The sequence below is a fragment of the Avibacterium endocarditidis genome, from assembly GCF_965138825.1.
Classification (GTDB): domain Bacteria; phylum Pseudomonadota; class Gammaproteobacteria; order Enterobacterales; family Pasteurellaceae; genus Avibacterium; species Avibacterium endocarditidis.
Map to the genome: position 1 here is coordinate 173015 of NZ_CBCSDH010000001.1, position 57671 is coordinate 230685.

The window sequence follows — 57671 nt, forward strand, 5'->3', positions numbered from 1 at the left end:
CGTGCGAAAGAATTATTTGGTGCAGATTATGCTAATGTGCAACCGCATTCTGGTTCACAAGCCAATGCGGCAGTGTATATGGCATTGTTAAATCCGGGTGATACCATTTTAGGTATGAGCTTGGCACACGGCGGACATTTAACTCACGGGGCATCAGTGAGCTTTTCAGGCAAAATTTATCACGCAGAACAATATGGCATCACCGATGAAGGCGTAATTGATTATGACGCATTGCGTGAACAAGCGTTACGCGTTAAGCCAAAAATGATTGTGGGTGGTTTTTCTGCCTATTCTCAAGTAGTTGATTGGGCGAAAATGCGTGAGATTGCTGATGAAGTGGGCGCTTATTTATTCGTGGATATGGCGCACGTTGCAGGCTTAATTGCAGCAGGTGTTTATCCAAACCCATTACCGCACGCGCACGTTGTGACAACCACAACGCACAAAACCTTGGGCGGCCCGCGTGGTGGCTTGATTTTAGCGAAAGGCGGTGATGAAGAGCTTTACAAAAAACTAAACAGCGCTGTTTTCCCAGCTGGTCAAGGTGGCCCATTGGTTCATGTTATCGCAGCCAAAGCGGTGTGTTTTAAAGAAGCTCTTGAGCCAGAGTTTAAAGCTTATCAGCAACAAGTGGTGAAAAACGCAAAAGCGATGGTGGAAGTGTTTAAACAGCGTGGTTATAACGTGGTGTCTAACGGCACAGAAAACCATTTATTCTTAGTGGATTTAGTGAGCCACGGTTTAACAGGAAAAGCCGCCGATGCCGCATTAGGCAAAGCGAACATTACGGTAAACAAAAATGCCGTACCAAATGATCCACAAAAACCGTTTATCACTTCAGGGATTCGTGTAGGCACACCTTCTGTGACTCGCCGTGGTTTTAAAGAAGCAGAAGTGAAAGAGCTAGCAGGCTGGATGTGCGATGTGCTTGATGCCGTGGGTAAAGAAAACGAAGCAGACGTTATCGCAGCAACAAAAGCGAAAGTGCTAGATATTTGTAAGCGCTTGCCAGTTTATCCTGCGTAATTTTTTAGTGTCGTACGAAACTGGCTGGATAGGTATCCAGCCAGTTTTTTATTGGGATATAAAATGAGGTAATACAATAGTTCTTTAATTACAAAAACTTTGCAAAAAACCACCGCACTTTATTTTATAAGGGTTATCTGATTTGCCAAGATTCATCTGTTAGTAGTCGGCCAAAATGGCTTTCAACTAAACGTTTGGTAATATCATTTTGTGGGTGAGTGAAGACATCACGGGTTGTGCCGTATTCGACCATTTTGCCTTCGTCCATCACCAACACATCATCAGAAATATGTTTAATAATACCCAAATGTTGCCCCACATAAATATAAGAAATACCCAGTTTTTCTTGGATTTCGAGCATTAAATTCATTAGCTGGGTTTTCACCGTGGCATCGAGTGAGCCGAGAGTATCATCAGTGATGATGATTTCAGGCTCAAGGATTAAAGCACGAGCAAGGGCAACACGCTGTTTTTGGCTCACTGACATTGTATTGATTTTTATGCTGGCGTGATCAGGATAAAGCCCTACCAGCTTGAGAGTCGCAAAGATTTTTTCATCACGCTCTTCTTCTGTTAAATCTGTGGCAAGACGTAGTGGCGTATCCAAAATTTGCCCGACATTAAGTTTTGGGTTAAAGGAACTATTCGGATCTTGGAAAACCATTCGAATATGCTGTGAACGGTAGTGATAATCGCCAAACTGTAAGAGATCATTTTTAAACAAAATTTCCCCCGCACTTGGTGCGATAATCCCCGCGATCATTTTTACTAAAGTGGATTTCCCCGAGCCATTTTTGCCAATAATCGCTAAGGTTTTCTTACGCTCTAACTGGAAGCTGACATTTTCCACGGCAACGAACTGGCTAGATGAAAAAATGCCGACATTATCATCAAAGGATTTGGATAAATTTTCAATTTTTAATAAGGCACTCATTCGCTTTTCCTATTCTTCGTTATTTTCATCCGTATTAATGATAAGTGGTGTTGCCACATCTTCTCTTTCTTTTCGCTGATTTTCACGCAAATTTAGTGGAAAATGACAGGCAAATTCGTGATGTTTAATGCGTCTTGTTGGTGGTTTATTAATACATTTTTTCTGCGCAAATGGACAACGTGGGCCAAGGCGACAGCCAATAGGCAGCTGATCCAACAGTGGCACACTTCCACGCAATGTACCTAAACGGCTTTTGAGCGACAACGGCTGTTTAAAATCAGGAATAGAATGTAGCAGCGCATTGGTGTAAGGGTGATGCGGTGTGTTTAGTACACTTTCTTTTGGCCCAGATTCCGCATTTTGCCCGCAATAAAGCACGCTGAAACTGTCGCACCATTCACGGATACTATTAATATCATTGCTGGCTAGCAAGATAGATGTACCTTGGTTCTGGTTCATACTCAACAGCAGACGGAAAATTTGTACTTTAGTGATGGATTCCAATGCGTTGGTTGGCTCATCAGCAATTAATAAGCGCGGTTGGTTGGCAACGGCGGCGGCGATCATCACTTTTTGTCCTTCCCCTTCGGTGATTTCATCGGGGTAGCTGTTCATTATGTCTTTATGATCTTTAATCCCCACACGGTGTAATAATTCAATAGCACGGCGTTTTTTCCAGCCAAACCACTGCCACCAACGGCCTTTGAATGTCCAAGAGGGAATATTTTGGATCAGTTGTTTGCCAATTTTGCTGCTGGGGTCTAAATTCGTCAGCGGCTCTTGGAAGATCATTGAAATTTCTTTGCCCACCAATTTCCGCCTTTTATGTGGGCTAAGTTTGAGCAGTTCCACATCATTAAACCGAAAGCGATCGGCGGTAACAACCCACGAATCCTTAATGGTGTTACAAATCACTTTTGCAATCAGACTTTTTCCTGAACCCGATTCCCCGACTAAGCCGCAAATTTCCCCTTCATTTAAGGTGAGATTGACGTTATCGATGATTTTTACTCGACCATTTGGCGTTTTTATTTCTATACAAAGATTACGAATATCAAGTAGTGCCATAGGAATCCCTATTCATAATATTTTTCAATGGCTTTATTAATGCCGTTGCCGAGTAATAGTGCGACTAAGATCACCGCCATAATGGCAAGTCCCGGTAGGATTACTGTCCAAGGAGCAAGGTAAATCAATTCGAGAGAATCCTTAATCATTACGCCCCATTCGGGCATTGGGCTTTGCGCACCGAGAGAAATAAAACTTAATGCACTAATATCTAAAATGGAGATGGTAAAAGCGCGGGTGATTTCTTGGATATATTTCACGCAAATATTGGGGAAAATAGCCTCTTTTAACAAAATCCAATTTGATGCCCCTTCAAGGCGAAGCATTAAAATGTATTCCTCTTTCAGCTCTTTTTGAATGGCTTGGTAAATCTCGTGAATAAAGTGTGGTAATAAGGCCAAGGTAATGGCAAGCATTGCGTTAATCAGGCTAGGCTGCATTAAGGTAGCAATAATAATGGCAATCAACAAAATGGGCGTGGAAAGGAAAGCATCAAGAAAATGCCCAAGTATACGCGATTTAATCCCTTGCGACATTCCAGCCCAAACGCCCATAATGCCACCTAAAATTGCGGTGAAAATCACCACAATTAAGGCTGAGCCTAAGGTGTAGGTTGTTCCTGTAATTAATCGGCTTAGCACATCACGTCCAATGTCGTCCGTGCCAAAGAAATAGGCAATTTTTCCGCCATTCACCCAAGATGGGGGCATTAACTCAAAACCGATAAACTGCGTTTCAGCTGGATAAGGGGCAATAAATCTACTAAAAAGTGCGGTCAAAATAAACAGCAAAAATAGATAAAAACTGGCAAGCGCCACTTTATCTTGGCGGAATAATTTCCAAATGGTGGTTAATGTTGCTGAGTGGCGAAATTCTGCCGGATCTTTATCTTGCATACCAACCTTTCTTATTTAACGGATCTAACACAAAGGTGAGCGTTTCTACCAATAAATTCACCACAATAATACATAATCCAATCACGATAATGCCTGCGGAAATACTGTTGTAATCTTGCTGGGCAACGGCATTAATCAGCCAATGCCCAATGCCAGACCAACCAAAGGTGCCTTCAACCAACATACATTGTGCAATCACAAGGGTGAATAATCGTGTCATTTGCGGCACTAACAATGGCAAGGTGTTGCGTAAAATATGTGTACGCAAAATCTTGCACATTGACCAGCCTCTTGTCATTGAAATTTTGATGTAAGGCTGCTCAAACAAATAGCCTGCACGCTCTTGCACGATACGAATAATTTCCATTGTTGGCCAAATGGTTAGCACTAAGGTTGGCAAAATCAGGTGTTGCAGCACATTTTGGATCACCTTAATGCGATAAGGTTCATCAATAAACCAAACATCAATAATAGGAAACCCCGTGATGGGCTGAATTTCATAAAGCAAATTATATTGCCCAATAGCAGCAATCTCCCAGCCATAAATAGCGGCCGCATAAAGCAACAGAGGCGCAAGCCAAAACACGGGCAGAGAAAGCCCTATGACAGACAAAGTGCGGATGATTTTTCCGAAGAATTTTTTACGATAAATCGCCCCAATTAGCCCTAAAGGAATGCCAAAGAGCAACGCCAGTAAAATGGCGCTAAAGCAAAGCTCAAGGGTAGGGGGGAGCACGGTGAGAACTAAATCACTTAGGGAATCACCGCCGTTATAGCTAATCCCCAAATCCCCATTGAGTAAATTTTTCACATAGAAAAAATAGCCTGAATAAAAATGCGGCGTAGCCAACACTTCATTGAGCGGATCGCGCATTAGCACCGCATAGCTAATAATAGAAAGAATCACTAAGGTGATCACCAACAAGATAAGATGCCTGAAAAACGACAAAATCATTTTTTCTCTCCTTGTTGATAGGATAGCGTAGTAAAGTTAATGCTACCAAAAGGCGCAAGCTCCAAGCCTTTCACCCGTGAATTTGCAATCAACATTCGTTTTACATTCGCCACAGGAATAATGGGTAATTCTGACAAAATAATTTCTTGCGCAATATTATAATAATTGGCGCGAGAACGTAAATGCGTGGTATTTAAAGCTCGGTTCATTGCATCTTCAAAAGGCGCATAGCACCAGTTGGAAAGATTGGTGATGTCATTGACTGTGCCGCAGCTTAAAATCGGGCGCATAAAGCTATCGGGATCTAAATTCCCCGCAAGCCAGCCAGTGAGAATCAAATCGTAATCTTCCGAGCCATTTCGCAGCTGTTCAATTAAATAAGTGCGAGTTACAGGGCGAATGGCTAATTCTACCCCCACTTGCGCTAAGTCCCATTTGATTAATTCTGCCATTTTAATTGGCGAAGGGTTATAAACCTGCTCTTCGTTTAGCACCCACATTGTGAGTTTGAGCTGCTTATCTTGTAAAAAGGCCTTGGCGGCTTTCGGGTTGTAGTCATAAGCAAAATCAGGCGTGTTCACCGTTGCCGCCCAAGAAATATTAGGAATAATATTATTCGCTACACTTGCCGTATTATGATAAATCCGATGAATAATGCGTTCCCGATCAATACCTTGCGAGATGGCACGGCGCAGATCCAGATCTTTCATCGTAGGTTTTAGGAAATTAAATGCCAAATAGGATAAATTCATTCCTTCAGTGGACTTCAAATAATAGCGCTCATCAAACTGTTTTAAAATTCCCAGTTGGCTTACATCAGGGCTAGAGGTGATCTGACATTCGCCATTTAAGAATTTAATCAAACGCCCTGTTCTGTCTGTAGAAAGATCAATAATAATATGCTCAATTTTCCCTTTCTTACGCCAATAATCTTCATTTCTTGCTAAGCGAACATATTGATTTCGCACGAAATTTTGCACTTTATAAGGGCCAGTTCCCACCGGCAAGGTGTCTAGCTGAGAAAGATTGTCGTCAGCATTGAGCTGTAAAGCATATTCTTGCGAGAAAATAATGGCGTATTGACTGGCGAGGTGGGAAAGAATGGACGCATCAGGCTGAAAAAGCTGGATTCGCACTTGATAGGGCGAAGTGGCAACCACAGACTCAATTTTTTCGCTCAATTTAATGCTTTCAAAATAAGGAAAACGCACTTTACGCGCTTGCTCGTGGAAAATACGGTATTGCGGATTTTTGTAGTCCACTAAGGTTTCTAAAGTAGGCAAATCCGTGTTATGTCCTAGCACGCGATTGAGCGAAAATACCACATCTTCCGCATTAAAATCGCGTGTTGGAGTAAACCAATCCGTTTGATGGAACTTAATCCCTTTACGTAAATTAATGGTGATGGTTTTGCCGTCTGCGGACAGGCTATAACTCTGCGCCAGCACTGGCTCAACGGTTGCGCTGTTATTTTTGATTTCAAATAATTTATTGTAAATCTGCTCGGTTACCACATTCATACTGGTTCCTGCATCGCTCGTTTGCGGATTGAAGGATAAACCGTTTGCCTGCGTGCAATAAATTAACCCATTTTGCGTGAGAATTTTTGGCACTTTAGGGGCGCTAAAACTTGGCAAACTGATTAGGCTTGCACTCAGCAAAATAGCAGAAACAACGATTTTTCTTATAAACATAACAGGCATATTTGTGATAAATTATGACGAAATTTTAAAGTATATTAGCGAAATTTAGAAATAAAATGTTTGATTATATTCAAAAAGAGCTGGATAACCTCATTGATCGCGGATTTGACCGCACGTTACGTTTAGCCGTAACAGGGCTAAGCCGTAGCGGTAAAACGGCCTTTATTACCAGCCTTGTGAACCAACTTTTGCATATTAATGTGGTGGATAATGCCCATTTACCCTTATTTGATGCGGCGCGTGATAAACGGATTTTAGCCGTAAAACGCATTGAACAGCGCACGATGCACATTCCCCGCTTTGAATATGAAAACAATTTGAAATGTTTAACAGACGACCCGCCGCACTGGCCTGATTCCACCCGTGGCGTGAGTGAAACTCGCTTGGCCATTCGTTACCAACAGCGTGGCTTATGGCGTCATTTAAAAGAAACTAGCACCCTTTATCTTGATATTTTTGATTACCCAGGGGAATGGCTATTAGATTTGCCCTTGCTCGAATTAGATTTTCAACAATGGAGCGAACAACAGCGTCAGCTTATGCAAGGGCAACGCCTTGAGTTAGCGCAAAAATGGCGCGAAAAACTCGAGAAAATTGACTTATTTGCGAAAGCCGATGAAGAAGTGCTGGCACAACTCGCTAAGGATTACACGGAATACTTGCTTGCTTGTAAAGCTCAGGGCTTGCATTTTATTCAGCCAGGGCGTTTTGTTTTAATGGGGGAGCTGGAAGGCTCGCCTGCGGTGCAATTTTTCCCTTTGATTCATCTTAATCCTGAACAATGGCAAGCCTTGAAAAAAGCCGATAGCAATAGCTATTTTGCTTTTTTAACAAAGCGTTACGATTATTATTGCCAACATATCGTCAAAGGTTTTTATCGAGATTATTTTTCCACTTTTGATCACCAAGTGATCTTGGCAGATTGCCTTACGCCGCTTAATCATAGCCAACGTGCTTTTTTGGATATGCAAGAAGGTTTGCAAGCACTGTTTAAGAGCTTTCATTATGGCAAACGCACCTTGCTTAACCGCTTATTTTCACCAAAAATTGATAAATTAATGTTTCTTGCCACCAAAGCAGATCACATCACCAAAGATCAACGCCATAATTTGGTCAGCCTGCTACGTCAGCTTGTGCAAGAAGGTGGGCGTTATGTGGAATATGAAGGCATTGAAACTGCATACAGTGCCATTGCTGCCATTCGCGCCACGCAACAGGTTACGGTAAATCAAAATGGCAAGTTTTATCCTGCGATCCAAGGTGTTCGACAAAAAGATCAGCAAAAAATCACCCTTTACCCCGGGGAAGTGCCAAACCGCTTACCGAATACGCAATTTTGGCAAACCCAGCATTTTGAATTTGATCAATTTGAACCCCAGCCCCTTGAACAAGGCAACCCCATTCCTCATTTACGAATGGACGCCGTACTGCAATTTTTGCTCGCGGATAAACTGGATTGATCGCACCGCATTGATCGTAACGGAGAAAGATAACCAATGAAAAAACAAATTTTTCACACCGCACTTGAAGATCAAGAACAACAAGCCTTTGCACCGAAACAAACTTTTTCGCAAGAGAATTTAATTATTGAAGCGGAAGTGGAAGAGGAACTGGGCGATCTCGCGCCACAGTTTGAGCAAGCGGTACAACCGAAACCCCGTTGGTGGAAAAAATGGCTGGTAGGTTCTGCACTTTTTTTTGGCGGCGCAGTGATTGCGCAGTCGGTGCAATGGTTGATTGACAGCTGGCAAAATCACCAATGGATTTATTTTTCTTTTGCTGTGGCAAGTTGTTCCTTGGTGGCATTGGGAATCAGCGCGATTGTCAGCGAATGGCGCAAGCTGGTGAAGTTAAAAAAACGAATGATCTTGCAAACGCAAAGTCAAACCTTGCTTAACCGCCAATCTGTACGCCAGCAAAGTGCGGTGGATTTTCAGCGAGATTTTTCCCCAGAAGAAAGTGAAAAAGTTCAACAGCTCTGCCAAGATATTGTGAAAGCAATGGATATTTCGCCACAATCGCCAGAATTTATCCAGTGGCAAAAGCAGGCTAATGAAGGGCATTCCGCCAGTGAAACCGCCTATTTATTCAGCCAAACCGTGCTAAAACCCATTGATAAACAAGCCCAAAAATTAATTAGCAAAAATGCCATCGAAGCCGCTGCTATTGTTGCGGTTAGCCCTTTGGCGGTGGTCGATGTGTTTTTTATCGCGTGGCGAAATATTCGCTTAATCAATCAGTTAGCCAAACTTTATCGTATTGAGTTGGGTTATTTCAGCCGCCTGCGTTTATTGCGAATGGTGCTATTAAATATGGCGTTTGCCGGAGCAACGGAAGTGATCCAAGATATTGGAATGGATTGGCTTTCACAAGATGTTACGGCGAAATTTTCCGCTCGCATTGCCCAAGGTGTTGGCGTGGGGCTGCTTACCGCAAGGCTTGGCATTAAAGCCATGGAATTCTGCCGCCCGCTTGCCTTTAAGCAAGAAGAACGCCCACGTTTAAAGCATATTCAAAAAGAAGTGCTGTCGAATTTAAAGGGCTTATTGTTACCAAGTAAAAAAGCAGATTAATCGATAAAAATTGCCCCTAGCGTTGATAACTAGGACAATTTTTTTATTCATAAAATGAACCTTTAAGCATTCTCTTTTGGTTTTTTATCTTGCGGCAGAACTAAGTTCAAAATCAACGCTAATAAGGATCCCACAGTAATGCCCGAACCTAACACTTCTTTGAAAAAGTGCGGCAGTTTTTCGAGCAATTCTGGACGAGTGGTTACGGCTAAGCCACAACCAATGGAAATGGCGATGATTAAGCCGTTGCGTTTGCTGCGTTCAATGCTATCTAACATTTGAATACCTGCGGCAATAATCATTGCGAACATCATCAGCCCCGCTCCGCCAAGTACTGGCAGTGGAATTGATACGATTAACGCACCGAATACTGGGAATAAGCCTGCTAGCACCAATAATGCGCCAGTTAAGGCAACAACATAGCGGCTTGCTACGCCAGTGAGAGAAATTACACCGATATTTTGTGAGAAAGAAGAAAATGGCGTGGTGGACATAATCGCTGCAAGGGCTGAACCTAAACCATCACACAACACGCCACCGCGTAAATGTTTCCCTGTGATTTCCGTTTTCGTGGCGTTCCCCAAGGCTAAGAAGTTACCGCTTGATTCCACAATGGTCACCAAATAGGCGATGGACATACCAATAATTCCCGCAATAGGGAAAGATAAACCGAAGTGTAGCGGTTGTGGCACGGCGAAAATTTGCGCTTGTTTTACCCCATCAAAATTTACCCAACCTAGGACGAGTGCCACCACATAGCCTGTCATCATTCCAATCACAATGGCTGCGGCGGAAAAAATGCCTTTACCCCATTGCACTAAAATCACCACGATGACTAACACGAAACTTGCCATCATCAGGTTTTCTGGTGTGGCATAATTCGGATCGTTACGTTGTCCGCCAGCGAACCAATCCACCGCCACAGGAATAAGGCTAAGACCGATCATCATCACCACGGTTCCTGTTACCACAGGCGGGAATAATTTACGGATATAAGGCATAAAGAAGCTACCGATGATCATCACCAACGATCCCACGAGTGAAGCGCCTAAAATCCCTGCAACGCCATCTTCACTAAAGCCAATGGCAAGGGCTGCAGCCACAAAGGTGAAACTTGTTCCCATTACGCTTGGTAAGCGAATACCGATTGGGCCTAAACCACGGCATTGAATAATGGTTACCACGCCTGAAATAAGTAGCGCAGCATTTACTAAGGTGATGGTATCTTCGGTGGGTAATTTTAATACATTTCCGATCACCAATGGCACAGCAATAATCCCCCCTAAGGCGGCAAGCAAATGCTGAGCGGCTAATAATAGACTTAACCTGAAAGGCGGTTTGTCTTCAACGGAATAGAGTAGGTTGTTCATAAGCTTTCCTGAGTAATAAAAAATAGCGCGCATTATACTTGAAAATGGATTTTAAGCAATCGTTTGCTTTTGTGAAGCTAAAACTTAGTAAAATCGCACCGCACTTTGTTTTTCTATCTTTTATATCAATTAAGCTTTAAGCCGTTGTATCAGTTTGTTCATTGGGCGAGTAAGGGAGCAAGATAATGCAAAGGACAGCTAACTGGAGTGAAATAAATGACCTAACACCAGAGAATCAAAAATCTATAAGTTGTATAAGGGGATTATTCAGGGAATGAAAAAAATCTCACTACATTTTAAAAAGTGCGGTGAGATTTTTGATTATTTTTTCGATTAAAAAGCGTTGTTTAGCAGAAAATTACACATTAAAACGGAAGTGCATTACATCGCCATCTTGCACGATATAATCTTTTCCTTCTAAACGCCATTTGCCTGCTTCTTTTGCGCCGTTTTCGCCTTTGTATTGAATGAAATCATCATAAGAAATCACTTCAGCGCGGATAAAGCCTTTTTCAAAATCCGTATGAATAACGGCAGCGGCTTTTGGTGCGGTTGCGCCTACGGAAACTGTCCACGCACGCACTTCTTTCACCCCTGCGGTAAAATAGGTTTGCAAATTGAGTAAGGCGTAACCCGCACGAATTACACGGTTTAAGCCCGGTTCTTCAATGCCAAGATCTTGCAAAAATTCCACTTTTTCTTCATCGTCAAGTTCTGCGATTTCCGATTCAATCGCCGCACACACAGGCACAACCACCGCTCCCTCTTTGGCTGCGATCTCACGCACGCGGTCAAGATAAGGGTTATTTTCAAAACCGTCTTCGTTTACGTTAGCGATATACATTGTCGGTTTTAAGGTCAAGAAGTTATAGCTTTTAATGGCGTGTAATTCGTCTTTGTCTAAATCTACTGAGCGAATCATTCCCGCATTTTCTAACACGGGCAGAATTTTTTCCATTACGCTTAATTCAAATTTCGCTTCTTTATCGCCACCTTTAGCGCGTTTTTGTAAGCGTTGAATGGCACGCTCACAGCTATCTAAATCAGCCAGTGCAAGCTCGGTGTTGATGGTATCGATGTCTTCAGCAGGATCGATTTTCCCTGCAACGTGAACGATGTCATCATTTTCAAAACAACGCACAACGTGGCCGATGGCGTCCGTTTCACGAATATTCGCAAGGAATTTGTTGCCCAACCCCTCCCCTTTGCTTGCACCAGCTACAAGGCCTGCAATATCCACAAATTCCATTGTGGTTGGCAATACACGCTCAGGTTTAACGATTTCCGCTAATGCATCTAAACGCGGATCTGGCATTGGCACAACGCCGGTGTTTGGTTCGATGGTACAGAACGGATAGTTTGCCGCTTCAATACCTGCTTTTGTTAATGCGTTAAAAAGGGTGGATTTACCCACGTTTGGTAAGCCCACGATACCACATTTGAATCCCATAATGTTTCCTTAATTGTGTTATGTTAAAGCGTTAAGTATTTTGCGCTTTAAAGCTATTGAGTCGATTTGTTGCTTTTGTAATGCCTTCTTTGATGAGAATTTCCACGCACGCAGCGGCTTCATCTAAGGCTTTGTCAATCAGTTGCCAATCGCTTGGCGAAGGTTTGCCTAGCACATAGGCAGAAACCAGATTTTTATCACCGGGGTGTCCAATGCCTACACGCAGACGGTAGAAATTTTTATTATTACCCAGTTGAGCAATGCTATCACGCAAACCGTTATGTCCACCGTGTCCGCCCCCTTGCTTAATTTTGGCAACGCCGGGAGGGAGATCAAGCTCATCGTGAATAATCAGAATTTCTTCAGGTTTAATGCGGTAAAAATTGGCTAATGCACTCACCGCTTTACCGCTTAAATTCATAAAGGTGGTAGGAACGAGAAAACGAATTTCTTCGCCAAAAATCACCGCTCTTGCCGTTTTACCGAAAAATTTACTTTCTTCTTTCAGCTGAAAATTAAATTGACGAGCAAGGCGATCAATCACCCATTCCCCTGCATTATGGCGCGTATCGGCATATTTATCGCCGGGGTTAGCCAGCCCAACAATGAGTTTAATTTCTGACATACTTTCTTTAACTGGACAAAAAATAGTGGGCTATTGTAGCGAAAAAACAGCTACAACGCCAACACCAATACACCGCTCAAAATTAAAATTGATCCGATGATGAGTTTTAAGCTGATTGGTTCGCCTAATAGCACTACGCCTAGCACAATGGCGATGACGACACTCAGTTTATCAATCGGGGCAACCCAAGAGGCAGGGGCAAGTTGCAGGGCGCGGTAGTAACAGAGCCAAGAAAGCCCAGTAGCAACGCCAGATAATAGCAGGAAAATAAAGGGTTTGGTGGCGATATGTTGGGGCAGTTGCCATTCGTTGCGCAGAGTAATAATGCCGCCTGCAACCACAAGTACCACAATGGTGCGGATAAATGTCGCAAGGTTGCTGTTAATGCCTTCCACACCGAGCTTGCCGAAAATGGCGGTTAGCCCTGCGAAAAATGCTGAACCAATGGCGAAAATGACCCAATTCATCGATTTTCCTTATTTTTTCGTGTGTTTATCACCGCACTTTTGTTTGATATTCGCTATAATAGCAAAGTTTTTTTAGAGAAAAATACTAAGTATAAATAAAATGCCAAGTGTTAATCAAAGTGCCTTAGTGCCTTACAGTGCCAAACAAATGTATGATTTGGTGAATAATTATGAACGCTATCCTGAGTTTGTGCCGGGCTGTGTGGAAAGCCGAACCCTAAGCCGTCAGCAAAATCAGCTTACGGCAGAATTGGTGATCAGCAAAGCAGGCATTCGCCAGCGTTTTACCACGCAAAATACCATGGTGGAAAATCAGCGTATTCAAATGCAATTGGTGGAAGGGCCTTTCAAGTTTTTGCAAGGGGAATGGCAATTTACGGAAATTGATGAGCAGTGCTGTAAAATTGCCTTAAAACTGGATTTTGAATTTTCTAATCCGATTATTGCAATGGCATTCGGGCAGATTTTTACCCATCTTACCAGCAAAATGATCGATTCGTTTAAGCAACGCGCTAAGGAGGTTTACGCCTAATGTCTAAATTAAAAATTGAAATTGCTTATGCCTTGCCTGATCGTTATTTTTTGAAAACCTTGCATATGGAGCAAGGCACAACAGTGCAAACAGCGATTTTGCAATCGGGCATTTTGCATCAATTTAGTGAAATTGATTTGCGCGAAAATAAAATTGGCATTTTCAGCCGCCCTGCGAAGCTCACCGATGTGCTAGAAAATGGCGATCGCATTGAGATTTATCGCCCGTTATTGGCTGATCCTAAAGAGATCCGCCGTAAGCGTGCGGCACAGCAGCTGCAAGAACAGCAAGCGCAAAAGCAAGCTGAAAAAGAAGCGAAAAAACGCGCAAAACAATTAGCCCAAGATCAACAATCTGTATCCCAATTGGCAACACCATCTTCAACTCAAGAGGAACAAGGCGATGATTAAATTTTGTTTACCTGATCACATTAGCCCAGAACAATTTTTGACAGAATATTGGCAAAAGAAACCCTTATTAATTCGCAATGGTCTGCCACAAATTGTGGGGCAGTTTGAGCCAGAAGATATTATTGAATTGGCACAAGGCGAAGAGGTTACCGCACGCTTAATTAAGCAAAACAGCGATGAAAATTGGGAACTCAACGTTAGCCCGCTGGCAGAGGAAGATTTTGCTGATGTGCCAACACAATGGACGGTGCTGGTGCAAAATATGGAACAATGGTTGCCAGAATTAGGTCAGCTTTGGAACGCCTTTGGCTTTATTCCGCAATGGCAACGGGACGATATTATGGTGTCTTACGCGCCGCAAGGTGGCTCAGTAGGGCGACATTATGATGAATATGACGTGTTCCTTGTGCAAGGCTACGGACACCGCCGTTGGCAACTTGGCAAATGGTGCGATCCAACCACCGAGTTCAAACCGAACCAGCCGATCCGTATTTTTGATGATATGGGCGAATTGGTGCTTGATGAAGTACTTGCACCCGGTGATGTGCTTTATGTACCTTCGCGTTTATCCCATTATGGCGTGGCGCAAGATGATTGTCTAACGTTCTCTTTCGGCTTGCGTTATCCTAATTTGGCGGATATTTTTGAAAATGTGGGCAAAGCCTTTAATCAACCGAATTTAGAATTGGATCTAAGCGAATTTTTAATTCCACTGCGCCTTAGCCCAGATCTTCAACCCACAGGTTTATTGGCACAGCAAAATATCGCTACCATTAAACAACAATTTCTTGCCAGCCTTGCCGAAAGCCCGCAATTTGACGCTTTATTTAAACAAGCCTTAGCAAGCACAGTAAGTAGCAGACGTTACGAATTATTGCCAACGGAAGGGGAGTACGATCCTGACGAAGTGCGGTCGCTTTTGGAGGAAGATTGTTTGCTCTCACAAGATAATAATTGCAAATTGCTTTACACCGAGCAGCCGCTGCGTATTTATGCCAATGGCGAATGGCTAGATGAACTCAATCCCCTTGAAGCACAAATTTTAAAACGTTTAGCAGATGGCGAAAGCCTTGGCTTAGGCGATTTGCAAGCCTTAATGCTTGACGTGCAAGATAAAGAAAGCGTAATGGAATTATTGTTAGACAGCCTATGCAACTGGCTTGATGATGGCTGGGTATTGTTGGATTAAAAATGGAAAATAGTGCGATTTATTCCGTTTCACAGCTCAATCAGCAGGCTCGCCAATTATTGGAGGGGCAGCTTGGGCTAGTGTGGCTCACGGGGGAAATTTCCAATTTCACCCAACCTGTTTCGGGGCATTGGTATCTCACCTTGAAAGATGAAAATGCCCAAGTGCGTTGCGCAATGTTCCGAATGAAAAATCTGCGTGTGCCGTTTCGTCCGCAAAATGGAATGCAAGTGTTGGTGCGTGCCAGTGTGAGTTTATACGAGCCGCGCGGTGATTATCAGCTGATTATCGACAGTATGCACCCTGCTGGTGAGGGCTTGTTGCAACAGCAATTTGAAGCCTTAAAAATGAAATTGGCTGCGGAAGGATTGTTTGCGCAAAATCTGAAAAAAAATCTACCGCACTTTAGCCGCAAAGTGGGCGTGATAACTTCACCAACAGGGGCGGCGTTGCAAGATATTTTGCATATTTTACAGAGGCGCGATCCTAGCCTGAACGTGGTGATTTATCCCACCGCCGTGCAAGGCAAAGAAGCCACTGATGAAATTGTACAAATGATCGAACTAGCCAACCGCCGTCAAGAAGTGGACGTGCTTATTGTGGGACGCGGTGGCGGTTCGCTAGAAGATTTATGGTGTTTCAATGAAGAGGCGGTGGCGCGCGCGATTTTTAATTCCGTGATCCCTGTGATCAGCGCGGTGGGACACGAAACCGATGTTACCATTGCCGATTTTGTGGCCGATGTGCGTGCGCCCACGCCCTCTGCGGCGGCAGAATTAGTAAGCCGTGATCAGCAAGAATTATTGCAACAGCTTAACTATAAACGTCAGCGTTTAGAAATGGCGTTAGATCGTCTATTTAATGAAAAAAGCCAAGCCTTAAATCAGCTTGTGTGGCGTTTGCAAAATCGTCATCCACAAATTCAACTTAATCAACAAAAAGCCCAGCTAGAACAGCTTGCTTACCGCTTGCAATTTGCAATGCAACGGACAGTGGAAAAATCGCAACAGCAAATTGCCGTACAGCACCAGCGTTTGCATTTGGCTATGGAACGCAACCTTTCCGCGAAACAACAAGGATTACAGCAACTTAGCCAACGCTTGCAAAATCGCCACCCACAAAAACAGCTTAATCAGCAAAAAGCCCAGATCCAACAGCTAGGCTATGGTTTAAGGCTCGCAATGCAGCATTATTTGGCAAAAAAACAGCAAAATTTCACCGCACTTAATGAGTGGCTGAATAATAATCCGCTGCCTTATCGCTTACAAAAACAAGCGCAACATTTGCAACAATTACAAGTGCGGTTAGATTTTAGCGCAGAAAAACTGCTGACAAATAAACAAGGGCGTTTTGCCACCTTGTGCCAACGCTTGGACGGATTAAGCCCGCTAAAAATTCTTTCCCGTGGTTATTCCATTTCTGAAAATGAACAAGGCATTGCAATTACTGATACTCATCAAGTGCAAGTGGGAGAGCGGGTGAAAACACAGCTAATGAATGGCGTGATTTATAGCCGTGTTGAGCAAATCGAAAAACAAATCATCACTGAAAAATAAGGATTCTGAGAATTTTTCTTGATGGGGAAGAAAAGCTATTTTGGTGGTTTTCGCAGAGGGGTAAACCTGTGCGCAGTATAAGTATAATTGGTGAAAAAACGTCGTGTTTGGCTTTTTGAGCGAAATAACAAGGTTTATACCGTTGCGATGCTGATTCCCGAGTGTCAATGATCCACAAAACACGATGAAGGTTGTTTACATAATCGTTCATAGTTCACTTCTAAACAAAATGACTTATTGTATATGGGGTGATTAGCAATAAATTTCAAGCTAATTTGACACTTGATTTATGGTTTTTGGTAAAACGCAATTTTCTCTGATAGTATTTTTTATCATCTTAAAGAACATTCCATAGTGTATTTATTGTATTGGAAACAAGACAATATTACGAAAAAACAAAAGGGAAGTCCCCCAAGGGATTTTTGGGGCTTTCCAAGAGGAAAGGGCTTATCCGAAAAGGTCAAAGGGTTAAATGGCCATTTTTTATTCGCTATATTTTTTGCTAGATACCTTAATATTTAGATCACTGACTTGCTAGCTTTCATTAAGCTTTCACCTGCTTCAATAAGTACTCCAAGCAGTGTTCGCTGCTACCATTGTATTTTGTATCGCCTGCATCACAGGGATATATTTAGCGCAATGGTGAAGCCTTTTTGCTCCATAGTATGTTTGTAATGAGTTTCGTATTTATCGTTTGCTGTAAGCACATCGACTTTTTAGATCCAATATTCACACTGCAATCCAGCGAAGAAACGGCACTTGCCTGTTGTTGGTAATAAATACGCCAAACACTATCTGCATGAGGAATAAAGGCAACCAGTTCATTAGCCAAGACTTGCGTCAGGTAATATGTCTCATCAAGCCACTTAGCCTCACCACTCCCTTTTATCTTACGAAGTTCTGTATTACCATAACGTAAGGCTCAATTTTATCCGTATAAACATGAGTTCAAGGCAGATAAAGTGCAGCGGGTGTTTTTCTTCCAATCCCTTCATGTGAAGGATAGTTGTTGTAGCCTTGACGAAATTTATTTAGCACGCTTTGCTATCAAGTCAAATGCAACTTGAGTAATATTCGCCTTTAAACTACTATACATCCACTCGTGCCGACCATTTTGTTCAGACGCACAGGCTTAAGCCGTTCAGGATAAATCCCTAAGTCAATCCCACCATTTAGATAAGCAACTTATGCCGCCTAGTGCAATGAAGCGGAAGGTGCACCGTTATCGGAGTGGATAACAAAATATTCTACAAACTGGCACCTTTCATCGCTTTCACAAACTGAGCCAGTTCGCTTAAGCATTTTGCGTGGTTGTCTAAATTGCGTTCGATGATTTTAACCGTGGCAGAGCCAGAAATAGCCCCCGCTGCACCTAGTTGTAAGGTTTCTTTAACCTGTGGAGGTTGGGCGATGCCGAAACCTTGTAGGATTGGTGGTGCTTGGTGGGCTTTAAGTTGTTCTACTAGCGTATCTAAATTCGCTGCGTGGCTTTGGTTTTCGGCACTGGTTACCCCTGCACGGGACACTAAATAAGTGTAGCCTTCGCTGTGTTGGGCAACGCCTTGAATGGTGGCATCATCGGCATTCGGTGGGCAGATGAAAACGGGTTGTACGCCGTGTTTTTGGGCTGCACGAATATAAGGCTCGGCGGTGAGTAGGGGAATATCTGCCACTAATACCGCATCCACGCCCACTTCCGCACAGCGTTGATAGAAATGATCTAGCCCTTGTGCATAAATCAAATTAGCACAGAGCAATAAGCTGATTGGAATTTCAGGATATTTTGACCGCACTTTAGCTAGCAAGGCAAAACTTTCCGCCGTGCTACAACCTGCGTTTAATGCACGGTTATTCGCTGCTTGGATCACGGGGCCGTCTAATAAGGGATCAGAAAAAGGGAAGCCTAATTCAAGTGCGTCTGCGCCGTTATCCACAAGGGTACAGATAATTTCAAATGAGCGATCGAAATCAGGATCGCAGAGGGTTACAAATGGCACGAATGCCCCTTGCTGTTTGGTGTTAAGTTGGGCGAATAAGGTTTCAAAACGGCTCATTAGATTTTCCCCTTTTCCGTTAAAATTTTGTCCACAGTGAAAATATCTTTATCACCGCGTCCCGATAAATTCACGACAATGAGTTGTTCTTTTTCTGGATTTTGTTGGATTAATTTCAACGCATAGGCTAAGGCGTGCGAGCTTTCCAACGCGGGGATAATGCCCTCGTGCTTCGCCAGTGCTTGGAATGCGTCAAGGGCTTCATCATCGGTAATGCTTTCATATTCCGCACGCCCGATAGCGTGCAAATGGGCGTGTTGTGGCCCTACGGAAGGAAAATCTAAGCCCGCTGAGATGCTGTAGGATTCTTCGATTTGCCCATCTTCTGTTTGCATAATTGGCGATTTCATTCCGAAATAAATCCCCACTTTGCCGTGGCGAAGTGGCGCACCGTGCTGCCCTGTGGCAATGCCTTTGCCCGCTGGCTCAATGCCGATTAAACGCACATTCGCCTCATCAATAAAATCTGCAAACATTCCGATAGCATTTGAGCCACCGCCCACCGCCGCGATAATCACATCAGGCAAACGTCCTTCTTTTTCCAAAATTTGACGTTTGGTTTCTTCCCCGATCATCTTTTGGAACTCACGCACGATAGTTGGGAAAGGGTGAGGCCCTGCCGCCGTGCCAAGTAAATAGTGAGTGGTATCATAATTAGCCGACCAATCCCGCATCGCCTCGCAACAAGCGTCTTTGAGCGAGCAAGATCCTTTCTCCACCGGCACGACTTCCGCCCCCATTAGACGCATACGGAACACGTTTGGCGATTGGCGTTCCACATCTTTTGCCCCCATATAAATCCGACAAGGCATATCCAACATTGCACAAGCAAGTGCGGTGGCAACCCCGTGCTGACCAGCCCCTGTTTCGGCGATAATGCGCGTTTTGCCCATTCGTTTAGCGAGCAAAATTTGCCCTAAAACTTGGTTGGTTTTGTGCGCACCGCCGTGTAATAAATCTTCCCGTTTTAGGTAAAGTTTGGTTTTTGTGCCTTTGGTAAGATTACGGCACAGCGTCAATGCCGTAGGGCGTCCTGCGTAGTTTTTCAGTAAATCTTGAAATTCTGCTTGAAATTCGGGATCGGCTTGTGCTTCCACAAAGGCTTGTTCCAGCTGTTTTAGCACTGGGACTAAAATTTCTGGCACATACATTCCGCCAAATTCGCCGAAATAAGGATTAAGTTGCGTTTCTGACATAATCGTTATTGTTCCTTTTACTTAATAATCTAAAATTTGTTTAAATAATTGCGCTAATTTAGTGGCATCTTTCACGCCTGCGCTGCTTTCTGCCCCTGAATTAATATCCAACCCTAAGCAATGTTGCGATAGGGCAAGGGCTAAATTTTCCTGATTAATGCCGCCAGCGAGCATTGCGTTATCTTTGATTTCAGCAGGAATGAGCGACCAATCAAAGGCTTGCCCCGTGCCGCCTTGTTGATGCGCGAGCTGGCTGTCTAACACATAGCGATCAACTTGAGAAATTGGCTCAATTTTCACCGCACTTTGTTTTTCTAAGGGAACAGAAACGGCTTGCCAAATTTGACATTGGGCAGGTAGCTGTGAGCGAAGTTGTGCGATAAATTCCGCATTCTCACTACCGTGTAACTGCACCGCAAAGAGATTTAACTGCGAGGCGATTTTTACAATAAAATCAATCTCTTGATTTTGAAATACGCCGACAAAACGCAACGGTGCTTGCGTCACAAGTTCTTGCGCTTGGCGCAACGAAAGTTTGCGTTTTGAGCTTTCCGCAAAAATCAATCCGCCATATAATGCGCCTTGGTTGTACACCGCTTGCACATCTTGCGGACGAGTTAAACCACACACTTTATTTTCGCCAAAAATCACCGCTCGCACCGCATTATTCAAATCAAGGCTTCCCATTAGGCTGCTGCCGATTAAAAAGCCGTTTACATAAGGTTTTAATTGCTGAACTTGTTGATGGGAATAAATGCCCGATTCACTAATCACAACGCGATCGGCAGGAATTTGGCGAGCGAGCGGTGGCGTGCGACCAAGATCCACAGAAAGATCGTGCAAATCACGGTTATTGATGCCAATCACTTTCGCATTCAAAGCAATGGCACGTTCTAATTCTTGCTGATTTGAGGTTTCCGTCAGCACACCCATTCCCAATTCGTGGGCTAAATCGGCGAGCTGGACATAGGTTTCATCGTCAAGCACGGAAAGCATTAGCAAAATAGCGTCTGCTTGGTGATAACGTGTCAGATACACCTGATAAGGGCTTATCATAAAGTCCTTGCACAGCACAGGCTGGCTGACTTGATTGCGTACTTGCGCAATGTAGGCAAAATCCCCTTGGAAATATTTTTCGTCCGTCAGCACAGAAATGGCTGCTGCATAATGTTTATACACTTGAGCGATTTCATCAAGGTTAAATTTCGCGCGGATTAAGCCTTTAGATGGCGAAGCTTTTTTACATTCTAAAATGTAAGCAGGGCGTTGATGCGTGCCTTGTGCCAACGCGTGATAAAAAGAGCGGTTGGATTTTTCAAGTTTTTTTTCAAAATCCTGCAAAGGGAACGCGCGTGATTTCGCGTCCACCCATTGCGCTTTATCTTGCACGATTTTCTGTAAAATCGTTGGTGTTTGGTTGTTGATGCTCATTGTTTTTTCTCTTTCTTATTTTACCGCACGCAATGCGACTAAGGTATCAAAGGCTTTGCCTGTGGCAAGTACATCAAGCACTTTTTCAACGTTTTGTTTGAGATCCTCATAGCCGAATAATTTCATTAGTAGTGCGGTGTTTATTGCGACCGCTTGGGCGTGTTCGGCCTTGCCTTTACCTTGTAAAAGTGCGGTTAACATTTTGGCATTTTCTTCAGGTTCACCGCCACGTAGGCTTTCTAATGGTTGTGGCTCAAAGCCGAAATCATAAGGGGTTAAATGATAATATTCAATCTGTCCATCACGAATTTCCGCTATTTCTGTTTTACCGTGAATGGCCACTTCATCTAAGCCAGCACCGTGTACCACAATGCTGTGTTTATGCCCCAATCGCACAGCGGTTTCTGCATAAGGCTGAATGAGATCAGGCGAATAAACCCCTAATAATTGATGTTTCGGGCGTGCGGGGTTACACAATGGGCCTAAAATATTGAAGATGGTACGCGTTTTCAAGGCTTGACGCACTGGCACGGCGTGTTTAAATCCAGGGTGATATTGTTGAGCGAAAAGGAAGCAAATGCCAATATCATCAAGGGCTTGGCGGGCTTTTTCCGTAGGAATATTCACATTCACACCTAACGCGGTTAGCACATCACTTGCCCCCGTTTTACTCGATACACTACGGTTGCCGTGCTTCGCCACTTTCAAGCCACAAGCTGCACCAACAATAGCGGAAGCGGTGGAAATATTAATGGTGTTTGCGCCATCGCCACCCGTGCCGACAATGTCAGCAAAAACATAATCAGGCGTTGGAAAAGGCTGAGCGTTGGCTAATACTGCATTCACAGCACCGCTGATTTCTTCGGCGGTTTCACCGCGTAATTTCAATGCGATTAAGGCGGCGGCGAGCTGTTCGTTACTCAATGCCCCTTGTAATACCGCATTAAAGAGCGTTTCTGTTTGGGCTTGATTTAACGGTTGTTTATCAAAAAGTTGGCTGAGAAGTTGTTCGGTTTGCATAGGGTATTCCTTTGAATTTTGTTAATTTTATTTTAAATTTTTATCGTATATATCTATTTTAGGTTTTCGCCCTAAGGGCGACCTACTTTTATTCGATAGTTCGTAATACGAACTATCTCACCTTATTAGGTCGTTGCTGAAGCAACGTTCAAAAAGTTTCACTTTTTGTCTTTGCTTGTGCAAAGCAAAGTAGGCAAAAGACAACGCAAAGCGTTGAATGTTACCGAAGGTAACAGCCCGTAGGGTGAGCGAAGCGAATAATGCACACCCTACAGTCTTGCTATTATTCGCAAGTTCACCTTGTTCACTTGCTCACCCTATTGGGTCGTTGCTAACGCAACGCTCAAAAAGCTATGCTTTTTTGTCCTCATTCCAGTTAAATTTTTCGGACGGCGAAAAAATAGATTTTGTTTCGCTTCGCTACACAAAATTACAATTTTTTTCGCCTAAAAATTTAACTTCCATTCGGGCAAGACTGAAGGGAACCCGAGAGTGCATTATTTAACACTTTATAATAATCAAAATGCAAAATTATTTAGCGATAAATGCTATAAGTTAGATCTTTCGCCTCATCGCCCGTCATTCCACGGAAGCCCCAGCAGTGGGCGGGTTGTTCGTGGATGGTAATTTCAACATCAATCGGTGAGATACCGAGTTTATTTTCTAATTCACAAAACAGCATTTTGATTAGTCGTTTTTTGGTAAATTCCGTGCGACCTTGCATTAAATTAATTTCAATGGCAGTGAAATTTTCGCTTCGCCCACTAGGCAGGTATAAATCTTCTGCCTCCGCACCTTGAAAGTAAATAAAATGCTTGCCTTTGGGAATGTCCATTTCTAAGTTTAGGCAATGGTAAATAATCTCTGCCAGTTGTGTTTTGCCTGCGGCAATATGCTCTTTTAATCCATAAACAATAATCATCGCCTTATCCTTAATCGCGGTGAAGCAACCAGTTTACCGAGTTTTCTAACAATTTCCCCCCTTGCACGGTGAGAATGCTTTCGGGGTGAAATTGAAAACCACAAATCGGCAGGGTTTTGTGGCGAATTGCCATAATAATGCCTTGATATTCGGCATTCACCACAAATTCATCGGGCAAATTTTCCCCCATTAAGGAATGGTAACGTGCCACAGGCATTGGGTTGTTTAAGCCTGCGAACATTGCTTGTTCATCGTGTTGAATGTTAGAAACTTTGCCGTGTAGCACTTCGCCAGAATGCACCACATCACCGCCAAAGGCTTCGATCAGTGCTTGATGCCCTAAACAGATGCCGATCATCGGCACTTTTCCTTTTAGGCGTTGAATGAGCGGGAGCAAAATGCCCGCTTCTTGCGGATTACCCGGCCCTGGCGAAAGGGCAAGAATGCTGTTGGGCTGTAATGCCATTTTTTCCACTAGCTCAATGTCGCAATCGTTACGGTAAATTTGCACTTGGTGTCCGAGCGTGCGGAATTGATCCACCAAGTTATAAGTGAAGGAATCGAAATTATCTAAAAATACAATATTTGCCATAATCTTTCCTTATTGAGCAAGCTGGTTGGTTTGCATAATGGTGTGGATCACTGCACGAGCTTTGTGGCGGGTTTCATCGGCTTCCATTTGCGGATCGGAATCTAGCACTTCACCACAGCCCGCTTGGATATAAGCCACGTCTTTTTGTACGAAAGCCGAGCGGATCACAATGCAGGTATCAAAATTGCCGTCTGATGAGAGATAGCCCACCGCACCGCCATAACTGTGGCGTTTTTGTTGTTCCACTTGATAGATGAGTTGCATTGCTTTGATTTTCGGTGCACCCGTGAGCGTTCCCATATTCATACAGGCTTGGTAGGCGTGTAGGGCATCAAGTTCAGGACGAAGTTTACCCACCACGCGTGATACCAAGTGCATAATGTGGGAATAGCGATCCACCTGCATTAAATCCTTCACTTGGCGTGTGTCACTTTGGCAAACGCGAGCCACATCATTACGGGCTAAATCCACCAGCATTAAATGTTCCGCTAATTCTTTTTTATCTAACCGTAATTCCAGTTCTAAACGCGCATCTAATTCAGGATCGATATTGCCTTGGGCATCAAAACCGCGTGGGCGCGATCCTGCAATCGGATAGATTTCTAATTGACGTGAATCTTGGCTATATTTCAACGCACTTTCAGGAGAAGCGCCAAATAAGGTGAAATCTTCGTCCTGCATATAAAACATATAAGGGCTTGGGTTGTTCACTTTTAATTGGCGATAAGTGGCAAGGCTATTCGGACAAGCCAAAGAAAAACGGCGCGAAGGCACGATCTGGAACACATCGCCAATATTGATATGGTGTTTTAAGCGGCGAATAATGTCTTTAAATGGCTCATCTTCAATGTTTACACTCACTTCCGTGGAAGCTGGTTGAACCGTTAAGTGCGGTTCAATTTTTTGTAATTTTTGCGTAATTTGCACCGCACTTTGTTTTACTGCACTGAGTGCATTTTCGCTAAAACAAAAGCTGTGAAGCTGAGCTTGCTGTTGCTGATGATCGAGAACGAGCAACTGTTCCGCAAGATAGAAAACATAGTCGGGGCAGGTTAAACCGTCATCTTGCAGTGTAATGTTTTCCATTGGAATAAAATTCGCCACTAAATCATAGGCGAACAAACCGCCTAAAAAAATCGGTGTATTCCTTGTTTTGTAAAGATCCGTTAAGCAACGCAAGCCATCAAAAATGGTTGGGGCTTGCAATTTGCTGTCTTCATCAAGATTATGACTAAACGGGGTAAATTCTGCGATCATTTGGTTATCTTGGCGGGAAAGGTACTGAGTAATCGGCTGCAATTTTTCTTGCACCAAAGGTAACAATGCTGCACCGTTTGCATTTAACGCAGTAAAGGTAACACATTGTCCTAAGCAACTGATTTTTAACGCTGAATTGATTAATAATAGACTTTTTAAGCTATTTTTACTGCTGATTTCAGCGGATTCAAGTAACAATGTGTTTTTTTGATCTTGGCACAAGGTAGCAAATACCGCAGTGGGATCGTTGTGGTAACCCACTTCTTGCAAAAAAACGTGGAGGAAAGGCGTTGTCATCAGAATTCCTTTGTTGCATAAAATAATTGCGTACTATTAAACTAGTACAAAGAAGGTTTGTCAAGGATTGTTTTTTATCAAAAAGGAAAATTTAGCCAGAATGGCTTGTTTCATTGATTTCGCTGATAAAAATAGAAAAAATGTTGGAAAAGAATATTCTTCACCAACATTTTACATTTAGATGAATGCTAAAATTAGCCCTATTTCAAACTGCCCACCATATCTTCAGGGCGAACCCATTCGTCAAATTGCTCTGGGGTAACCAAACCAAGATTAATGGCTTCTTCTCTTAATGTTGTACCATTTTTATGCGCGGTTTTTGCGATTTTTGCCGCATTTTCATAACCGATATGCGTGTTAAGTGCGGTAACCAGCATTAAGGAATTTTCTAATTGTTGTTTAATGCGAGGGTAGTTAGGCTCAATACCACTTGCACAATGCTCATCAAATGAGACACAAGCGTCCGCTAATAATTGGGCGGATTGCAAGAAGTTGTACGCCATCACGGGTTTGAACACGTTAAGTTGGAAATGCCCTTGCGAGCCTGCAAAGGAAATGGTGGTGTCGTTGCCTAACACTTGAGCACAAACCATTGTGAGGGCTTCGCACTGCGTTGGGTTCACTTTACCCGGCATAATTGATGAACCCGGCTCGTTTTCTGGGATTAAAATTTCCCCAATTCCTGAACGCGGGCCTGAGGCTAATAAACGAATATCGTTGGCAATTTTGAACAATGACATTGCTAATTGTTTTAACGCACCGTGGGTTTCCACAATGGCATCGTGTGTGGCTAGGGCTTCAAATTTATTTTCAGCGGTAATGAATGGCAAACCTGTGAATTTTGCGATGTATTCCGCCACTTTTATATCATAACCTTTTGGCGTGTTCAAGCCCGTGCCGACTGCCGTGCCACCTAGTGCAAGCTGTGCAAGGTGTGGCAGGGTGTTTTTCAATGCACGCAAACCGAAATCTAATTGTGCGGCATAAGCAGAAAATTCTTGCCCAAGAGTGAGTGGCGTGGCGTCCATTAAGTGAGTACGCCCGATTTTCACCACATCTTTAAAGGCTTCTGCTTTTGCTGCGAAGGTTTTTTGTAAGCGTTCAATGCAAGGAATGGTTACTTCCACCACTTTTTTATAGGCGGCAATGTGCATTGCAGTTGGATAAGTATCATTGGAAGATTGTGATTTATTGACATCATCATTTGGGTGAATAATGGATTTTTCCCTTAATTTTCCACCATTGATAACGTGCGCACGGTTAGCAATCACTTCATTTAGGTTCATATTGGATTGCGTGCCTGAACCCGTTTGCCAAATCACCAAAGGGAATTGATCGTCAAGTTTATGGGCTAAAATTTCATCGCAGGCTTGCGAGATTAAATCGCGTTTTTCCATTGGCAATACGCCTAGCTCATTGTTTGCGTACGCAGCGGCTTTTTTCAAATAACCAAACGCCTCAATAATTTCGTGTGGCATTGAAGCCGCAGGGCCAATTTTGAAATTGTTGCGCGAACGTTCTGTTTGTGCCGCCCAGTATTTATCGGCTGGTACTTTCACTTCGCCCATGGTGTCTTTTTCAATACGAAATTCCATTCTAGTTACCTCAAATGATTGAATTAATAATAAGAAAACGCCTTGAGTTTAACACTTTGGGAGTAGGAATGGAACGTAAAGGGCAGGGCGAATTTTTTGTTTTGTGATATAGATCATAAAGAGCGGTAAGATTTTTTTGAATTTTTTAATAGCGCAAAAATTAATGTTTTCTATTTCGCGGATTTTTCGTTAAAATTATGCGTTTAAAAATTTGATTTCATACAGGCAAAAGACGCATTTTTATGGCAAAGCAAGCACAGTTTTATATTTTACAAAAAACACAACCCAAAGCACCATTGTCCGCAATGGAAACCTTGGCTTGTGATTTGGCTGTGCAAGCTTGGCGATTAGGCAAAAAAGTGCTGATGAGTTGCGAAAGTGAAGAACAGGCATTTCGGCTTGATGAAGCCTTATGGGCAAGAGAGCCAGAAGAGTTTGTGCCGCATAATTTATCGGGCGAAATCACCCAATATGCCACGCCCATTGAAATTAGCTGGGCAGGAAAACGTAACGCACAACGCCGTGAGCTGTTAATTAACTTACAAGCTCAAGTGCCTGATTTCGTGGCAAGTTTTACCCAAGTAATCGATTTTGTTCCGAGCGATGAAGCACAAAAAGCCATTGCCCGTGAACGTTATAAACAATACCGTCAGCTTGGTTGGCAATTAAGCACGGAGCAAGCCTAATGTCGTGGATTGCAAAACCCTTTGCCCAACTTAGCACAGAAGAATTGTTTGCGATTTATCAATTACGCACCGCCGTGTTTGTAGTGGAACAACAATGTGCCTATCAAGAAGTAGATCACTGGGATAAAAGTGCGGTGCATTTTTGGCAAGAATTTGACGGTAAAATTTGTGCTTATTGCCGAATTATTCCACAGGCTGACGGCATTCATATTGGCAGAGTGCTAGTCGCACAACAGGCACGGGGCAAAGGCTTAGCCAAAGAGTTAGTGCAACAAGCGCTGGCTTATTGCCAACAACATTGGGCAACAGAACCTGTGCTAATCCAAGCACAAAGTTATTTGAAGGATTTTTACAAATTCTTCGGATTTAGTATAATATCTGAAACTTATCTTGAAGATGGAATTTGGCATTTAGATATGAAGCTAAAAAATATGTAATTTATGAATAAGATGAATGAGGATAGCTATGAGTTTTAATGACTATACAAAAAATAATTCAGAAACACTACTTGATAATGATGAGGTAGATTCTAGCGAAAGTTTATATCCATCAGAAAATTTTAAATTAGTAACAACACCGAATGATTTTAATATATCAACTATAATATCATTTCTTGATGCTGGTATATTTAAAATACCTGATTTTCAGAGGAATTATGTTTGGGATATATATAAAGCATCAAAGTTAATTGAGTCTTTATTAATTGGACTTCCTATACCTCAGATGTTTTTATATGAAAAATCTAGAAATGAATTTTTTATCATTGATGGGCAACAAAGATTGATGTCAATCTACTTTTTCGTTAAAGGACGCTTTCCAAAGACTCAAAATAAAGAAGTAAGATTAAAACTAAAAGAATATAAAAGTAAAGGAGAGTTTATAGATAGCTCTTTTTTAGAGGATAATAAATGCTTTAGTGATTTTAAATTAAAACTTAATTCAAATCAATCACCTAATAAAAATAGATTTGACTCTCAATCTTACTCTACCTTAGATTTTGATGATAAAACAACATTAGATTTATCTACAATCAGAAATATGATTATAAAACCGTCAATAGATTCCGAAGATAATGTACAATCTATGTTTGAAATCTTCAATAGATTGAACAGTGGTGGGGTAAACTTAAATGCACAAGAAATAAGAATGTCTTTATATAGTTCTAAGTTTTTAGAAAAAATGAAACAAATGAATAAGAATGTTGTATGGAGGAAAAATATTTTAAATAAAGATAATGAAGATCTTAGGTTGAAGGATGTTGAATTTATTTTGAGGCTCTTTGGCATGCTCTTAGCTGGACATGATTCTATATTAAAAAAAGGAAATGGTAATGGTTATATAGAATATCAAAACTCTATTACAGGTTTTTTAAATAATATTGCAAATGCACTAAAAAGCATAGAGAGCGAAGATATTATTTTTTACCATAATTTATGGGAGAAATTTATGAGTGAAATATCTAAATTCTCAAGTTCAGATTTTAGCTTTAATAATGAAAAGAATAATAATGTTAGTATTACATTTTTAGAGGCTGTTTTTTATGGTGTTTGTAGAGGTGCCTGTATAAATAAAAATATTAATACTATATCAATAGAACATAGCTATTTGGAAAAGCTAAAATGCAATAAAAATTTTAGAGATGCATCAACGGGGAAAACTACATCAAAAGTTAATGTTTCTAATAGGTTAAAGATTGCTTATGAATTGTATAAAGGATAATAATTATTTTACCCGTATAGATAAAATGTATAAAGAATATCAAAAGAACATTTCGGATATAGATATTCATATAATAAAACTGCCATTTTTGGTATCACTAAAGCAAGATTATATAGATGTCTTTCGTAAGGTTTTTGTCATATCAGTTGCTAATTCCTTCGAACGGCATTTATTAGAATGCCTTCCGAAAATTTTTTCGTCTAACAATAATATTCTGTATAATTTCATTAATTGCCAAGCTTTATCAAGAAAATATCATACATTATTTTCATGGGAGAAAAATAATTGTAATAGTTTCTATATGTTATTTGGGGAAAACTTTTGTAATTGTATGAAGGAAAAAATAAATAAATTCTCTAAGTTGAAAAATGGAGAAAGATCTTTTCTATCCTTAGGAAAGGAAAGAAATATAGTTGTCCATAAAGGTGTTAAATTTTCTGACTATGATAGGGATATTGAAGAAATTTATAGAGATTATAAGGAAGCTTTGCATTATTACTCATTTCTAATTATGAAAATTGATGAATTTCATAAAAAAGATGTAAATAATATTATTTAATAATTATAGAGATCCAAAGATGACACAAAAATTTGAAATGGCAGATCGTTTTGATCCTTCTGCCGTAGAACAAGCACTTTATAAACACTGGGAAGAAGCGGGCTATTTTAAGCCGAATGAAAACCCGAATGCACCGAGTTATTGCATTGCGATTCCACCACCGAATGTAACAGGATCGTTGCATATGGGACACGCTTTCCAGCAAACCTTAATGGATACCCTGATCCGTTTCCACCGTATGGAGGGGGATAATACCCTTTGGCAGGCGGGGACAGACCACGCTGGGATCGCCACACAAATGGTGGTGGAGCGTAAAATCGCAGCGGAAGAGGGCAAAACTCGCCACGATTACGGCCGTGAAGCCTTTATTGAAAAAATCTGGGATTGGAAAGCCTATTCAGGTGGCACGATCAGCCAGCAAATGCGACGTTTGGGTAACTCCATTGATTGGGAACGTGAGCGTTTCACAATGGACGATGGCTTGTCTGAGGCGGTGAAAGAAGTCTTTGTGCGTTTGCACGAGGAGGGCTTGATTTATCGTGGTAAACGCCTTGTAAACTGGGATCCAAAACTCCACACCGCGATTTCCGATCTCGAAGTGGAAAATAAGGAAAGTAAAGGCTCGCTCTGGCATTTCCGCTATCCATTAGCTAACGGCGAAAAAACGACAGATGGCAAAGATTATTTAGTGGTTGCTACCACTCGTCCTGAAACAATGCTGGGCGATACGGCGGTAGCGGTACACCCTGAAGATGAGCGTTATCAATCTCTTATCGGCAAAACCGTGATCTTACCGCTGGCGAATCGTGAAATCCCGATTATCGCTGATGATTATGTGGATCGTGAATTTGGAACGGGAGTAGTGAAAATCACACCTGCTCACGATTTCAACGACTACGAAGTGGGTAAGCGTCATCAGTTGCCAATGGTGAACGTGATGACTTTGAATGCGGATATTCGTGATGAACCTGAAATCATCGGTGTGGACAACAAACCCTTAGCGGATTATGTGGCTGAAATTCCTGAGAAATATCGTGGAATGGAGCGTTTTGCCGCACGTAAGCAAATTGTGGCGGATTTCGATGCCTTAGGCTTATTGGAAGAAATCAAACCGCACGATCTCAAAGTGCCTTATGGCGATCGTGGTGGCGTGCCGATTGAGCCAATGCTGACTGATCAATGGTATGTGAGCGTAAAACCGTTGGCAGAAGTGGCGACCAAAGCGGTGGAAGAGGGCGAAATCCAATTTGTGCCGAAACAATATGAAAACCTCTATTTCTCGTGGATGCGTGATATTCAAGACTGGTGTATTTCTCGCCAACTGTGGTGGGGACATCGCATTCCTGCGTGGTATGACGCAGAGGGCAACATTTATGTGGCACGCAGTGAAGCTGAAGTGCGGTCAAAATATCAGCTAAATTCTGATGTGGTGCTGAAGCAAGATGAAGACGTGCTAGACACTTGGTTCTCATCGGCGTTGTGGACATTCTCTACCCTTGGCTGGCCGCAGCAAACAAAAGAGCTGAAAATGTTCCACCCAACAGATGTGTTAATCACAGGATTTGACATCATTTTCTTCTGGGTGGCACGAATGATTATGTTCACAATGCACTTCATCAAAGATGAAAATGGCAAACCGCAAGTGCCGTTCAAAACCGTGTATGTAACGGGCTTGATCCGTGATGAAAACGGACAAAAAATGTCGAAATCAAAAGGCAACGTGCTTGATCCGATTGATATGATTGACGGCATCAGCCTTGAAGATTTGTTAGAAAAACGCACCGGCAATATGATGCAACCGCAATTAGCGGAAAAAATCGCTAAAGCCACCCGCAAAGCGTTTGCCGATGGCATTGCGGCTCACGGTACTGATGCCTTGCGTTTCACCCTCGCCGCCCTTGCCAGCAACGGACGCGACATTAACTGGGATATGAAACGCTTGGAGGGCTATCGCAATTTCTGTAATAAATTGTGGAATGCGAGCCGTTTCGTTCTAACCAATGAAAAGCTCGATTTGTCTGAGGGCGAGGTGGAATATAGCCTTGCGGATCGTTGGATTCAATCGGCGTTTAACCGAGCGACCCAAGCTGTCCGTACCGCATTTGGGCAATATCGTTTTGATTTGGCAGCCAACGCGATTTATGAATTTACTTGGGATCAGTTCTGCGACTGGTATTTGGAGCTCACCAAATCCGTGTTTGCTCAAGGCTCAGATGCTCAAAAACGTGGGGCGAGCCGTACGCTAGTGAATGTGTTGGAAAAATTGTTGCGTTTAGCTCACCCAATTATTCCATTCATCACGGAAGAAATTTGGCAAAAAGTGAAAGGCTTTGCTGGCGTGAGTGGCGACACCATTATGCTTCAGCCTTATCCGCAATGTGAGCCAAGTCAGCTTGATGAGCAAGCCGAACAGCAAATCAACTGGCTGAAAGAGATTATTATCGCGGTGCGTAATATCCGTGCGGAATGTAATATCGCACCGAGCAAAGGCTTAGACGCACTATTACGCCATTTAACGCCAGAACAGCAACAAATTCTCGCCGATAACTGCACATTATTAGCAAGTATGGCGAAATTAGACAGCGTTGAAGTGTTAAATGATGGGGTAGAAGCGCCATTCTCAGTAACCAAATTAGTTGGCAACACGGAACTTCTTATTCCAATGGCTGGCTTTATTGATAAAGCAACCGAGCTAGCACGCTTAACCAAAGAGCTAGAAAAACTCAACGGTGAAATTGCGCGTATTGAAAACAAATTGAGCAATGAAGCCTTTGTAGCGAAAGCCCCTGAGCAAGTGATTGCGAAAGAACGTGAAAAAATGCAAGGCTATCAAGAAGCGATTGCAAAAGTTCAAGCGCAATATCAGGCGATCGAAGCTCTTTAATTTCGAGCAAAAATATCCCTCTTTTCAGAGGGATATTTTTTTAAATAGTGTTTTCTAATTAGAAAAATATGCTTTAAAATAATCAACGATTATCTATTTTCTGTGATTGTTACGCCCTATGAAATTAAACTTCCCAACAATTCTGACCTTATTCCGTGTGGTGCTTATCCCATTTTTTGTCTTGGCGTTTTATCTCCCTTTTGCTTGGGCGCCATTTTTAACCACTGCGATCTTTTTTGTTGCCGCTGTTACAGACTGGTTCGATGGCTATTTGGCACGAAAATGGAATCAAAGCACGCCCTTTGGCGCATTTCTCGATCCCGTTGCGGACAAAGTGATGGTAGTTGCCGCACTGGTATTAGTGGTGGAATATCAACACAGTTTTTGGGTAACCTTGCCCGCGATTGTAATGATCTCAAGGGAAATCATCGTTTCTGCTTTGCGTGAGTGGATGGCTGAAATCGGCAGTCGTAGCAAAGTGGCCGTGTCTTGGCTTGGCAAAGTGAAAACTGCTTCACAAATGCTGGCATTAGGCGGATTGCTATGGCGTTATAATGTTTTAATGGAAATTGCAGGTATCGTATTCTTATATATCGCCGCGATTTTAACGGTTTGGTCAATGCTACAATATCTCAAAGCCGCAAAAGATAATTTATTAGAAGAATAAAATTCTCAAAAATTACACCGCACTTGGGTAGATAACTAAGTGCGGTGTTTTTTTATCAATTTTTTTGTGGAAGAGCTAAGCTAAAAATAATATCGAAGTGGAAATCACCAAGCTCTGCTTTCAAAATAAACGAATTTATAGAAAGTGAATTTTTTTTAGTCAATCAAACACAAAGTAAGAAATTTCTATTTGACTAATCGGCGTAAATCCGTAAAATGCACCTCGTTGTTTAGCAAGGCCGGATGGTTAGCTAATTATGCGGGAATAGCTCAGTTGGTAGAGCACGACCTTGCCAAGGTCGGGGTCGCGAGTTCGAGCCTCGTTTCCCGCTCCAACGCCCGAGTGGTGAAATCGGTAGACACAAGGGATTTAAAATCCCTCGACTTTCGAGTCGTGGCGGTTCAAGTCCGCCCTCGGGCACCATTTTAAAGCATAATTAAATCAATAAGATAGTCGCCAAGAGCGGCTTTTTTTATATCTATAATTTTCCGTTCTGCCGCGTAATTTACGTTTTCCCTAGCTTAAACTTAAGCACTTTCAAAAACAATGTGAAATGTATCACAAAATTTTGTTTTACTGATTGAAAGATAAGGGGATTTTTATATACTTCCGTCTAATGATGAGCATTTTAAAGCGGTAGCGTGTATGGTTTTTTTCGCACATTCAACAGAAGATCCGACAGAGAAAGATTGGCAGTTGTTAAGTGATCATTTGATCAATGTTGCGAAAATGGCAGCTGACTTTGCGCAATACTTTGGCGCTCAAGAGATTGCATATCATATGGGATTGCTACACGATTTTGGTAAGTATAGTGAGCCATATCAAGCGCGTTTGCGTGGTGGACCGAGAGTTGATCATTCAACTGCTGGAGCTAAATTAGCCGTAGAAAAATACCCTCAACTCGGTTGGCTGATGGCATTTTGTATTGCAGGGCATCACGCTGGGTTAGCGAATGGTTCGCGAGAAGGGGATTTAACAACCTTAGCGCAGCGCTTAGAAAATATCATTCCTGCTTTAGATAAGGCTTGGCAAGATGAAATTCCGTTAGCCGATAAACTTTCTTTTCCTGCTATCACACCATCAAAAACAGAGCAATTTTTCTCTTTGTCTTTTTTTACCCGAATGCTTTATTCTTGTTTGGTTGATGCAGATTTTTTAGAAACAGAGGCTTTTTATGCCAAAGGGAAAAATGTTTCCATTGAGCGGGGTGATTATCCTGATCTTATTACCTTACAGCATCATTTCAATCAATTTATTCAGTCAAAATTTAGACAATCTTCAGCTAATCAGAAACCTTCTGCTCTGAATCAATTGCGTAGTCAGATTTTTGATTATGCTGTACAGCAAGCCTCACTACCACCTGGACTCTTTACTTTAACCGTACCAACTGGTGGTGGAAAGACTTTTACGTCAATGGCATTTGCTCTTGAGCACGCCAAGATTTACCAACTTCGCCGTATTATTTATGTGATTCCTTTTACGAGTATTATTGAGCAAAATGCCGCACAATTTCGTCAGGCATTTGGTGATCTTGGTGAGAAAGCGGTGTTAGAGCACCATAGTACCTTTGATGACGAAAAATTGGCGGATAAACATAGCAAAGATAAATTGCGCTTAGCTTCTGAAAATTGGGATATGCCTGTTGTGGTAACCACTGCGGTGCAATTTTTTGAATCTTTATTTGCAAATCGTTCATCTCGTTGCCGTAAACTACATAATATTACAGGAAGTGTGATTATTTTAGATGAAGCACAAATGTTACCGCTCAATTTATTACGTCCGATTATGGCAGCAATTGATGAACTTGCGCGTAATTATCGCTGTTCGGTGGTAATGTGTACCGCGACTCAACCTGCGATTCATCAGCAACACGGTTTCTATAAAGGATTTGAGAATTTACGCGAAATTGCGCCAAATCCTGAGCAATTATTTGAACGATTGGCGCGTACCACTGTACAGCATATTGGTGAACAAAAAGATGAGTCTTTACTCAATTATTTAACTGAAAATTCACAAATTCTGATTATTGTCAATAATCGTAAGCACGCCCAGCATTTGTATCATTTAGCGAAATCCTTGGCGGGATGTTTTCATCTTTCCACCTTGATGTGTGCTAAACATCGTACACAAATACTTGATGAGATTCGTCATTGCTTGAAAGAAGGCAAACCTTGTCGGGTGATTTCAACATCTTTAATTGAGGCGGGTGTGGATGTCGATTTCCCGCTGGTAATGCGTGCGGAAGCAGGCTTAGATTCCGTTGCTCAAGCGGCAGGACGTTGTAATCGCGAGGGTAAACGGGCGCAGAGCGAAAGTTTAGTTTTTATTTTTAAGCCTGAAGAGCAGTGGAAGCCGCCGGCGGAGTTAAACGTACTTTCGGCCTGTATGCGCTCAGTTGTACGCTTACATCAGTCCGATTTACTTGCACCAGATGCTATTTTAAATTATTTCAAGCAGGTTTATGCTTCAAAGGGGAGTGAACTCGATAAAGCAGGCATTTTAGCAGATTGCCATAATGCAAGGCTAAATTTCCCTTTTGAAGCCATGGCGAAAAAATTTCAAATGATTCAAAGCCATCTTGTGCCTTTGATTATTCCTTTTAATGAAGAGGCCGAAAAACTTATCGATAGCCTGCAAAATGTCGAACAAATTGGGGGGATTTTACGCAAGTTACAACCCTATACGATCCAAATTTCTGAGAAAATTTTGACCGCACTTTATCAGCGTGGTGCGCTTGATTTAATCAATAGAGAGCGTTTCGGTGAGCAGTTTTATTATTTGATTAATCGGGATTTATATAGTGAACATTCTGGATTAAATTGGGATACGCCAGAATTTATTGCTGCGGAAAATTGTGCTTGGTAAGTTGCCATAGCATAACCATAGAATAAATGGAGTAGTGGATGAAAAATAAAGTGAGATTACATATTTGGGGGGACTATGCCTGTTTCACCCGCCCAGAAATGAAGGTGGAACGGGTATCTTATGATGTGATAACCCCTTCAGCTGCGCGGGGGATATTATCAGCGATCCATTGGAAGCCTGCAATAAACTGGGTGATAGATAAGATCTATGTGCTGAAACCTATCCAGTTTGAATCTATTCGCAGAAATGAATTGGGGAGTAAGCTGCCAGCCACTAAAGTAAATGGGGCAATGAAACGTAAAAGTGTTGAAGGACTTTATACTATCATTGAAGAAGATCGTCAACAACGTGCCGCCACTGTATTAAAAAATGTTGCTTATGTTATTGAAGCTCATATTGTAATGACAGATAAAGCGGGCGAAAGTGATAATCTAACCAAGCATTTAGAGATGTTTAAACGCCGAGCGATGAAAGGACAATGCTTCCAACAACCTTGTATGGGAGTGAGGGAGTTTCCTGCTGAATTTGCCTTTATTAATGAAGGTGAAGCATTACCAGAATGTTTGTTAGAGGAAGATGATCGTCAGCGCGATTTAGGTTGGATGTTGCACGATATTGATTTTCAGCATAAAAATACACCGCACTTTTTTAGAGCCAAAATGCAAGATGGCATTATTACGGTGCCGCCTTTTATGGCCGAGGAGGTGGTATCGTGATTTTATTATCGCTTGTTCGTTATTATCAACGTTTATCTGCACAAAAGGATCGTGATACCGGTGAACCTAAAGTCCCTTCTTATGGATTTAGTGAAGAAAAAATTGGCTATATTTTAGTGCTAAATCCAAAGGGAGAGTTGGTTGATGTCATTCCTAATTTGACGGATGACAAAAAGCCAAGACCGAAGTTAATACGAGTACCGAATTCTTTTAAACGTCCTGGAACAACACCAAATCCTTTTTTCTTATGGGATAAAACGGCTTATGTGCTTGGGGTGGAAACCAATCAGGATAAAGCCAGTGCGAAAGTGCAGCCAGCGTTGCTGTCTCGTCATACTTTCGATGCGTTCAAACAGTTTCATTTAGAAGCATTAGTGGATACTCAAGATAAAGGCTTGCAAGCCTTGATGAAATTCTTAACAACTTGGGATCCTGAAAAATTTACAGACTCTCTTTGCCCTATTGAAATATTAGATGCCAATGTTGTATTTAAACTAGATGGTGAAAATGAATATATTCACCAAAGTATTGAAGCACAAAATTTATGGACAGGTTTATTATCCACGAATGATAAGACGGAAGGAATTTGTTTAATTACGGGGGAAAAAGCGCCTATTGCTCGCTTGCACCCTTCAGTTAAAGGGGTACAGGGAGGGCAAAGCTCAGGAGGTTCGATAATTTCTTTCAATAAAGATGCCTTTACTTCTTTTAATAAGGATCAAGGTGATAATGCGCCTGTTTCAGAACAAGCTGCATTTGCTTATACCACAGCGTTAAATTATTTATTACGCAATAAACATCATCATTTAATGATTGGCGATACAAGTACCGTTTTTTGGGCGGAAGCAGAGGATGTTGAACAAGCGGAGCTGGCAGAACAATTCTTTGCTAGTTTTTTGACACCACCTGATGATGAGCAAGAGAATAGCCCTATTTTTGATATGCTAGAAAAAATGAGTAAAGGCAGACCTTTGCAAGAGATTAATCCAGGAATAGCGCCGAATACCCGTTTTTTCATTTTAGGTTTAGCGCCCAATGCCTCAAGAATTTCTATTCGTTTTTGGTTGGAGACCAATTTTGGCGAGCTGGCCAATAACTTAGCGATGCATTGGCAGGATCTTGCGCTTAATCCTCGCCCTTGGAAAACGCCACCTTCTATTTGGCGTTTATTATTGCAAACAACGCCATTAGATCGCGTTGGCAAAGGCAAATCTGAGAATATTTCCCCAGTACTCGCAGGGGAGCTGGCTCGAGCTATTTTTACTGATAGTCTTTATCCGATGAATTTATTATCTCAATTACTGATGCGATTTAGAGCGGATGGACAAATAACAGGATTAAGAATTGCAATGGTTAAAGCCGTACTTCAGCGGCGATTTAGAAAAGGTTTGATAAAACAAGGAGTTCCTATGGAATTAGATGAAAATAATGATCATACAGCTTATCTTCTTGGGCGATTGTTTGCGTTGTTAGAACGCGTTCAATACCAAGCGTTGGGTGATCTCAATGCAAATATTGTCGATCGTTATTATGCCTCGGCATCTACTGTGCCGTATTCAGTTTTCCCACGTCTTCTGAAAGGGGCTCAGCATCATTTTTCTCGCTTAAAGAAAGACAAAGTGGGGATGGCGATTAATTTAAGTAAGGAGCTTGCTGCAATTTTAGCAAAATTACCAACCGTTTTCCCGCGTCATTTGAATATTGAGGAACAAGGACGCTTTGCATTAGGCTATTATCAAGAAAAAGAACGTTATTTCAGCAAAAAAGTCAATGCTGATGAAACCGAATCAATCAAGGAGTAAAAAATGACTATCCAGAATCGTTATGAATTTGTATATTTTTTTGATGTTACTAATGGGAATCCAAATGGTGATCCTGATGCAGGAAATTTACCGCGTATGGATCCTGAAACCAGCAAAGGCTTGGTTACAGATGTTTGTTTAAAACGTAAGATCCGTAATTTTATTGAATTATGCTATGAAAATGAGCCAGGCTACGAGATTTATGTGAAAGAAAAAAGCGTGTTGAATTTACAAAATAAACGTGCTTATGAAGCATTGTCTATTAAGCCTGAAGCGAAAAAACTACCGAAAGATGAAGTCAAAGCACGCGAAATTACCGCGTGGATGTGCAAAAATTTCTTTGATGTTCGTAGTTTTGGTGCAGTAATGACGACTGAAGTTAATAGCGGTCAAGTTCGTGGTCCAGTGCAATTTGCCTTTGCACAATCAATCGATCCAATTGTTCCAGTGGAGCTTTCTATTACGCGTATGGCAGTAACCAATGAGAAAGATCTTGAAAAAGAACGTACTATGGGGCGTAAAGCCATTGTTCCTTACGGACTTTATCGTGTACACGGCTTTATTTCTGCAAAATTAGCAGAGAAAACGGGCTTTAGTGATGACGATTTACAGAAGTTATGGCAGGCTTTACAGCTAATGTTTGAACACGATCATTCTGCCGCGCGTGGTGAAATGGTAGCACGCAAACTGGTGGTATTTAAACATCAAGACTCCTTAGGCAATCAGCCAGCGCATAAATTATTTGAGCGAGTCACCGTAGAACGTGTGAATGGTGATATGGCAATGCCTGCACAGTCATTTGATGATTACCGTATCTCAGTGAATACTGATGGGTTAACAGGCGTAACGGTTGAAGAATTAATTTAACCAATGTATATCGTTTCCCTTTCGGCATTACAGCATTATGCATTCTGCCCACGCCAATGTGCGTTAATCCATAACGAGCAAGCGTGGGAAGAAAACTTGCTTACGGCACAAGGAAGAACCTTGCACGAGCGTGTCGATTCAGGCGAGCCTGAAAGCCGTAAGGGAATTCGTTTTGAGCGAACCGTACATGTTTGCGCGCAACAGCTTGGATTAGCGGGAATTTTGGATCTCGTAGAGCAAGATCTTAGCTCAGGTCAATTAAAGCCTATAGAGTATAAACGTGGCAAACCTAAACTTGAACCTATTGATGAAATTCAACTTTGCGCTCAAGCATTATGTTTAGAAGAAATGACAGGGCAGTCTATTACGGAAGGGGCGATATGGTATTTACAAACGCGACATCGCTTACCTGTTTTGTTTTCAGCTGAATTAAGAAAGAGAACATTAGATACCATTGCGAATGTACAAGCATTGTTAGAAAGCGGCATAACGCCTGCACCACAATATGGAAAACACTGTAAGGCTTGTTCCTTAATTGAACTTTGCCAGCCTGCATTATTGGAAAAAGATAAATCGCAATCTTATATCAAAAGGTTGTTTGATGAGAAAGAATAAAAGCAAAGTGCGGTATAAAAATGATGAGTTTTTTAATCTTAATTAGGTGAATTTTTACGATGAAAAAACTACAAAATACCATTTATATTACGACACAAGGCAGTTATTTGCATAAAGAAAGAGAAACGCTTGTGATTGAACAAGAGCGTAAAAAAGTGGCACAGCTTCCTATTCATTCTATCGGACACATATTCTGTTTTGGTAATGTGCTAGTATCTCCATTTTTAATGGGATTTTGTGGCGAAAATAATGTAAATCTTGCCTTTTTCACTGAAAATGGACGCTATTTAGGGCGCTTACAAGGCCGACAAAGTGGAAATGTATTATTACGTCGAGCGCAATATCACTATTCCGCAGAAAAACCTACCACCATTGCTCGTCATATTATCGCGGCTAAAATTCAATCATCTAAGCGCGTTTTACAACGGCAGTTGAGAAATTATGGTGAAAATCAAGAAATTCAACAGGCTATTTATGGTTTAAATGCACGTTTAAGGGAGCTTAAGCAAGCTGACGAGTTGGAGACTATTCGTGGTATTGAGGGCGAAGCTGCATCTCGTTACTTTAGTGTTTTTCATCATTTATTGCGGGATAAGAACGGTTTTATTTTTCACGGACGTTCACGCCGTCCACCGCGTGATGAAGTGAATGCGCTGTTATCATTTTTATATAGTATTTTAGGTAAGGAAATTAGTGGTGCTTTGCAAGGTGTGGGGCTAGATCCGCAAGTTGGCTTTTTACATGCTGATCGTCCGGGCAGAGATAGTTTAGCACAAGATATATTGGAAGAATTTCGTGCTTGGTTGGTGGATAGAACCGTATTAAGCCTAATTAACCGTGGGCAAATTAAACCAAGTGATTTTGTAAAAGAAAGCAGCGGTGCAGTTAATTTGAAACCCGAAATGCGAAAAAGCCTATTTCAAGCTTGGCAAGCGAAGAAACAGGAAAAAATACTTCACCCATTTTTGCAGGAAGATGTTGCAATAGGATTATTACCTCATATACAAGCAATGCTACTGGCACGGCATTTACGCGGTGATTTAGCGCAATATCCTCCATTTTTAATGCGTTAGGATAACAATATGTTAATGCTGATTACTTATGATATTTCTCTTGATGATCCACAGGGCCAAGCGCGTTTGCGCCGTATTGCGAAACATTGTCTTGATTATGGTGTTCGCGTGCAATATTCCGTGTTTGAATGTGATATCGCCCCAGATCAATGGGTGGTATTAAAATCTAAACTATTGGATACCTATAACCCTGAAACTGATAGTTTACGCTTTTACCATTTAGGAAGTAAATGGCGCAGAAAAGTAGAGCATCACGGCGCCAAACCATCAATTGATATTTTCCAAGATGCCATAATTCTATAATCGCTAACCTGCTGTTCTCATCAAATTCCTGCTAGCTTAGCGAAGTATCATTGTTCTTTAAAAATCAAATAATTAATTCTAAATTTTATTCAGCAATGATTATGCTATAATCCGTCCTCGCACAGAAAAGAATGATTAGCGAAATAATAAGGTTAACGCCTTATTTTTGTTATATTTTTTCCCTGTGCTCGGCCATCCCCCAGATGGCCGTGAATTGAAACATCTAATGGATATTGCAATGGTTTCGGTTGGCGCGGCCATCCCCCAGATGGCCGTGAATTGAAACATTGATGATAATTATACCAAAATAAAAAACAAAAGCGGCCATCCCCCAGATGGCCGTGAATTGAAACTTAAGTCTTGGCGTAATATATTACAGTAATATAACGGCCATCCCCCAGATGGCCGTGAATTGAAACTACTAGTGGCTTTAAAAATTCTTTAAAATCCATACGGCCATCCCCCAGATGGCCGTGAATTGAAACTACTAGTGGCTTTAAAAATTCTTTAAAATCCATACGGCCATCCCCCAGATGGCCGTGAATTGAAACGGCAATTGCTAGCATTAATTCGCCATCATTTAACCGGCCATCCCCCAGATGGCCGTGAATTGAAACCGTTAGTTTTAATCGTTTATTGTGGCGATTGCACCCGGCCATCCCCCAGATGGCCGTGAATTGAAACAGTAGTTATTGCATTAGCACTAATATGATTTGTACCGGCCATCCCCCAGATGGCCGTGAATTGAAACAGATTGTGAGCTATAATGGTTATGCCAATCCCCTCGGCCATCCCCCAGATGGCCGTGAATTGAAACTTGTTTCAATAAGCTCAATAGAGTCTTTACACGCCGGCCATCCCCCAGATGGCCGTGAATTGAAACCATCCTATCATCAACACAAAAGCAAAGCGGGCAAGCCCGGCCATCCCCCAGATGGCCGTGAATTGAAACTGTATCACTACCCTGCACATAGTCATAATACTGACCGGCCATCCCCCAGATGGCCGTGAATTGAAACAGAATAGATAACGGAAAAAAGTATTAATTAATGTAACGGCCATCCCCCAGATGGCCGTGAATTGAAACCCTTAGGGGGTGTGCTGCCCAAACCGCCCCGCCGCGGCCATCCCCCAGATGGCCGTGAATTGAAACGTTATAATAAAACTATAAAAAGTTCGGCCATCCCCCAGATGGCCGTGAATTGAAACGCTGATGTCTGATACATCAACCGCCACGCGGTCTACGGCCATCCCCCAGATGGCCGTGAATTGAAACAAGGTTTTATTTGTTAAGCCGTGCGATTTTTGCAACGGCCATCCCCCAGATGGCCGTGAATTGAAACTCTCTTTGCTTTGATTGTAGCCTTTTTATTGTTGCGGCCATCCCCCAGATGGCCGTGAATTGAAACTTGACGACCTCGTGCTAATGCTAATACTGTACGACGGCCATCCCCCAGATGGCCGTGAATTGAAACATATAAAATTGAAAAATCAAAATCAGAAGCATTGCCGGCCATCCCCCAGATGGCCGTGAATTGAAACCCGTTATCTAGTATACTTGCAATTATTTGATGCCCGGCCATCCCCCAGATGGCCGTGAATTGAAACATTAAATTATACGATTAGATAATGCGTTTTAGTACGGCCATCCCCCAGATGGCCGTGAATTGAAACCTCTTGTTTAGTTTTAGTTCTAAGCCCCACCCCACGGCCATCCCCCAGATGGCCGTGAATTGAAACGTTTTAGTGTCGCTTCGGCTTGAAATTTATTCTCAACGGCCATCCCCCAGATGGCCGTGAATTGAAACATAAACAAATTGAGCAACATCATCACCCACAAGCTCGGCCATCCCCCAGATGGCCGTGAATTGAAACACCAGTTAAGGCGTGATTTTTAACAGGGTTCAGCGGCCATCCCCCAGATGGCCGTGAATTGAAACTTCTTTTCTCATAAATACTAGCCCACGGTTCAATCGGCCATCCCCCAGATGGCCGTGAATTGAAACCAATCACTCCAATGGTCAGGGCTTGAAATTGGGTCGGCCATCTCCCAGATGGCCGTGAATTGAAACGCAAAATCAATAAAGTTACCCTCAGAACCGAAGACGGCCATCCCCCAGATGGCCGTGAATTGAAACCTATAAGCTGTTTTACCGCGTGATAAGACTGTGACGGCCATCCCCCAGATGGCCGTGAATTGAAACTTTTTTGAGATATTTTGTGCGGTTCGCTAGCTGTTCGGCCATCCCCCAGATGGCCGTGAATTGAAACACCATCGCTCCAGATATGAAAAGGGCTTGGTGCTCGGCCATCTCCCAGATGGCCGTGAATTGAAACAGGTTACTACGCAATCCGCCACCGCTCTTTTAGGCGGCCATCTCCCAGATGGCCGTGAATTGAAACAGCTTTACAATGTTCGCAAACGCCACAAGGATTGGCGGCCATCTCCCAGATGGCCGTGAATTGAAACAGCAAGACGGCTATATTTCTATCTTGCAACAAATCGGCCATCTCCCAGATGGCTGTGAATTGAAACCGATTGGCGATACCGGCACTAAAGATGAATTTGCCGGCCATCTCCCAGATGGCCGTGAATTGAAACTCTGATTTCAGGTTTCACGCGTTTTACATCAATGCGGTCATCTCCCAGATGGCCGTGAATTTAAGAACATTCGCATTCGCTACTCTAGAGAAAGCCATTACCGGTTATCCCTTAGATAGCCCTGAATTGACACATTGTAACTAAGAACACTATTAATCTTTATACAAAAAGTAGTAATCATTTATTCCCATTTTAGTTTTTAATGTTCTCTTGTTTTAAAGAACGCGACATCAGGATAACGCTCTTGGGCAAGATTGAGATTAACCATTGTTGGCGCAATATAAGTGAGATTATCCCCCCCATCTAGGGCGAGATTTTGTTCATTTTTGCGTTTAAATTCTTCAAATTTCTTCGCATCATCACATTCCACCCAACGTGCAGTGGCAACATTTACCGTTTCGTAAATGGCTTCCACGTTATATTCCGATTTTAAGCGCGCAACTACCACATCAAACTGTAGCACCCCAACCGCACCAACAATTAAATCATTATTAGTTAATGGGCGGAAAACTTGTACCGCACCTTCTTCGGAAAGCTGCACTAAACCTTTGAGTAATTGCTTTTGTTTGAGCGGATCTTTAAGACGAATGCGGCGGAATAATTCTGGCGCAAAGTTTGGAATGCCAGTGAATTTTAATTCTTCCCCTTGGGTAAAGGTATCGCCAATTTGGATTGTTCCGTGGTTATGCAAGCCGATAATATCGCCTGCATAGGCTTCATCTGCGTGAGTGCGATCGCCAGCCATAAAGGTGAGTGCATCAGAAATCACCACATCTTTGCCGATACGAACGTGGCGCAATTTCATTCCTTTTTCATATTTACCTGAAACAATACGCATAAACGCAACACGGTCGCGGTGCTTAGGATCCATATTGGCTTGGATTTTAAATACAAATCCGGTCAATTTTTCTTCGCTACTTTCTACAATACGTGTATCCGCTTGGCGAGCTTGTGGCGCGGGCGCCCATTGGGTTAAGCCATCAAGAAAATGATCAACACCAAAGTTACCCAATGCCGTTCCAAAGAACACAGGAGTTAGCTCACCACTTAAAAAGAGTGGCAGATCAAATTCATTAGACGCACCTTTCACCAGCTCTAATTCATCGCGTAATTGTTGCGCTAAATCTGAACCTACGGCTTCATCTAACTCAGGATTATCAAGGCCTTTCACCACGCGCACTTCCTGAATGGTATGCCCTTGTCCTGTTTGGTAAAGATAGGTTTCGTCTTTGTATAAATGATACACACCCTTGAAAAGTTTTCCGCAACCAATTGGCCAAGTGATAGGCGCACAATGGATATTTAACACGCTTTCCACTTCGTCCAATAATTCCATCGGATCACGAATATCACGGTCTAATTTATTCATAAACGTGAGAATTGGCGTGTCGCGCAGACGGGTAACTTCCATCAATTTAATGGTTCGTTCCTCCACCCCTTTTGCACTGTCAATGACCATTAAGCAGCTATCTACCGCGGTCAAAGTGCGGTAAGTATCTTCCGAGAAATCTTCGTGTCCGGGGGTATCAAGCAAATTCACCAAGCATTCGTTATAAGGAAATTGCATTACGGAGGTGGTAATGGAAATTCCCCGTTGTTTTTCCATTTCCATCCAGTCGGATTTAGCGTGCTGGGCCGAGCCTTTTCCTTTTACTGAGCCAGCTTTTTGAATGGCATTTCCGTAAAGCAATACTTTTTCCGTAATGGTGGTTTTACCCGCATCGGGGTGGGAAATAATTGCAAAGGTTCTGCGCTTATTAACTTGTTGTGGATAATCGTTCAAAGACATTGTTCTCTAAGTATATCGTCAAAAAATGGGCTCTATTTTCCCTGATATTTAGCCTATTCTCAATCTTTTATTTTGTCTTTGCACGATTTTTCCCTGAATGAAAAAAATTAAGCAATCGTTTGCTTCAAAAGGGGAAAAGTGCGGTACAATATGCAACAGTTTTTTCACGAATTAAAAAGAGGCCAAAATGAGCGAGCTAAGTTTAAAAAAAATCTATTCGGGCAAAGTGCGCGATCTCTATGAAATTGACGATAAACGAATGCTGATGGTTGCCACCGATCGTTTATCTGCATTTGATGTAATTTTAGATGATCCCATTCCGCGTAAAGGCGAAATTCTTACCCAGATTTCCAATTTTTGGTTTAACAAATTAGCCTCAATTATGCCGAATCATTTCACTGGCGATACGGTGTATGATGTGTTACCAAAAGCAGAAGCGGATTTAGTCAAAGATCGCGCGGTTGTCTGTAAACGCTTAACGCCGATTAAAATTGAATCTATCGTGCGCGGCTACCTTACAGGAAGCGGCCTAAAAGACTACTTACAAACAGGCACGATTTGTGGCTTGGAATTACCAAAAGGTTTGCAAGAAGCGAGCAAATTGCCTGAACCCATTTTCACCCCGTCAAGCAAAGAAGAAGTGGGCAATCACGACATCAATATCAGTTATGCAGAATGTGAACAATTGATTGGCGCAGAACTGGCAGCCCAAGTGAAAGAAAAAGCGCTAGCCCTTTACAAAGCGGCGGCAGAATATGCACTGACTAAAGGCATCATTATTTGTGATACCAAGTTTGAATTTGGTTTAGATGAAAACGGCACGCTCACCTTAATGGACGAAGTGCTAACGCCAGATTCTAGCCGTTTCTGGTCGGTAGATACCTATCAAGAAGGCGTCAATCCCCCGTCTTTCGATAAACAATTTATCCGCGATTGGCTAGAAAACAGCGGTTGGAATAAAGAACCCCCAGCGCCAAAAGTTCCCGCAGATGTCATTCAAAAAACCGTGGATAAATACCAAGAAGCGTTGGATTTATTGACGAAATAATGAATCTGCAAGCAAATTATTTTTAAGTGCGGTGCTTTTTCGGCTAGAATTTACCGCACGATAATTTGATAATTGAGGTAATATGCGATCTGTTGCAATCGTTGGATTAGGTTGGTTGGGGTTGCCCCTTGCGCGCCATTTAAAACATTTAGGCTGGACGGTAAAAGGCACGAAACGCACGCACGATGAAGTGGAGCAAATGCGTTTAATGCGATTTGAAACCTATCATTTGTTGCTGGAGCCTGAAATTAACGCTGATCCTGATGATTTATCGGTGCTGTTGGCGGTGGACAGCCTTGTCATCAACATTCCGCCAAGTCAATATTTCTTCAATGTGCAGGATTATGTGCAGGGCATCAAAAATCTGGTGAATGAAGCGTTAAATCACGGCGTTCAGCATTTTATTTTTATTAGCTCTAGCTCTGTTTTTCCGATGCAAAATGGGCATTTTGATGAAACGCAGATCCCACAGCCAGACAGTGAAATCGGGCAGGGCTTGCTGGAAATTGAACAATGGTTGGCGGCATTGCCGAATGTGGATTGTGATATTATCCGCTTTGCTGGACTGGTTGGATCAGATCGGCACCCTGTCTATTCATTGGCAAATAAACAAGAAGTACAGCAGGGCAACACGCCAGTGAATTTAGTGCATATTGATGATTGCGCACGCGCCATTCAGCTTTTACTTGAAACGCCAAGCGGACAGCGGTTGTATCATCTTTCTGCACCCCATCACCCGCCCAAAGCACAATATTACGGGCAAATGGCGGAAAAACTGGGGCTAATTGCACCGCACTTTGTATGTTCTTCTGATGATCCTAAGCGGATTATTGAGGGTAATAAAATTTGCCAAGAGTTGGATTTTGTTTATCAATATCCCGATCCAGATTTGATGATCCCAGAGCAAGAAAAATCTCTTTAATATCGCATAGACTTTAAAGGCAATTTCATTGATAATAAGCCGATTTAAAATCACGCAAACGATAACTTAAATAAAACCATAAGGTATTACTATGTCAAACACGATTTTACAAAGCCTTCCAGTAGGGCAAAAAGTTGGGATTGCCTTTTCAGGCGGATTAGATACCAGTGCAGCATTGCTTTGGATGCGTCAAAATGGCGCGATTCCTTACGCATATACCGCAAATTTAGGTCAGCCCGATGAAGAAGATTACAACGCGATTCCACGCAAAGCGATGGAATACGGTGCAGAAAACGCACGTTTAATCGACTGTCGCAGCCAGCTTGCGCACGAAGGGATTGCTGCAATCCAATGTGGTGCATTCCATATTTCTACTGGTGGCGCAACCTACTTCAACACCACGCCATTAGGCCGTGCGGTAACTGGCACAATGTTGGTTTCTGCAATGAAAGAAGATGATGTAAATATCTGGGGCGATGGTAGTACCTTCAAAGGCAACGATATTGAACGTTTTTATCGCTATGGTTTATTAACCAATCCACATTTAAAAATTTACAAACCTTGGTTAGATAACCGTTTTATTGAAGAGCTTGGCGGCCGCCACGAAATGTCTGAATTCTTAATCGCGAATGGTTTTGAATACAAAATGTCGGTAGAAAAAGCCTACTCAACAGATTCCAATATGCTTGGAGCAACGCACGAAGCGAAAGATTTAGAATTATTAAGCCGTGGCATTCGCATTGTAAACCCAATTATGGGCGTGCCATTCTGGCGTGAAGACGTAGAAATCAAACCTGAAGAAGTAACCGTACGCTTTGAAGAAGGCGTGCCAGTGGCGTTAAATGGCAAATCATTTAGCGATTTAGTGGAACTCTTCCTTGAAGCAAACCGCATTGGTGGTCGCCACGGTTTAGGTATGTCAGATCAAATTGAAAACCGCATTATTGAAGCGAAATCTCGTGGTATTTATGAAGCGCCGGGAATGGCATTATTACACATTGCTTACGAGCGTTTACTCAGCGCAATCCACAACGAAGACACCATTGAACAATACCGCATTAACGGTTTACGTTTAGGGCGTTTATTGTATCAAGGCCGTTGGTTCGATCCGCAAGCGTTAATGTTGCGTGAAACTGCGCAACGCTGGGTGGCCCGCGCGATCACAGGGGAAGTTACCCTTGAGTTACGCCGTGGTAACGATTATTCCATCTTAAACACCTCATCTGCGAACAGCACTTATCACCCAGAGCGTTTGAGTATGGAAAAAATTGAAAATGCGCCATTCGATCCATTAGATCGTATCGGCCAATTAACAATGCGTAACTTAGACATTGTGGATACTCGCGATAAATTAGGCATTTACACCCAAACTGGGTTACTCAGCATTTCAAAAGAATCTTTCTTACCGCAATTAAGCCATAAGAAAGATTAATTAAAACCTTGTGAAAATGTGACCGCACTTTTATTACATTGAAAGTGCGGTCATTTTTTATTAAAATTTCCGCCTTATTTTGGCTTTTTATCGGTGTTTTTATGTCCAGCTTGTTTTCTTTTCCTGATTTTAAAACATTGCAACCTTATGATAAGCGTTTCCTAAAAAGATTACGTTCTCGTATTCGTTACTATTTCTATCGTTTGCAATGTTATAAAGAATGTAATCAGTTTGTTCATTTTCTTAATCAGAATCCACAATGGTTGCCTATTTTTAAAAAAGTACCCTATCGCTGCAATGCTGTTTTAAGAAAGTATTGCGATACTCGTTTTAGCAAGAAAGCTCGTATTCAAGCAATCTTAAATAACTTCGAATTAGCAGAAAAATTTTGGGGAACATCCATTGTCGATAAGTTGGCAAAACAAAATCACATTTTATTATCTGAGTTACCTGATGGTTTGAAGCTTTATCTGAACATTAATGCCATAGATCCTTTTGAAGGTTTTTTATCCATTAATATTAAGAATCAGGACAATGAAAGTGTGTATGATTCATCTTTCACTTTTTTATCTCCAAATCAATTATTAATTGCTTCAATTCAAGGACCTAATGAGGAGAATTCTCAACAATTGGTTAAATCAGCAACCAAATCATTACATGGGATTCGCCCGATGTTTATGATTGTTAATGTATTTAAATTATTAAGTCAGCTCTGGGATTGTGAATTAATTGCTATAGCTCATAAGAACCAATCTAAATACCGCTGGAATGATTTTAATCGACTTTTATTCAACTATGACGAATTCTGGCAAGAAAACAATGGAAAGCTGAATACACAGGGTTATTGGGCGTTACCGTTAGAGATTGAGCGTAAGCCTTTGGAAGAAATTCAGAGTAAAAAGCGTTCTATGTATCGTAAGCGCTATGAAATGTTGGATAAACTGGAAACCGATTTAAGCGTAGTATTTAACTAAAAATAAGCCCAAAAGTTACCGCACTTTTGGGTTTTGTTTTTTACAGAAATTAGAGTGGAAGTTCGGTGGTGTTTTTGACGGTTTTTAGAGCGATTTCAGATTTGATATTTTTAATGCCGATTTCTTTGGTGAGATAACGCATTTTGATGGAATGAAATTCTTCAAGGTCGGAAACAAATAATTTTAGAATAAAATCATAATCTCCCGCCATTAGATGACATTCTGCAATTTGGGGTAGGGATTTCATTTCGAACATAAAGCGTTCGCGGACTTTGAGATCTTCTTCAAAAAATGAACCTAGCACATAAATCACTAGATTGCAGTTAAGTTTTTGCGGATTAAGCAAAGCGACATAATTATCAATCACGCCACTTTGCTCTAATATATTAACTCGGCGTAAACAAGCGGAATTAGATAATCCCACTTCTTTGGCTAACTCGTTATTTTGCAAGCGTCCATTGCGTTGTAATGCTCTTAAAATGCGAGTATCAATATTATCAAACACTTTCTTAGCCATACGTTATCCTTGTGTAGCTTTGTGCGAGATCGATTATAACAAGATAATCCGGGTAAAACTGTGATCTAGGTTATTGTTTGGCAGATTCTTTGCAAAAAAGCACTTGCGTACAATTTGCTTGTACGCAAGTGTATAGACGTTAGGTGTAAAGTGAAACTTGCACAACGAGTAAGATTGAACCTATCACTAGCAAGCATCCAATCATTGGCATCACAAAACGTACCCATTTGTTAAATGGAATGTTGAGCATTTGCAGAGTAACTAGAACAAGTCCTGTTGGAGCAAGGAATAACATTGCGTATTGTCCCCAGTTGTAGGCAGATACAATGATGTGTCTTGGAATGCCCACGGTGTCTGCAAGTGGTGCCATAATTGGCATTGCAAGCACAGCCAAACCAGATGAAGACGGCACAATCAAACCAAGGAAGATGAAAATCACAAGTTGCGCCAAAATAAACACACTACCCGGTACACCAGAAACCAGTTCTGATGCGTAGGCAAGAATGGTGTCGGAAATCATTCCTTCATCAAGTACAAGATTTACCCCACGCGCTAAACCGATGATAAGAGAAACGCCCACAAGTTCTGATGCCCCTTCAGTAAAGGCATTGACGATTTCTTTTTCTTTCAGTTTAGAGATAAACATAATGATAATTGTGATGGTAAGGAAAGAAGCCGCCATTTGTGGGAACCACCAGCCTCCGAACATCACTCCCCAAACCATAATCGGAAACGCAATACAGAACAGCATTAAAATGATTTTTCTGCGCGTGGTGAATTCAATGATCTGGGCTGTATCAATGTTTTTCATATATTTTTGGACAAATTCTTCGCGATCTTCATAGGTGTAAGATGCCGTTGGATCGGCTTTTACTTTTTTGCAGTACCAGTAAAGATAAGCGATAACACAAATTGAGCCGAGAATTAGCCCCACAAATCGCCAAGTAATCCCTTCTGTAAATGGAATACCTGCTGCATTGGAAGCGATCACCACAGAGAATGGATTAATGGTGGAAAATGCCGTTCCCATTGATGCAGCAAGGAAAATTGCCCCTACGCAAACTATTGCATCATAGCCCAGAGCAAGAAATACGGGAACGAGAATAGGATAGAAAGCAACCGCTTCTTCTTCAATACCGCAAGTTGTACCGCCAATAACCATTAGCACAGATACGCAGAAAACAATTAAAAATTCATTGCCTTTGGTGCGATTGGCCAGTGCGGTTAGCCCCGCATTAAAAGAGCCTGTGCGGTTAATCACCCCGATCATTCCCCCTAAGACGAAGATAAAGACCATAATATCTGCGGCATCAATCGTACCTTGCACCATACTGATAGCAATATCTTGCAGGGTTTTAGGATTTTGTTGAACACGTTGATAAGTTCCCGGAATGGCAATCGGTTTTTTGATTGTGCCTTCGGTGAAGTTTGATAATTCAATTTTAATATTCAAATTATCAAGGGATTCTTTGGTGGCTGGTAAAACGGTATCTTCTTGCTGATAAGTTTTTACCACAAAGACATTATTTGCCGAATTATAAGTGAGCTTGGAATAAGAACCGGCTGGAATAATCCAAGTGAGCGCTACAGCAATAATTAAAATGACAAATAAAATTGAAAATGCTGACGGAAAGTTAAAGGTCTTTTTATGTGCGTTTTCCATAATATACTCCTTTATATACAGCAAGTTATGGTAAGAATACGCTTTATACTGAGATAAAGCGTATTCATTGCTCACCTAATAATAGGTGATGTCTTTGGCTTTTGTTGTAATACGCGTACCCGCTTTACCTTTCACAATGTCCACAATATCAGAAAGTGAACCTATCACAGCATCTTTACCCGTATGTTTAACAAAATTCACCGCTGCTTGCACTTTTGGCCCCATTGAACCAGAAGGGAATGGCATTTCTTCGATCATATCTGGTGGCGCAGTGGCAATAGCTTGCTGATTTTCTTTGCCCCAATTTAGATATACCGCAGAAACATCTGTGGCGATGATAAAGAGATCCGCATCTAAATTCTCGGCTAATAAAGCCGAACAGAGATCTTTATCGATTACGGCTTCAACCCCACAAAGATTATGTTGCTCATCATAGTAGGTTGGAATACCACCTCCGCCTGCGCAGATAACAATACTGCCTTTTTCAAGCAACCATTGAACAGGACGAATTTCAAAAATTCGTTTTGGTAATGGACTTGGTACAACACGGCGATATTTATCGCCATCTTGGGCGATTGACCACCCTTTTTCTTTGGCTAATTTATCCGCTTCTTCTTTGGTATAAACTGGCCCAATCGGTTTTGTTGGATTTTGAAATGCAGGATCATTTTTATCCACTTCAACCTGAGAAAGCAAGGTGGCAAACGGCACTTCAAATGGTACAAGATTACCTAATTCTTGTTGAATCATATAACCGATCATTCCCACTGATTCCGCACCCAGTACATCAAGTGGATAAGTTGGCACATCTTTATAAGCCGCGCCTTGTAAGGCTAATAAGCCGACTTGTGGTCCATTACCGTGCGCAATGACCAATTCATTATTAGGCCAAATCTTGGCAATTTGTTCGCACGCAATTCTCACATTTTGCCGTTGATTCTCAGCGGTTAATGGCTCACCGCGGCGGAGTAGGGCGTTGCCCCCTAATGCAATCACTATTCGCATAATATGCTCCTTTTATTCGCTAGGTTAAACTCGCATAAAGCACCGCTTTAATGGTGTGCATACGGTTTTCAGCTTGTTCAAAAGCAATATTCATTGGCGATTCAAATACGTCTTCTGTGACTTCAATACCATTTGCTAATTCAGGATAGGTTTCGGCAATTTGACGTCCTACTTTGGTTTCACTGTTATGGAAAGCAGGTAAGCAGTGCATAAATTTCACTCTTGGATTGCCAGTGCGTTTCATTAATTCTGGGGTAACTTGGTAAGGTAAAAGCAATTTAATACGTTCGCCCCAGCTTTCTAATGGCTCACCCATAGAAACCCATACATCAGTATGCACAAAATCCACATCTTTCACTGCAAGATCAATATCTTCCGTTACGGTAATGCGCGCGCCACTTTCTTGGGCAAATTTTTCGCACATCGCCACTAATTCAGGTTCTGGTAAAAGTGATTTAGGGCTACAAATACGCACGTCCATACCTAATTTTGCGCCGATTAATAATAAAGAATTACCGACATTGTTGCGTCCATCACCAATATAAACATATTTAATTTGAGTGAGTGGTTTATCGCAATTCTCGATCATAGTGAGAACATCGGCGAGCATTTGGGTTGGGTGGAATTCATCGGTTAAACCATTAAATACTGGCACGCCAGCATATTCTGCCAGTTCTTCAACCACAGTTTGTTTGAAGCCACGATACTCAATGGCATCATACATTCGTCCGAGTACACGCGCGGTGTCTTTCATACTTTCTTTATGACCAATTTGTGAAGAAGTTGGATCAATGTAAGTAACATTTGCACCTTGGTCATAAGCGGCCACTTCAAATGCACAGCGAGTGCGTGTTGAGGTTTTCTCAAAAATTAAGGCAATATTTTTACCTTTTAATTTTTGTTGTTCTGTTCCAGCATATTTTGCTCGTTTCAAATCACGAGAAAGATCAAGCAAATAATTAATTTCACGTTCAGAGTGATTAACTAGACTAAGTAAATGTCTATTTTTAAGATTAAACGCCATAATATTTCTCCTTATATGATTGAGAGGAAAGAACTGCATAAAATTATGCAGTGGATACAACACCTTAAGTTGGTATGAATTATAAAAAGAGTGATTTCGAATAGGGTGTGTAATTTACTGTTTGAATGTAAATTTTTCGTACAAAATTCTAAAAAATAAGCAAAATTTATTATTTATTTTCAACAAAAAGCCAAAGGTTTATGTTGTATGGAAATAAAGCAAAAATTCCATGAAAAAGTACCGCACTTTATAAATCACAATGCGAAATGTACATAGCTGTGCTATCATTAGCGCACTTATAAAAACACAATAAGAGAACGAATAACTATGCAGAAAAATCTCGTGATCACCGTTGATGGGCCGAGTGGTGCAGGCAAAGGGACGCTATGTTATGCCTTAGCGCAAAAGCTAGGTTTTGCCTTGTTAGACAGTGGGGCGATTTATCGTGTTACCGCGTTGGCGGCGTTAAAAAAGCAAGTGCCGTTGGATGATGAAGCGGCGTTGGCACATTTAGCTCGTCATTTAGATGTCGAATTTTTACCTGAAGATAATGAAGTTAAAATTATTTTAGAAGGGGAAGAGGTGAGCCGTCAGATTCGCACGCAAGAAGTGGCAGAGGCAGCGTCTAAAGTAGCGGTATTCCCACAAGTTCGTGCTGCATTATTGCAATTACAGCAAAGTTTTGCCAACGAAAAAGGGCTTATTGCTGATGGGCGTGATATGGGAACCGTGGTTTTCCCCGATGCGCAGGTGAAGTTATTTTTAGATGCTAGCGCAGAAGAAAGAGCGAAAAGACGCTATAAACAGTTGCAAACTAAGGGAATTAGTGGTAACTTTGCACAGATTTTAGCCGAGATAGAAGAACGTGATTTTCGCGATAGAAATCGCCCAATCGCCCCTTTAAAACCTGCTGAGGACGCGTTGTTATTAGACAGCACGGAATTAAGTATTGAGGAAGTGATTGCTCAAGCCCTTGATTATATCCGCCAAAAGGTTGATTTTTAAGGCTTAAATTATTTTCGTCAGTTTATTCAAGGAAGGATAAACATTTATTATCAGCCCCACTTTTTATGGATATAAAGTGGACGTTATTAACTAAATTTAGAAGATTAATTATGTCAGAATCTTTTGCTCAACTCTTTGAAGAATCATTAAAAGACCTTGAAACTCGTTTAGGTTCAATCGTTAACGGTACTGTTGTTGCTATTGAAAAAGGCTTCGTATATGTAGATGCAGGTTTAAAATCTGAAGCGCGTATCCCAGCTGAAGAATTCCAAAATGCACAAGGTGAATTAGACGTTAAAGTTGGCGACGTGGTAAACGTTGCGTTAGACGCTGTTGAAGATGGTTTCGGTGAAACTAAATTATCTCGTGAAAAAGCAGTACGTCACGAATCTTGGATCGAATTAGAGAAAGCTTACGAAGATCAAGCAACTGTTATCGGTTTAATCAACGGTAAAGTGAAAGGTGGTTTCACAGTTGAGTTAAACGGTGTTCGTGCATTCTTACCTGGTTCATTAGTAGATACTCGCCCTGTACGCGATGCAGATCACTTATTAGGTAAAGAATTAGAATTTAAAGTAATCAAATTAGATCAAAAACGTAACAACGTTGTTGTTTCTCGTCGTGCTGTAATCGAATCAGAAAACAGCCAAGATCGTGAAGAGATCTTAGCAAGCCTTGCAGAAGGCGCAGAAGTTAAAGGTACAGTTAAAAACTTAACTGACTACGGTGCGTTCGTTGATTTAGGTGGCGTTGATGGTTTATTACACATCACAGATATGGCTTGGAAACGTGTTAAACACCCAAGCGAAATCGTGAATGTAGGTGATGAAATCACAGTTAAAGTATTAAAATTTGATAAAGATCGCACTCGTGTTTCTTTAGGCTTAAAACAATTAGGTCAAGATCCTTGGGTTGCTATCGCAGAAAATCACCCAGTTGGCAGCAAATTGACTGGTAAAGTAACTAACTTAACAGATTACGGTTGTTTCGTTGAAATTTTAGAAGGTGTTGAAGGTTTAGTTCACGTTTCTGAAATGGATTGGACAAACAAAAACATTCACCCATCTAAAGTAGTTAGCTTAGGTGATACTGTTGAAGTGATGGTATTAGAAATCGATGAAGATCGTCGTCGTATTTCTTTAGGTTTAAAACAATGCAAACCTAACCCATGGTTACAATTTGCTGAAACACACAACAAAGGCGATAAAGTTACTGGTAAAATCAAATCAATCACTGATTTCGGTATCTTCATCGGTCTTGAAGGTGGCATCGATGGCTTAGTTCACTTATCTGACATTTCTTGGAATGTACCTGGTGAAGAAGCAGTTCGTAACTACAAAAAAGGTGACGAAGTTTCTGCCGTAGTTCTACAAGTGGATTCTGCAAAAGAGCGTATCTCTTTAGGTATCAAACAACTTGAAGATGATCCATTCAATAACTTCATCGCAGCAAACAAAAAAGGCGCAATCGTAAGTGCTAAAGTTGTTGAAGCAGATGCAAAAGGCGCTAAAGTTGAATTAGACGGTGGTGTTGAAGGTTATATCCGTGCAGCTGATTTAACAAGCGAAGTTGCAGCTGGCGATGTTGTTGAAGCAAAATACACCGGTGTAGATCGTAAAGCGCGTTTAGTTCACTTATCAGTGAAAGCGAAAGATCAAGCTGAAGAAGCGGCAGCAGTTGCAAGCGTGAATAAAGAAGAAGTAGTTATTCCAAACGCAATGGCTGAAGCATTCAAAGCAGCTAAAGGTGAATAATTTTAGTTCCCTTTAAAGTTGGCGTGGGGAAACTCACGCTAACTTCTTGATAGTTAGGAGAA

47 protein-coding genes, 2 tRNA genes, 1 pseudogene and 1 CRISPR repeat array (1 of these 51 cut by a window edge) are annotated in these 57671 nt (G+C 41.8%); of the genes and pseudogenes, 28 read left to right on the top strand and 22 right to left on the bottom strand.

The window, feature by feature from the left end:
• Positions 1 to 1026, top strand: the 3' portion of a protein-coding gene (gene glyA, locus ACNAV8_RS00795) for a serine hydroxymethyltransferase (RefSeq protein ID WP_103854915.1). It extends 240 nt beyond the left edge of the window; the window shows 1026 of its 1266 coding nt (coding positions 241-1266); the start codon falls outside the window, past its left edge; it ends in the stop codon at positions 1024 to 1026.
• Positions 1027 to 1159: 133 nt separating this feature from the next.
• Here the strand turns inward: glyA and ACNAV8_RS00800 are convergent, their stop codons facing one another.
• Genes ACNAV8_RS00800 through ACNAV8_RS00820 form a run of 5 tightly spaced genes read right to left on the bottom strand, consistent with a single transcriptional unit; the run spans position 1160 to position 6573 of the window.
• The gene (locus ACNAV8_RS00800) at positions 1160 to 1960 is read right to left on the bottom strand and encodes a peptide ABC transporter ATP-binding protein (protein WP_103854916.1); all 801 of its coding nucleotides are present in this window, start codon (positions 1958 to 1960) and stop codon (positions 1160 to 1162) included.
• 9 nt (positions 1961 to 1969) lie between these two features.
• On the bottom strand, positions 1970 to 3028 hold the full coding sequence (locus ACNAV8_RS00805; RefSeq protein ID WP_103854917.1) for a peptide ABC transporter ATP-binding protein: 1059 nt from the start codon (positions 3026 to 3028) through the stop codon (positions 1970 to 1972).
• Between the two features lie 8 nt (positions 3029 to 3036).
• The gene (locus tag ACNAV8_RS00810; RefSeq protein WP_103854918.1) at positions 3037 to 3924 is read right to left on the bottom strand and encodes an ABC transporter permease subunit; all 888 of its coding nucleotides are present in this window, start codon (positions 3922 to 3924) and stop codon (positions 3037 to 3039) included.
• Positions 3914 to 4879, bottom strand: coding sequence for an ABC transporter permease (locus ACNAV8_RS00815; protein WP_103854919.1), 966 nt, complete (start codon positions 4877 to 4879; stop codon positions 3914 to 3916). Before ACNAV8_RS00815 ends, ACNAV8_RS00810 begins: the two co-directional genes overlap by 11 nt.
• Entirely contained in the window at positions 4876 to 6573 is a 1698-nt protein-coding gene (locus ACNAV8_RS00820) for an ABC transporter substrate-binding protein (RefSeq protein WP_103854920.1), read from the bottom strand. The genes ACNAV8_RS00815 and ACNAV8_RS00820 overlap by 4 nt, the downstream gene beginning before the upstream one ends.
• Positions 6574 to 6638: 65 nt before the next feature.
• Between ACNAV8_RS00820 and ACNAV8_RS00825 the strand changes: the two genes are divergently transcribed.
• A complete protein-coding gene (locus ACNAV8_RS00825; RefSeq protein WP_103854921.1) occupies positions 6639 to 8042 on the top strand; it encodes a YcjX family GTP-binding protein in 1404 nt (467 codons plus the stop codon).
• A 36-nt stretch (positions 8043 to 8078) separates the two neighbouring features.
• Positions 8079 to 9155, top strand: a complete 1077-nt coding sequence (locus ACNAV8_RS00830) for a TIGR01620 family protein (protein WP_415777036.1) — start codon at positions 8079 to 8081, stop codon at positions 9153 to 9155.
• A gap of 62 nt (positions 9156 to 9217) precedes the next feature.
• Here ACNAV8_RS00830 and ACNAV8_RS00835 read toward each other — a convergent pair whose 3' ends face one another.
• From ACNAV8_RS00835 to ACNAV8_RS00850, 4 genes are all read right to left on the bottom strand, one after another.
• Positions 9218 to 10525: a nucleobase:cation symporter-2 family protein gene (locus tag ACNAV8_RS00835; protein WP_415777037.1), complete on the bottom strand. Its 1308-nt coding sequence runs from the start codon at positions 10523 to 10525 to the stop codon at positions 9218 to 9220.
• A 358-nt stretch (positions 10526 to 10883) separates the two neighbouring features.
• Positions 10884 to 11975, bottom strand: a complete 1092-nt coding sequence (gene ychF / locus ACNAV8_RS00840; protein WP_415777038.1) for a redox-regulated ATPase YchF — start codon at positions 11973 to 11975, stop codon at positions 10884 to 10886.
• 31 nt (positions 11976 to 12006) lie between these two features.
• On the bottom strand, positions 12007 to 12600 hold the full coding sequence (gene pth, locus ACNAV8_RS00845; RefSeq protein ID WP_415777039.1) for an aminoacyl-tRNA hydrolase: 594 nt from the start codon (positions 12598 to 12600) through the stop codon (positions 12007 to 12009).
• Between the two features lie 50 nt (positions 12601 to 12650).
• The gene (locus tag ACNAV8_RS00850) at positions 12651 to 13067 is read right to left on the bottom strand and encodes an EamA family transporter (protein WP_103854683.1); all 417 of its coding nucleotides are present in this window, start codon (positions 13065 to 13067) and stop codon (positions 12651 to 12653) included.
• A 100-nt stretch (positions 13068 to 13167) separates the two neighbouring features.
• Here ACNAV8_RS00850 and ACNAV8_RS00855 point away from each other — a divergent pair, with 100 nt between their 5' ends.
• The 4 genes and pseudogenes from ACNAV8_RS00855 to xseA all read left to right on the top strand — a co-directional run bounded on the left by ACNAV8_RS00855 (position 13168) and on the right by xseA (position 16754).
• Complete coding sequence (locus ACNAV8_RS00855) at positions 13168 to 13599, top strand: type II toxin-antitoxin system RatA family toxin (RefSeq protein WP_103854682.1); 432 nt, start codon at positions 13168 to 13170, stop codon at positions 13597 to 13599.
• Positions 13599 to 13874: pseudogene (locus ACNAV8_RS00860) on the top strand (RnfH family protein); the annotation flags it as partial. The gene ACNAV8_RS00855 and the pseudogene ACNAV8_RS00860, both read left to right, overlap by 1 nt.
• A gap of 127 nt (positions 13875 to 14001) precedes the next feature.
• Positions 14002 to 15198 (top strand): ribosomal protein uL16 3-hydroxylase, encoded by a 1197-nt coding sequence (locus tag ACNAV8_RS00865; RefSeq protein WP_103854681.1) that lies wholly within the window; start codon positions 14002 to 14004, stop codon positions 15196 to 15198.
• A 2-nt stretch (positions 15199 to 15200) separates the two neighbouring features.
• Positions 15201 to 16754, top strand: a complete 1554-nt coding sequence (gene xseA, locus ACNAV8_RS00870; RefSeq protein WP_415777040.1) for an exodeoxyribonuclease VII large subunit — start codon at positions 15201 to 15203, stop codon at positions 16752 to 16754.
• Between the two features lie 1247 nt (positions 16755 to 18001).
• Here the strand turns inward: xseA and trpA are convergent.
• The 8 genes from trpA to fumC all read right to left on the bottom strand — a co-directional run bounded on the left by trpA (position 18002) and on the right by fumC (position 27118).
• A complete protein-coding gene (trpA, locus tag ACNAV8_RS00875) occupies positions 18002 to 18808 on the bottom strand; it encodes a tryptophan synthase subunit alpha (protein WP_103854678.1) in 807 nt (268 codons plus the stop codon).
• A complete protein-coding gene (gene trpB / locus ACNAV8_RS00880; RefSeq protein ID WP_415777041.1) occupies positions 18808 to 20004 on the bottom strand; it encodes a tryptophan synthase subunit beta in 1197 nt (398 codons plus the stop codon). Before trpB ends, trpA begins: the two co-directional genes overlap by 1 nt.
• A 21-nt stretch (positions 20005 to 20025) precedes the next feature.
• A complete protein-coding gene (gene trpCF, locus ACNAV8_RS00885; protein WP_415777042.1) occupies positions 20026 to 21435 on the bottom strand; it encodes a bifunctional indole-3-glycerol-phosphate synthase TrpC/phosphoribosylanthranilate isomerase TrpF in 1410 nt (469 codons plus the stop codon).
• Positions 21436 to 21450: 15 nt separating this feature from the next.
• Entirely contained in the window at positions 21451 to 22455 is a 1005-nt protein-coding gene (gene trpD / locus ACNAV8_RS00890) for an anthranilate phosphoribosyltransferase (RefSeq protein ID WP_415777043.1), read from the bottom strand.
• A 535-nt stretch (positions 22456 to 22990) separates the two neighbouring features.
• On the bottom strand, positions 22991 to 23377 hold the full coding sequence (locus tag ACNAV8_RS00895; protein WP_415777044.1) for a tautomerase family protein: 387 nt from the start codon (positions 23375 to 23377) through the stop codon (positions 22991 to 22993).
• A gap of 10 nt (positions 23378 to 23387) precedes the next feature.
• The gene (locus ACNAV8_RS00900; protein WP_103855942.1) at positions 23388 to 23969 is read right to left on the bottom strand and encodes an aminodeoxychorismate/anthranilate synthase component II; all 582 of its coding nucleotides are present in this window, start codon (positions 23967 to 23969) and stop codon (positions 23388 to 23390) included.
• Positions 23970 to 23978: 9 nt separating this feature from the next.
• Positions 23979 to 25523, bottom strand: a complete 1545-nt coding sequence (gene trpE / locus ACNAV8_RS00905) for an anthranilate synthase component I (RefSeq protein ID WP_415777045.1) — start codon at positions 25521 to 25523, stop codon at positions 23979 to 23981.
• Between the two features lie 200 nt (positions 25524 to 25723).
• Positions 25724 to 27118, bottom strand: coding sequence for a class II fumarate hydratase (gene fumC / locus ACNAV8_RS00910; RefSeq protein WP_103855941.1), 1395 nt, complete (start codon positions 27116 to 27118; stop codon positions 25724 to 25726).
• Between the two features lie 242 nt (positions 27119 to 27360).
• On the opposite strand from fumC, the gene ACNAV8_RS00915 reads away from it, so the two are divergent.
• From ACNAV8_RS00915 to cas2, 15 genes are all read left to right on the top strand, one after another.
• Entirely contained in the window at positions 27361 to 27804 is a 444-nt protein-coding gene (locus tag ACNAV8_RS00915) for a DNA polymerase III subunit chi (protein ID WP_103855940.1), read from the top strand.
• A complete protein-coding gene (locus ACNAV8_RS00920; protein ID WP_103855939.1) occupies positions 27804 to 28241 on the top strand; it encodes a GNAT family N-acetyltransferase in 438 nt (145 codons plus the stop codon). The genes ACNAV8_RS00915 and ACNAV8_RS00920 overlap by 1 nt, the downstream gene beginning before the upstream one ends.
• A gap of 28 nt (positions 28242 to 28269) precedes the next feature.
• Positions 28270 to 29523, top strand: a complete 1254-nt coding sequence (locus ACNAV8_RS00925) for a DUF262 domain-containing protein (RefSeq protein ID WP_415777046.1) — start codon at positions 28270 to 28272, stop codon at positions 29521 to 29523.
• Positions 29504 to 30082: a hypothetical protein gene (locus tag ACNAV8_RS00930; protein ID WP_103855938.1), complete on the top strand. Its 579-nt coding sequence runs from the start codon at positions 29504 to 29506 to the stop codon at positions 30080 to 30082. Before ACNAV8_RS00925 ends, ACNAV8_RS00930 begins: the two co-directional genes overlap by 20 nt.
• A gap of 19 nt (positions 30083 to 30101) precedes the next feature.
• Complete coding sequence (locus ACNAV8_RS00935; protein ID WP_415777047.1) at positions 30102 to 32966, top strand: valine--tRNA ligase; 2865 nt, start codon at positions 30102 to 30104, stop codon at positions 32964 to 32966.
• Positions 32967 to 33084: 118 nt separating this feature from the next.
• Positions 33085 to 33633, top strand: a complete 549-nt coding sequence (pgsA, locus tag ACNAV8_RS00940; protein WP_103853160.1) for a CDP-diacylglycerol--glycerol-3-phosphate 3-phosphatidyltransferase — start codon at positions 33085 to 33087, stop codon at positions 33631 to 33633.
• 258 nt (positions 33634 to 33891) lie between these two features.
• Positions 33892 to 33967, top strand: a tRNA-Gly gene (locus ACNAV8_RS00945).
• A gap of 2 nt (positions 33968 to 33969) precedes the next feature.
• Positions 33970 to 34056: transfer RNA gene (locus ACNAV8_RS00950), tRNA-Leu, on the top strand.
• A 222-nt stretch (positions 34057 to 34278) separates the two neighbouring features.
• Positions 34279 to 36498 (top strand): CRISPR-associated helicase Cas3', encoded by a 2220-nt coding sequence (cas3, locus tag ACNAV8_RS00955; protein WP_415777048.1) that lies wholly within the window; start codon positions 34279 to 34281, stop codon positions 36496 to 36498.
• Positions 36499 to 36536: 38 nt separating this feature from the next.
• Positions 36537 to 37214 carry a type I-C CRISPR-associated protein Cas5c gene (gene cas5c / locus ACNAV8_RS00960; protein WP_103855781.1) on the top strand — a complete coding sequence of 226 codons (678 nt, stop codon included), beginning with the start codon at positions 36537 to 36539 and terminating at the stop codon, positions 37212 to 37214.
• The gene (cas8c, locus tag ACNAV8_RS00965; protein WP_103855782.1) at positions 37211 to 39016 is read left to right on the top strand and encodes a type I-C CRISPR-associated protein Cas8c/Csd1; all 1806 of its coding nucleotides are present in this window, start codon (positions 37211 to 37213) and stop codon (positions 39014 to 39016) included. Before cas5c ends, cas8c begins: the two co-directional genes overlap by 4 nt.
• 3 nt (positions 39017 to 39019) lie before the next feature.
• On the top strand, positions 39020 to 39883 hold the full coding sequence (gene cas7c, locus ACNAV8_RS00970) for a type I-C CRISPR-associated protein Cas7/Csd2 (protein WP_103855783.1): 864 nt from the start codon (positions 39020 to 39022) through the stop codon (positions 39881 to 39883).
• A gap of 3 nt (positions 39884 to 39886) precedes the next feature.
• Positions 39887 to 40498: a CRISPR-associated protein Cas4 gene (gene cas4, locus ACNAV8_RS00975; RefSeq protein ID WP_103855784.1), complete on the top strand. Its 612-nt coding sequence runs from the start codon at positions 39887 to 39889 to the stop codon at positions 40496 to 40498.
• A 59-nt stretch (positions 40499 to 40557) separates the two neighbouring features.
• On the top strand, positions 40558 to 41571 hold the full coding sequence (cas1c, locus tag ACNAV8_RS00980; protein WP_103855785.1) for a type I-C CRISPR-associated endonuclease Cas1c: 1014 nt from the start codon (positions 40558 to 40560) through the stop codon (positions 41569 to 41571).
• A gap of 9 nt (positions 41572 to 41580) precedes the next feature.
• Positions 41581 to 41874 carry a CRISPR-associated endonuclease Cas2 gene (cas2, locus tag ACNAV8_RS00985; RefSeq protein WP_103853153.1) on the top strand — a complete coding sequence of 98 codons (294 nt, stop codon included), beginning with the start codon at positions 41581 to 41583 and terminating at the stop codon, positions 41872 to 41874.
• Between the two features lie 189 nt (positions 41875 to 42063).
• Positions 42064 to 44542: a CRISPR direct-repeat array (repeat unit 32 nt; unit sequence CGGCCATCCCCCAGATGGCCGTGAATTGAAAC).
• A 133-nt stretch (positions 44543 to 44675) separates the two neighbouring features.
• On the opposite strand, the gene prfC is transcribed toward cas2, so the two are convergent.
• A complete protein-coding gene (gene prfC / locus ACNAV8_RS00990; RefSeq protein WP_103855770.1) occupies positions 44676 to 46265 on the bottom strand; it encodes a peptide chain release factor 3 in 1590 nt (529 codons plus the stop codon).
• 187 nt (positions 46266 to 46452) lie between these two features.
• Here prfC and ACNAV8_RS00995 point away from each other — a divergent pair, with 187 nt between their 5' ends.
• The 4 genes from ACNAV8_RS00995 to ACNAV8_RS01010 all read left to right on the top strand — a co-directional run bounded on the left by ACNAV8_RS00995 (position 46453) and on the right by ACNAV8_RS01010 (position 50641).
• Complete coding sequence (locus ACNAV8_RS00995; RefSeq protein WP_103855769.1) at positions 46453 to 47313, top strand: phosphoribosylaminoimidazolesuccinocarboxamide synthase; 861 nt, start codon at positions 46453 to 46455, stop codon at positions 47311 to 47313.
• 82 nt (positions 47314 to 47395) lie between these two features.
• A complete protein-coding gene (locus ACNAV8_RS01000) occupies positions 47396 to 48235 on the top strand; it encodes an SDR family oxidoreductase (RefSeq protein ID WP_103855768.1) in 840 nt (279 codons plus the stop codon).
• A 91-nt stretch (positions 48236 to 48326) separates the two neighbouring features.
• Positions 48327 to 49667: an argininosuccinate synthase gene (gene argG, locus ACNAV8_RS01005; RefSeq protein ID WP_103855767.1), complete on the top strand. Its 1341-nt coding sequence runs from the start codon at positions 48327 to 48329 to the stop codon at positions 49665 to 49667.
• Positions 49668 to 49768: 101 nt separating this feature from the next.
• Positions 49769 to 50641, top strand: a complete 873-nt coding sequence (locus ACNAV8_RS01010; protein ID WP_415777049.1) for a VirK/YbjX family protein — start codon at positions 49769 to 49771, stop codon at positions 50639 to 50641.
• 49 nt (positions 50642 to 50690) lie between these two features.
• On the opposite strand, the gene ACNAV8_RS01015 is transcribed toward ACNAV8_RS01010, so the two are convergent.
• The 4 genes from ACNAV8_RS01015 to ACNAV8_RS01030 form a co-directional block, all read right to left on the bottom strand.
• Entirely contained in the window at positions 50691 to 51158 is a 468-nt protein-coding gene (locus ACNAV8_RS01015; RefSeq protein ID WP_103853147.1) for an Lrp/AsnC family transcriptional regulator, read from the bottom strand.
• Positions 51159 to 51297: 139 nt separating this feature from the next.
• On the bottom strand, positions 51298 to 52821 hold the full coding sequence (locus ACNAV8_RS01020; RefSeq protein ID WP_103855766.1) for a YfcC family protein: 1524 nt from the start codon (positions 52819 to 52821) through the stop codon (positions 51298 to 51300).
• A 75-nt stretch (positions 52822 to 52896) separates the two neighbouring features.
• Positions 52897 to 53826 (bottom strand): carbamate kinase, encoded by a 930-nt coding sequence (arcC, locus tag ACNAV8_RS01025; protein ID WP_103855765.1) that lies wholly within the window; start codon positions 53824 to 53826, stop codon positions 52897 to 52899.
• 19 nt (positions 53827 to 53845) lie between these two features.
• Positions 53846 to 54850 carry an ornithine carbamoyltransferase gene (locus ACNAV8_RS01030; protein ID WP_103855764.1) on the bottom strand — a complete coding sequence of 335 codons (1005 nt, stop codon included), beginning with the start codon at positions 54848 to 54850 and terminating at the stop codon, positions 53846 to 53848.
• 327 nt (positions 54851 to 55177) lie between these two features.
• On the opposite strand from ACNAV8_RS01030, the gene cmk reads away from it, so the two are divergent.
• Positions 55178 to 55855 (top strand): (d)CMP kinase, encoded by a 678-nt coding sequence (gene cmk, locus ACNAV8_RS01035; RefSeq protein WP_415777050.1) that lies wholly within the window; start codon positions 55178 to 55180, stop codon positions 55853 to 55855.
• Positions 55856 to 55965: 110 nt separating this feature from the next.
• Positions 55966 to 57609 (top strand): 30S ribosomal protein S1, encoded by a 1644-nt coding sequence (gene rpsA, locus ACNAV8_RS01040; RefSeq protein ID WP_103853142.1) that lies wholly within the window; start codon positions 55966 to 55968, stop codon positions 57607 to 57609.
• Positions 57610 to 57671 lie beyond the last annotated feature (62 nt).

What these genes read in the sequence shown, in the direction of transcription:
- ACNAV8_RS00800 (WP_103854916.1), bottom strand. Translation starts at nt 1,960, where the DNA reads ATGAGTGCCTTATTAAAAATTGAAAATTTATCCAAATCCTTTGATGAT.
- ACNAV8_RS00805 (WP_103854917.1), bottom strand. Translation starts at nt 3,028, where the DNA reads ATGGCACTACTTGATATTCGTAATCTTTGTATAGAAATAAAAACGCCA.
- ACNAV8_RS00810 (WP_103854918.1), bottom strand. Translation starts at nt 3,924, where the DNA reads ATGCAAGATAAAGATCCGGCAGAATTTCGCCACTCAGCAACATTAACC.
- ACNAV8_RS00815 (WP_103854919.1), bottom strand. Translation starts at nt 4,879, where the DNA reads ATGATTTTGTCGTTTTTCAGGCATCTTATCTTGTTGGTGATCACCTTA.
- ACNAV8_RS00820 (WP_103854920.1), bottom strand. Translation starts at nt 6,573, where the DNA reads ATGTTTATAAGAAAAATCGTTGTTTCTGCTATTTTGCTGAGTGCAAGC.
- ACNAV8_RS00825 (WP_103854921.1), top strand. Translation starts at nt 6,639, where the DNA reads ATGTTTGATTATATTCAAAAAGAGCTGGATAACCTCATTGATCGCGGA.
- ACNAV8_RS00830 (WP_415777036.1), top strand. Translation starts at nt 8,079, where the DNA reads ATGAAAAAACAAATTTTTCACACCGCACTTGAAGATCAAGAACAACAA.
- ACNAV8_RS00835 (WP_415777037.1), bottom strand. Translation starts at nt 10,525, where the DNA reads ATGAACAACCTACTCTATTCCGTTGAAGACAAACCGCCTTTCAGGTTA.
- ychF (WP_415777038.1), bottom strand. Translation starts at nt 11,975, where the DNA reads ATGGGATTCAAATGTGGTATCGTGGGCTTACCAAACGTGGGTAAATCC.
- pth (WP_415777039.1), bottom strand. Translation starts at nt 12,600, where the DNA reads ATGTCAGAAATTAAACTCATTGTTGGGCTGGCTAACCCCGGCGATAAA.
- ACNAV8_RS00850 (WP_103854683.1), bottom strand. Translation starts at nt 13,067, where the DNA reads ATGAATTGGGTCATTTTCGCCATTGGTTCAGCATTTTTCGCAGGGCTA.
- ACNAV8_RS00855 (WP_103854682.1), top strand. Translation starts at nt 13,168, where the DNA reads ATGCCAAGTGTTAATCAAAGTGCCTTAGTGCCTTACAGTGCCAAACAA.
- ACNAV8_RS00865 (WP_103854681.1), top strand. Translation starts at nt 14,002, where the DNA reads ATGATTAAATTTTGTTTACCTGATCACATTAGCCCAGAACAATTTTTG.
- xseA (WP_415777040.1), top strand. Translation starts at nt 15,201, where the DNA reads ATGGAAAATAGTGCGATTTATTCCGTTTCACAGCTCAATCAGCAGGCT.
- trpA (WP_103854678.1), bottom strand. Translation starts at nt 18,808, where the DNA reads ATGAGCCGTTTTGAAACCTTATTCGCCCAACTTAACACCAAACAGCAA.
- trpB (WP_415777041.1), bottom strand. Translation starts at nt 20,004, where the DNA reads ATGTCAGAAACGCAACTTAATCCTTATTTCGGCGAATTTGGCGGAATG.
- trpCF (WP_415777042.1), bottom strand. Translation starts at nt 21,435, where the DNA reads ATGAGCATCAACAACCAAACACCAACGATTTTACAGAAAATCGTGCAA.
- trpD (WP_415777043.1), bottom strand. Translation starts at nt 22,455, where the DNA reads ATGCAAACCGAACAACTTCTCAGCCAACTTTTTGATAAACAACCGTTA.
- ACNAV8_RS00895 (WP_415777044.1), bottom strand. Translation starts at nt 23,377, where the DNA reads ATGATTATTGTTTATGGATTAAAAGAGCATATTGCCGCAGGCAAAACA.
- ACNAV8_RS00900 (WP_103855942.1), bottom strand. Translation starts at nt 23,969, where the DNA reads ATGGCAAATATTGTATTTTTAGATAATTTCGATTCCTTCACTTATAAC.
- trpE (WP_415777045.1), bottom strand. Translation starts at nt 25,523, where the DNA reads ATGACAACGCCTTTCCTCCACGTTTTTTTGCAAGAAGTGGGTTACCAC.
- fumC (WP_103855941.1), bottom strand. Translation starts at nt 27,118, where the DNA reads ATGGAATTTCGTATTGAAAAAGACACCATGGGCGAAGTGAAAGTACCA.
- ACNAV8_RS00915 (WP_103855940.1), top strand. Translation starts at nt 27,361, where the DNA reads ATGGCAAAGCAAGCACAGTTTTATATTTTACAAAAAACACAACCCAAA.
- ACNAV8_RS00920 (WP_103855939.1), top strand. Translation starts at nt 27,804, where the DNA reads ATGTCGTGGATTGCAAAACCCTTTGCCCAACTTAGCACAGAAGAATTG.
- ACNAV8_RS00925 (WP_415777046.1), top strand. Translation starts at nt 28,270, where the DNA reads ATGAGTTTTAATGACTATACAAAAAATAATTCAGAAACACTACTTGAT.
- ACNAV8_RS00930 (WP_103855938.1), top strand. Translation starts at nt 29,504, where the DNA reads ATGAATTGTATAAAGGATAATAATTATTTTACCCGTATAGATAAAATG.
- ACNAV8_RS00935 (WP_415777047.1), top strand. Translation starts at nt 30,102, where the DNA reads ATGACACAAAAATTTGAAATGGCAGATCGTTTTGATCCTTCTGCCGTA.
- pgsA (WP_103853160.1), top strand. Translation starts at nt 33,085, where the DNA reads ATGAAATTAAACTTCCCAACAATTCTGACCTTATTCCGTGTGGTGCTT.
- cas3 (WP_415777048.1), top strand. Translation starts at nt 34,279, where the DNA reads ATGGTTTTTTTCGCACATTCAACAGAAGATCCGACAGAGAAAGATTGG.
- cas5c (WP_103855781.1), top strand. Translation starts at nt 36,537, where the DNA reads ATGAAAAATAAAGTGAGATTACATATTTGGGGGGACTATGCCTGTTTC.
- cas7c (WP_103855783.1), top strand. Translation starts at nt 39,020, where the DNA reads ATGACTATCCAGAATCGTTATGAATTTGTATATTTTTTTGATGTTACT.
- cas4 (WP_103855784.1), top strand. Translation starts at nt 39,887, where the DNA reads ATGTATATCGTTTCCCTTTCGGCATTACAGCATTATGCATTCTGCCCA.
- cas1c (WP_103855785.1), top strand. Translation starts at nt 40,558, where the DNA reads ATGAAAAAACTACAAAATACCATTTATATTACGACACAAGGCAGTTAT.
- cas2 (WP_103853153.1), top strand. Translation starts at nt 41,581, where the DNA reads ATGTTAATGCTGATTACTTATGATATTTCTCTTGATGATCCACAGGGC.
- prfC (WP_103855770.1), bottom strand. Translation starts at nt 46,265, where the DNA reads ATGTCTTTGAACGATTATCCACAACAAGTTAATAAGCGCAGAACCTTT.
- ACNAV8_RS00995 (WP_103855769.1), top strand. Translation starts at nt 46,453, where the DNA reads ATGAGCGAGCTAAGTTTAAAAAAAATCTATTCGGGCAAAGTGCGCGAT.
- ACNAV8_RS01000 (WP_103855768.1), top strand. Translation starts at nt 47,396, where the DNA reads ATGCGATCTGTTGCAATCGTTGGATTAGGTTGGTTGGGGTTGCCCCTT.
- argG (WP_103855767.1), top strand. Translation starts at nt 48,327, where the DNA reads ATGTCAAACACGATTTTACAAAGCCTTCCAGTAGGGCAAAAAGTTGGG.
- ACNAV8_RS01010 (WP_415777049.1), top strand. Translation starts at nt 49,769, where the DNA reads ATGTCCAGCTTGTTTTCTTTTCCTGATTTTAAAACATTGCAACCTTAT.
- ACNAV8_RS01015 (WP_103853147.1), bottom strand. Translation starts at nt 51,158, where the DNA reads ATGGCTAAGAAAGTGTTTGATAATATTGATACTCGCATTTTAAGAGCA.
- ACNAV8_RS01020 (WP_103855766.1), bottom strand. Translation starts at nt 52,821, where the DNA reads ATGGAAAACGCACATAAAAAGACCTTTAACTTTCCGTCAGCATTTTCA.
- arcC (WP_103855765.1), bottom strand. Translation starts at nt 53,826, where the DNA reads ATGCGAATAGTGATTGCATTAGGGGGCAACGCCCTACTCCGCCGCGGT.
- ACNAV8_RS01030 (WP_103855764.1), bottom strand. Translation starts at nt 54,850, where the DNA reads ATGGCGTTTAATCTTAAAAATAGACATTTACTTAGTCTAGTTAATCAC.
- cmk (WP_415777050.1), top strand. Translation starts at nt 55,178, where the DNA reads ATGCAGAAAAATCTCGTGATCACCGTTGATGGGCCGAGTGGTGCAGGC.
- rpsA (WP_103853142.1), top strand. Translation starts at nt 55,966, where the DNA reads ATGTCAGAATCTTTTGCTCAACTCTTTGAAGAATCATTAAAAGACCTT.